Raw genomic sequence first — 57,671 nt, forward strand, 5'->3', positions numbered from 1 at the left:
GGAGATGTTGATAAGAGACAGCATTTCCACCAAAACCACCCAGGGGCGGTCTCGCTGCCTGCAAGATAAATACCTCTTGCATGTCAATATTGGTTTAGGTTGGGAAAATAAAGTTTGAGTGGCCCTTTAATAATCAGGCAATCCCCTTTTAGGTTGCTGCGTGGGCTTTTTTCTGTTTTGTTGGATATACCTGAGCTCATTGCTGTTCATGGCATCCAGGATTTGGGAAGCTTGTTCCGGTGTGATGTTCATCTCTTCCAGCCGCTGCCTCAGTTCTTCCATGGCTTTCTCCCGTTCACTCAGGTCACTTTCCATATCATTGGGCTCATCTGATTCCTCATTGTTCTCTGATTTTTCGCCTCTTTTTTCTTCCATCTCATCGGTTTCGTCAGCCCCGTCTTCCTCGGTTTGTTCTTCGCCTTCACCACTTTCCTGTTCCTGGCTATCCTGCTCCTGTTGGTCCTGCTCCTGGGATTCTTCCTGCTCCTGATCTTGCTGTTCCTGGCTTTGCTGGTCTTTTTTCTCCTGGTCTTCCTGATCCTTTTGCAATTTTTCCCACAGCGCATTCAGTTTGGGGTCTTGAGGGTATTTTTCCAGTCCTTCAGCCAATAATTGGCTGGTTCCTGGAATATCCTCATTCACATACTGCCTGGCTGCTTTGTTGAAATATTCTGTTTCAGATTGAGCTACCAAAAGGATTGGAGACCAGAGAAGACAGGCAAAAAGGAATAATTTATGGATTGGTATTGATTTCATTGATCTCATTTAAATGGTCTATGAATTTCTGGTAATGTGCCACTGTTTCGTCTATTTCCAGCGCGTTTTCCATGATTTCCAAGGCTTCATCAAATTGAAACCTGTCCACCATCTCATCGGCCTGGGCTTTCATCCTTTTGGCGTAATTGGATGGCTTGATCTGGTCTTCATCTTCCCGGTCTTCTTCGTTTTCCTGCTCTTCTTCATTTCCTTCCAGCCAGCGGCTCAAGAGTTCATAATTATAACGGGCTTTTTCATTGTTTGGATTTTTAAGCAAGGCAGTCTTAAAATAAGAAAGGGCTTCCCGGTATTTTTGCTCATTTCCCAAGAGGACTCCCTGCTGGTTGGCCGCATAGGAGGGGATACTGCTGCCTGTACTGCTTGCCAGTGGCTCATAGGTTTTTTTGGCATCTTCCTCCTGACCATTGTTTTGGTAACTCAACGCAAGGTTAAAACGAACTTCAGGATGATTTAAACCATGATCTTCCAGCAAGGAAAGGTGATTTCGTATGGAATTTTCAAAATCCGTTTCTTTGAAGGACCTTTCTGCAGCAGCTATTGCCGCATTCCTGGCTGCTATTTTTTCCCAGTCAGCAGGTAAGAATAATAAAATCCAAAGTAAATATCTGGATAACATACTGTTGGTTTAGGTAGATTAAATGGACAAGGTTCTGACAGGCAAAATGGAATCGATGATTGCCAAAATCAAGCCTGCCAGGAGAAAGTAGAAATATTTATTGGAGGAAGCCTCTACAGTACGGCTTGCCATTACCGTACCTTCCAATTTGGAAATGGCATCTATCAATTGTGGGATTTCCTGGCTTTCATCACTAAGCTCAAAATAATCCCCCTCAGTTTGGCTGGCGATTTTCCTCAAATTGGTTGAGATCAATCTGGATATTGCCGGTCGATTGTTGGACTGGTCAATGACTACTCCGCTTCCTCTGGGAATCGTGCTGCCCGTTTCGGTACCTACACCCAAGCTGAATACCTTTATGCCTGACTGGTTGAGCTGCTCCATGGTTTCTTCCAATTCATTTCCAAAATCTTCTCCGTCACTGATCAGGATCACCGCTTTTGATTTGGGCTCCTGGCTTTCGTCTGACAGGAATTTACTGTAGGCCATTTTTAGTGGAGCTGCAATGTCAGTGCCTGCATTAGGCACCAGACCACTGTTCAATCCATCCAAATGTAGCTGGATGACATTTTGATCAAAGGTAAGCGGACATTGTATAAACGCCTCTGATGAAAATATGATGATGCCCAACCTGTCGGAACTGAAATTTTTGACCAGATTTTTCAATTCAAATTTCACCCGCTGTAGCCTGCTGGGTTTGATGTCTTCCGCATTCATGGATCTGGAAAGGTCAATGGCCAGAAATATATCCTTTCCTTCCTGCTTGATCTCTTTCATCGCATTTCCGATTGAAGGACCGGCAAAAGCGATCAAAAACAAAGTGAAATAAAGGGTCCTCAGTGCCATCTTCCACACCAGCCTTCTTTTTTTGACTTTGATCTTCTGGTTGATTTTCCAAAAACGGTACAAGTATATGGCATAGAGCAGTACAAAAACTGCTGCCAGTAACAGAATCGAATAATTATCAGGATATGCCCAAATCATGGCTTGAAATTAATCATTTATACTTAAAACGAAGTCATTATCGGATAATTATTGGAAAGCACTCCGATTATTGAAATTCATTTGGTGAATAACCTGCAGGGAAGCTTAACTATTTTTACCCAATACCGTTATCTTTTTGGATTCAACCCGGATTATACATTAGGTTTCGTTATAGCTTTTCCCGCATCGGGAAGGAAAGTATGGCAAATAAAATCAGACCGTTTTCAAATTCACTTCAGCGGTGGAGCTGAAAACAACAAGATAGCCACTGATTTCGAATTACTTACCGGCCGCAATACTTTTGCCTGTAGCTTATGCGTATTATTGTCTGTTTCAGGTTGAAACCTACCCAATAACCAGGATGAAATTCTTTTCAATAAAAACATCAAGAAAATAGTAATGTTTAAATACCGTTCAAATCCTTTTTGGAATACTTTTTTTGTGGTTCTTATTTGTATGTTGGTCATTTCTGGAAATGCTATTGGTCAGGAAGCAGTTTATCTCAAAGGACAGGTACTGGATAAGGTATCGGGTGAGCCTTTACCGGGAGCGACCGTATTTTGGAAAGACCAAACGGGCAAGGGGGCAGTTGCCGATATTGATGGCAACTTTTCAATAACCATTACCAATACCGAGCTCCCGGCCACTCTGGAGATCAGGTTTTTAGGCTATCAGGGTATCAGCAGAGACATTAATAATAAAATCACAGATTTGAAATTTTTCCTTAGTCCTGAAGAAATGTCATTGCAAGAGGTAGTAGTCTCGGATAGGAGAGAAGATCACAATGTGCTCAGCACAGAAATCGGCCGGAATGAAATTTCCAGTGAAGAGCTAAAGCGAATTCCCGCACTATTTGGAGAAGTTGATTTATTAAGGGGCATACAATTGCTTCCGGGCGTTACTACTGCGGGAGAAGGTACCACCGGATTATTTGTGAGGGGAGGTTCTGCTGACCAGAACCTGATTCAGATTGACGGGGCACCTATTTACAACCCTTCTCATTTTTTCGGTTTTTTTTCTGTGTTTAATCCGGATGCATTGACTGATGTGGCCCTTTACAAAGGCAATATCCCGGCCCAATTTGGGGGGAGGGTTTCCTCCCTGGTGGACATATCGCTGAAGGAAGGTAATACCAGGAAAATTGAAGGTGAAGGGGGAATAGGAAGTATCAGTTCAAGGTTAACCGTGGATGGGCCACTCTTTTCCGAAAATTCCTCATTTGTGCTTTCAGGCAGGAGAACTTACGCAGACTTGTTTTTGGCTTTTTCACCCAATGAAGACATTCGCAATAATCAGTTGTATTTTTATGATATAAGTGGAAAGCTCATGTGGCGGAAAGGGCCAAAAAACAAATTCACCTTTTCCACCTACTATGGAAGTGACTTTCTGGGTCTGGACGGGCAGTTTGGCCTGGGATGGAATAACTGGATCAATTCATTCAATTGGGACAGGGAGATTAATGAACAATTGTACCTGGATGTATCGGCTTATTACAGCTTCTACAAATACCTGATCGGTTTTAACGATGAGGACAATGGATTTGACTGGTCCAACTATTTTTCCGAGACCGGTATCAGGGCAGCATTGACTTACCTGCCCCGGGAGGATACAGAAATAAAAGCAGGGATTCACAGCCAGTTGTATTATTTTGCCCCTGTAGATTTACAACCTGCCTCTGGCAGTGGGATAGAGCCCCTGGTAACCAATCCGCGAATTGGATTACAAAACAATTTTTTTATTGCTCTTAAAGAGGAGCTTTCCGAGCAGCTCAGCATAGAGGGAGGCATCCGTTTTGGGCTTTACCAGCAAATTGGAGATGGGGTGAATTATTTGTATGACGCCGTTGAAGGGGCAGGCTTCGGACAGGTAACAGATACCCTGGAATACCGCTTTGGGGAAAAAATGCAACATTACCAGGGATTGGAACCCCGCCTTGCGGTGAGGTACCTGCTGGGAGAGGGGACGTCCTTAAAAGGTAGCTATAATAGGAATTACCAGTATATTCAGGTGGCCTCCAATAGTTCCGCAGGTTTGCCGATTGACCGATGGGTTCCAGCAGGAAAATATATACTTCCAATCCGGGGAGATCAGGTGTCGGCCGGAATTTTTAAAAATCTCAGGAACAATCAATGGGAAGTTTCTTTGGAAGGATATTACAGGGATTTCAGAAATATTGTGGACCTTAAGCAAGGGGCCAATATATTGTTTACCGACAATGTCGAGACTGAAATACTTACAGGTAATGGCTGGTCTTATGGATTGGAATTTTTGCTGAGAAAAAATATTGGAAAGACCACAGGCTGGCTGAGTTATACAAGGTCCAGGGTGTTCAGGAAAATTCGGGGTATCAATGGCGGTTTTCCTTATCCGCCCCGGTATGACAGGCCCAATGACATCAGTTTGGTGCTTACACACCAGTTGACCGATAGGATTAGTTTTTCCGGTACATTTATTTATACCACAGGAATTGCAGTAACCTTTCCAGTCGGCTCCTATGAAGTGGACAACCAGCGGGTGCCTTTATATAATGAGCAAAGAAATAGTGATCGCTTCCCGGATTACCACCGGATGGATTTATCCCTGACCTTGAAAAATAAAAACAAAGGAAGGTGGTGGCAGGGAAGTTGGAACTTCAGTGTCTACAATGCTTATGGCAGGAAAAATCCCTTTTCTTACGAATTTACTGATATCTACAACAATGATATCAGATTTGACCGGGGTTTGGGAGAAGAAGTCAGTTCTGTAAGACCAGGGGTGGTGATGACCTACTTATTTGGCATCTTGCCATCTGTTACCTATAATTTTAAATTTTAAAACCATGAGGCTATTCCTGAAAATATCACTACTGATGCTGTTGCTTGCCTGTCAGGAGGAGGTAAACCTTGACCTGGGGAACGTTGAAAAAACACCTATTATTGAAGCTACCTGGACAGATGATGCATCCATGAATGCGGTAACTGTTGCTTACTCCAGGGATTATTATGATACCCTGCCCAATGAAGTTGCAGACCATGCGGAAGTAAGCATAGAGGATTTGCAAACTGGCGAAATAATGGCTTTTCTGTTTGAAGAAGATCTTGGCCAATACCTGCCTGCAAACCAGGAGGTAGCTATTATAGGTCATGAATATCAGCTGCATGTTTCTCTGGATGGTAAGGATTATGTATCAAAAGGAATTACCCTGGAGGCACCGGTCCTGGATAGCATTACCTATGAATTCAAGGAAGAAAGGTTTTTTGCCAGTGAGGGCTATTACCTTACCCTGTATGGTAAAATACCCTTTAATGAAAATAATTTTTACAGGTTGATTCTCAGTAAAAATGATACCGTTCTGAACCGCCGCTCCGATTATTTTCTATTTGATGATACCTTTGGCAGTTCCATATTGAACAATGGATTCGAATTGACTGCTTTTTCATTTGATAAAGAGGATGTAGTAAGATTGCAAATGCTCAGGTTGAATCAAGGTGCTTATGATTACCTGAATCAGGTGGTATCACTTCTGTTTTCAGATGGGGGACTTTTTAGTCCTCCCCCGGAAAACCCACAATCCAACATTTCCGTGATGCAAGGCGAAGGAAGGGTGCTGGGTTATTTTATGACCGCTCCTGTACTTACCCGGACCGTAGTCATTCAGGAAGAGGATTAAATCGGCAAAGGAAGTATTTTTTGCTACATATTTTCATTTTTGTGTGCTTCCGCCAACTGGACAAGCTCCTTTTTGCTATAGGCCACTTTACTGACCAGGTAGAACAATACCGGCACCAGGAATAAGGTAAAGAAGGTCGCCGAAAGCATTCCTCCCGCCACAGTCCAACCAATGGTTCTTCTGGCTACAGATCCTGCACCGGAAGAAAAAGCCAGCGGCAGTACGCCGAGTATGAAGGCAAAGGAAGTCATTAAAATGGGCCTTAACCTCAACTTGGCGGCCATCGCAGCAGCTTTGGGAATGGGAATTCCCCTGTCTACCCGCTCTTTGGCATATTCCACGATCAAAATGGCATTTTTTGCAGCCAGTCCAATAAGGGTCAACAAACCAATTTGCGCATACACATTATTGGTGAGTGATGGAAACAACAAAAGGGTGATAATGGCGCCAAAAACGCCTGTAGGTACTGCCAGCAACACGGAAAAGGGAACGGACCAACTTTCATAAAGTGCCGTCAGGCATAGAAATACAAATACGATAGACAAGACAAATATTAAAAGTGTACTTCCTCCAGATTTGATTTCTTCCCGGCTCACTCCTGCAAAATCAATACCGTAACCAAGGGGGAGTTCGGCAGCAGCCAGGGCAGAGATTCTTTCTATGGACTGGCCTGAGCTGTATCCGGGGGCAGCATCTCCATTAATGGTGCTGGATCTGAAAAGGTTAAAATGGCTGATCAAGGGAGCATTTTCAATCACTTCGGTGCTGACCAGGTTGCTCAAAGGAAGCATCCCCCCAGACCTGTTTTTGACAAAAATCTTTTCCAGGCTGGATAAATCCTCCCTAAAAGAGGTGTCTGCCTGGGCTATTACCCTGAAGTTTCTTCCATATAGTATGAAATCATTGACATAAGTACTGCCCAGGTAGGTTTGCATGGAGGCATAAGCATCCCCTATATTGACGCCAAGTCTGGCTGTTTTTTCCCGGTCAAGTTCTACCCGGTATGAGGGCGTGGTGGCACTAAAGAAAGTGAAGGCATTGGCAATTTCCGCTGTCTGATTCAATTCAGAGACAAACTCCTTCACCTCTTTTTCAAATTCATTGATGCTGGAAGTGCCGTCCAGATCCTGTACGACCATGGAAAAGCCCGATGTACTTCCCAGTCCCGGTATGGCAGATGGTGCTACAATAACGATTTTGGCTTCAGGCAATTTTTCATTCAATTCCCGTAATAGCCGGTCCCGTATTTCAAAAGCATTCTGTCCTTCGCCTTCCCGTTTGCTCCAGGGTTGAAGCTGGGAAAATACTGTCCCACTATTGGATTTGCTGGAAAAATTAATGGCATTAAGGCCTGTGACGGCCGTGAAATGAAAAATATCCTCTTCCTCTCCCAGTATATCCATTAGTTTATTGATCGTTTCCAGACTTCTGGCAGTAGAAGCGCCCTCAGGTAATTCATATGTGATGAACAGCCTTCCTTCATCTTCACTGGGAATAAATCCCGATGGTTTTATTCCGAATAGTAAAACAGTAACAAGGATCAATAGGAACAAGCCTGCCAAATAATACCTGGCCCGGGAGAAACTTTTTTGGACGCTTTGCAGGTATCGTTTTCCAAAGGCATCGAATTTTTGGTTGAACCAGGAGAAAAAGCGCTGGATGCCTTTGGGCGACCGGGATGGTTTTACGGGCTGTAGGATCAGAGAACAAAGGGCAGGTGTCAGCGACAAGGCAACAAATCCCGATATCAGCCCGGAAGCGGCGATGGCCATGGCGAATTGCTGGTAAAGGCGACCGACGATTCCCGGAATGAAGCCCACCGGTATAAAGACGGCCGCAATGATCAGAGACATGGCAATGACCGGTCCGGAAATATCCTTCATTGCTTTGCTGACCGCCTCTTTGGCATTCAGCTTTTCTTTTTCCATATAACCCATGGTGGCTTCCACTACAACAATGGCATCATCCACCACTATACCGATAGCGAGCACAAAACCAAAAAGCGTCAGGTTATTGATCGAAAATCCCAGGGGTATAAATAGGCCAAATGTGCCGATAATGGAAACCGGGATAATGAGAATAGGAATCAAGGTGGTTCTCCAGTTTTGGAGAAATATGAAAACTACCAGTGAGACCAGCAACAGGGCCAGAATCAATGCTTCTACTACCTCGCCTATGGAAACGCGCACCACGGAAGCAGATTCAAAGGGAATGACATATTCCATGTCATTGGGGAAGTTTTTCTGAATTTCTTCCATCGCTGCAATAATCCCCTCTTCCACATCCAGGATATTGCTTTCCGGTGTCTGGTAGACGATAAGGTAGGCTGCGGGTTTGCCATCGGTAAAATTATTGACCGAATAGTCAAACCTTCCCAATTCCACCCTGGCCACATCTTTCAGGTAAACCAATTGATCTCCTTCAGCCGCTGACTTCACAATAACATTTTCAAACTCTTCCTCACTGTTCAGGCGTCCATTGGTAAAAAGGGTGTATTCAAAAGATTGATAACCCTGCTGCGGAGGAGTTCCCAGTGCTCCTGCGGCCACCTGAATGTTTTGTTCCCTTAAGGCAGTAATGATTTCACCGGCAGACAGGCCGGTTTGAAAGAGCTTGTCTGGCTGTAGCCATATCCGCATGCTGAAATCCTGAGCGCGGGTAAAAATATCTCCTACTCCCGGGACTCTTAGCAATTCGTTTTTGACAAAAATGTTGGCATAGTTATTTAAAAAATCAACACCATGGGTTCCTTCCGGTGAGAACATGGATACGATCATCAAAAGGCTGGGGTTCCTTTTTCGGATGGTAATGCCCAGCCTGCGGACTTCTTCGGGGAGCAAAGCCTCTGCCACATTGATGCGATTTTGGACTTCTACCGCTGCGATATCAATATTTGTACCCACCTCGAAGGTGATGTTCATGGTCATTCTACCCTCGTTGCTACTTGTGCTTTCAATGTAGGCCATACCGGGCGTGCCGTTGATCTGGGTTTCAAGTGGGGTGGCTACCGTTTGTTCTATGGTCTCCGCATCTGCACCGGTATAGGTGGCTGTAACCTGGATAATAGGAGGGGTAATATTGGGATATTGGGAAACGGGTAGGTTGACTATGGCAAGGGTGCCTAAAAGCAGTATGACCAAAGAAAGGACAATGGCCAGATTAGGCCGCTGAATAAAAATAGATGAAATCATTCGGGATTTCTGTTTTGGGTGGTGACTTTATTCCCGTTACTTAGTTTCTGCATGCCGCTAACAATGATTTCCTGTCCTTCGGCTAATCCTTTTTCAACAATAACCCGATCCTTAAATTTCCTGCCCAATTCTACTTTCTGCTCTATTGCGGTATCATTTTCGATGACAAAAACCGAGATTTCTCCCATTTGTTCCATGGTGGCCTTATGGGGAATGGTGAGCACACTGGCCCCATTAATGGCTTTTACCCGAAGGGTGGTGCTCAAGCCTGGCTTAAGGTTCTGATCCGGGTTTGGGAAATGTAACCTGATTTGCAGGGTGCCCGTTTCTCTGCTTATTGCCCTATCCATATTTTCCAGGGTGCCCGGATAGGGGTGGCTTTCTCCATCGGGTAAATTTATCATAAAGGTACTATCGGCAATTACTCCTTCTTTATCCTCCATCAGGTTTCGGAATTTTGAAAGGTTTTTTTCTCCGGCAAAAAAATCAATTCCAATCGGATCATTGGAGGAGATGACATTGAGAAGCGTTTCACCCTGATTTACCAATGCCCCCAGTCGCACCGATGAGAAACCAATGGTTCCATCGAAGGGGGCCCGTACAGATGCATATTGGAGGTTGGTCAGGTCATTGTCTACCTGGCCTTGTGCCGCCATCATTTCCAATTCTGCGTTGCGGAGATCGGTGAGGGCATTGTCGTATACCTGGGCAGCGATGGCATTTCCCTCCCTCAGTTTTTCGTACCTTTCCATGTCCCTCTGAACTTTCTGCAGATTGGAAGCAGCGATCTTGAGTCTTGACTCTGATTGTTTTAAAGTGGCCTGATACCTGCTTTTGTCTATTTCATAAAGCAATTGACCTTTTTTTACTTTTTGACCATCCTTAAAGAGGATGTTGGTAATATAACCACTTACATCCGCCCTCAATTCCACTTCCTGCAGTGCCACAGCAACGGCCGGATATTGGTCTGATAGTTGGATCATCTCCTTTTTTACCTTTTCGGATTCCACGCGGGTGGCCTGGCTTTCTGTTTCTTGTTTTTTATTACAGGAATATTGAAGGATCAACAGCCCGATAAGTAATAGTTTTGTTTTCATCAATAGTCGGTTTTTATTTCTCCACGGGCTTTTTGAAGGTCTATTTTGGCGGTTGTGGCATTGAAAAGTGAACGCAGGTAGTTGATTCGGGCCGTTCTTAAATCGGTTTCTGCCTGGATCACTTCCAGGAAGTTTTTAATTCCCTGTTCATACTGCAGGCTTATGGTACCGTAGATTTCCTCTGCAAGTTCACGATTGCTCTTTTGGGTTTTCAGCAAATAAAAACTGTTTTTATAAGCACTAAGGGCCTCCTGCATTTCCAGATTTACTTCCAAAATCAGGCGTTTTTGATCCAGATTAATATTCTGGAGATCCAGGGCTGCCATTCTTGCTTCAAATTTCCTTTTTCCGCCCAGGAAAATAGGAAGATTAAGTTGCAGGCCAATCAGGGAAAATGAATACACCTGATCAAAAAGTTTACTGCCGACCGGACTTAAAAAGAGGAAATTGTAGTCATAAAAGGCTGATACATCCGGTAGAAATCTCCTTTTCTGATAGCTTATCTCAGCATTTTGAATGGCTTTCTGACTTTCCAAAACCTGATATTCGATGCGGTTTTTTGCCTCGTAAACCAAAAGGGTATCTGGAGTCAGTTCCTCCTCTAGCTGGGCAGCGGAAGCACGAACATTGATTTCAATATCCGTATCCATTCCCAGCCAATATTTAAGAGCGGCTACTTTAATTTCCTTTTCTTCTTTGTATTGGTACAATTGGCTTTGGGTATTTTGAAGGGTAATGGTAGCTCGTTTAAAATCTATGTTATCCGTCAATCCTGCCTCCAACTGCAATTTTGCATCCTCTAATTGTCTGCTTTGCCTTTTGATATCCTCTTGTGCCAATCTGACCTGTTCCTCAGCCAGAAACACCTCATAAAAGGCTTTGCTAAGCCCCACTACCACTTGAATCTTAATGTCTTCCAGTGACTGGGAAGCAGCTTGTTTTAAATGGGAGGCCTGGGCGTTTATCCTAAAAAGCTCGTTGTTCAGCAGGTTTTGACTCAATGAAAAATTTAAATTGGCATTATGAGGAACACCGGTCCGGACTTCCTGGAATTCACCTGATTCAGGATTGTCAAAATCAGGAAAAATGGCCACTGGTTGTTGAAAATACCTGTTGACAGCTCCTTCCAAATTCAATTGGGGGATCCAGGCCGATTTACCTGATTTGATAGCATAATCCGTTTTTTCCGTTTCATTGACAAACTGCTGCAAAAGAGGTTGGTTTTCAAAGGCCAGGGAAAGGGCGCTTTCCAAATCCAACTCCATTACTTCCTGCTGCTGTGAAAAAACCTGTCCGGTAAACCAAAAATAAAAAGTTAGAATTGCAAACAATGTTCTCATTAAAAGGATGTTATTGGCTAAAGGATCGGTAAGGACTTGTACATGTGAATTTCTCAAAATAAAATGAGTTTACCAAAATTGTAAGTTCATGTGTTTAAAATTGTTGCTTTCCGGCCACAACTTGCCCCGCACCAAAGATTGGGTTGGCCTGTCCCTTCCCGATAGCTATCAGGATCTGGAGAACCTTGCCCCGATACGTATTGGGCCATCCCTTTGCGTGTCGCCTCGTTCAGGCCCGGTTTCCTGTAAAGGCTTTTACAAGCTTTTCACTTTTATCCCAAATCTGATCCCTTAATTTTTTCGATTCGGCCTTTTTGGATGCTGAGGATACTTTGGATTTTTTGAAATAAGCCCCGTTCTTTCCCGGGACTTTATTGACGCTGGCTAAATATATCCCTGTTTCTGCTCCTTTTTTGGGGCTGATCATAAATGGTTTGAACAGGGAAAGCAGCAATTTGAAAAACCCTTTGCTTTGCTGACCAAAATTGGTGTTAACCACTCCCGGGTGAAGGGCATAGGCTTCAATATGTTGATCCCCATACTTTTCTGCCAATGATTTTGTGAACAGGATATTGAAAAGTTTCGCATTGGCATAAGCTTTAAAGGAGCTGTATCCCTTTTCAAATTGAAGGTCGTTCAAATCTACCGATGCGGCTTTATGGGCTTCTGAACTCACATTAATGATCCTTGCGCCATTGTTGTGGGTCAAAAGAGGCATCAATTGCAAGGTGAGTAAAAAATGACCCAGGTGATTGGCTGAAAAAGTCAGTTCCAGTTGATCTTTGGTTATGGTTTTTTCGGGAAAAATGCCCCCTGCATTGTTGATCAATACATCAACGCTGTCGGTATGCTTTGCAATTTCGGCTGCTGCCTTTTTTACTGATGCCAGGTCAGCCAAATCACAATAAACCAAAATGAATTTATCGGCGTTGTCTTGGCTGTTTAATTCATTCACCAATGTCCTGGCTTTTTCCATGTCCCTTACCAAAAGGAATATTTTGGTGAATTTGGGTGCAAGTGCTTTGACTTTTTCTGCTCCAATACCTGAAGTGGGGCCTGTAATGACAAGTTGCATACTGAGAGGGATTTTGGTAAATTAAAGAAACAGTGAATTGGCCTTGATTGTTCATTGATAAGCGGATTAGCTGCCTATAATTTGGCTTATAAATAAACTTTTTCGCCGTTTAAGACAGGCCATTTCCCAAAAGGTTGCAGCAACCTGGCGAAGCTGGTAAATAATTTTTCCTATTTTTGCTAATAAAAAAAATGCTTCAGCCGGATTGCTTTGTTTTGTGATTTCAATTGGTTCGTGGCATGAGTTTGTGAATGAGCGGTATACAGCAGCTTAATGGTATAGATTAACCCAATTGATAATTTCTTTACGTGGAAGACAAAAAATTCATAGACATCAAAAAAGTGATTAAGGAAAAAAATCCGGCATTGTCGAAGTGGTTGCCTGGATTTGTCCTGAGCTACATAAAAAGGATCGTACATGAATCTGAGGTTAATCAGATCATGTCCAAACACGGGGACTTGAAGGAACTGGATTTTGTGAATGCGCTGATTGAGGAGTTTGGAGTAGAAATAGCCATTTGCGGAGAAGAAAATATTCCCAGGGACGGTAGCGTCATATTTGCTTCTAACCATCCTCTGGGAGGCTTGGATGGAGTGGTACTGATGCATGTACTTGGCAAGTACAGAAAAGACCTGAGGTTTCTTGTCAACGATGTATTGATGCACATCCCTCATTTCGGAAAACTTTTTGTTCCGGTAAACAAACATGGTACCCATGGAAAAAAGGGAGCCGAAATAATTGAGGAAACCTATGCATCTCAAAATGGGGTGATTGTGTTTCCTGCCGGGTTGGTATCCAGAAAGCAGGAAAATGGGATCAGGGATTTGGAGTGGAAAAAAAGTTTTGTGAATAAGGCAAGGAAATATAAAAAAGATGTAGTACCTGTTTACATTGAGGGGAAAAACTCGTCTTTTTTTTATAATTTGGCCAACCTTAGAAAAAAAATAGGACTGAAGGCCAATATTGAAATGTTTTATTTGGCTGACGAAATGTTTGGGCAAAAAAACAAAAAAATTGTGGTCCACATAGGAAAACCGATTTCTTACGAGTATTTTGATGCTTCCAAATCAGATAAATACTGGGCAGAAGAGGTCAAAGAAATAGTTTACAAGATTGTCCAAGACAAGTAGGATTTATGCAAGATATTATCAACCCGATTGACCGGGAGGTTATACATAGTGAATTGACGCCGGAGCGGTTTTTAAGATATGTAAACAATGGGGAAAATGAAATTTATCTGGTCAATCAGCATAATGCACCCAATGTGCTTCAAGAAATAGGGAGATTGAGGGAAGTATCTTTCAGGGCCGCAGGCGGAGGAACGGGGCTTCCACTGGATATAGATGAAAATGATACCTGCGAGAATTGTTACCAGCAGTTAATCGCCTGGAATCCCGAAGACAAGGAGATCATCGCAGGTTATCGGTTGATCAAATGTGCTGATGCCGGATTTGCTTCCAATGGATCTGTAAATCTTTCCACTGCCCATCTTTTTAATTTTTCGGAACGCTTTGTAAAAGATTACCTGCCCTATACCATAGAGCTGGGCAGGTCTTTTGTACAACCCAAATACCAGCCCAGTGTGGACAATAGAAAGGGGATTTTTTCGCTGGACAACTTGTGGGATGGCCTGGGTGCTGTGGTCATGCTCCACCCGGATGTAAAATACCTTTTTGGAAAAGTTACCATGTACCCCCATTATCAGTCCAAGGCCAGGGATTTACTGATTTATTTCATGAATCATTATTTTCCTGATAAGGATGAATTGATAATACCCATCGATCCCCTGGGATACAAAACAGATGCCAGTAATTACCAAGGTTTTTTTGATGGCCTCAGCTATAAGGAGGGTTACAAGCTGCTTAACTCCACGGTCAGGGCTTTGGGAGAAAACATCCCTCCGCTGATCAATACCTATATGAACCTGTCCTCAACCATGAAAACTTTTGGAACAGCCATGAATTACGAATTTGGAGCGGTGGAGGAAACGGGGATTTTGATTACTATAGCCGACATTTACGAATCCAAAAAACACCGTCACCTGGAAACCTTTGAGCGGGACAGGCACTTCGGTATGAAAAATAAAAAAGACTAAGTAAGAAAATATCGTGGGTAAGCTTTGAGCATATTGTCAGATGAAAGTAAAGCCTTTTGGAAATACCGGTTTGAATTTCCCCTCTGTTATTTTTGGGAGCAGTTCACTGGGCAATCTTTTTCAGGCCTACACCAAAGCTGAAAAAAAAACGATTTTAGGGGAAATCGTCCGGCAAACAGCCCCATACACCGTATTTGATACCGCAGGTAAATATGGGGCGGGGCTTGCTTTGGAGGTTTTAGGGGAGTTTTTAAGGGAAGCTGCCATTCCCGAAAACCAGGTAATCATTACCAATAAACTGGGTTGGGTAAGGGTGCCCCTGGAAGCGGAGGAACCTACCTTTGAACCGGGAATATGGAAGGGTATACAACACGATGCCGTCCAAAAAATCGGTTATGATGGCATCCTGGAATGTTTCGAAAAGGACAATGTATTACTCCAGGGATATACCCCTCAATTGGTTTCCCTGCACGACCCGGATGATTTTTTGGAGGCCGCAAAAAATGAGCAGGAAAAAGCTTTTCGCTGGCAACAGGTACTGGAGGCTTTACGTGCTTTGATCCAATTGAGGAAAGAAGGAAAAGTAAAGGGGGTAGGGGTCGGTGCGAAGGATTGGACCATCATCCGTAAAATTTATGAAGAAATCCCCTTGGACTATGTCATGATAGCCAATAGTTTGTCGCTATATGCTCACCCGCCTGAACTGTTGGATTTTGTAGCCTTGCTGCGGGAAAATAATGTAGGGATTATCAATGCAGCCATTTTTCAGTCTGGATTTTTGGTAGGTGAGGATTATTTTGACTACAAGAAAATAGACCGGGATAGTCCTGGTGGGAAAGAAAAGCTTCATTGGAGGAAACAATTTTTTGGAGTATGTGAAAAACATGGCATAGCACCTTATCACGCATGTATTCAGTTTGCCCTTTCCATACCCGGTATCTGCAGTGTGGCACTGAGCATCAATCAGCCCAATTTGATACAAATGAACCTTCAGGCAGCTGAGAATAAAATAACCTGCCAATTTTGGGAGGAGTTAAAAGATAAATCCTTAATTTCCGCATTGTCCTTTATATAACCTGAAATATCAATTATAAAAAACCCATGAGTCAACAAATACCTCCAGTAAAGGCGGAACTGATATCCAAAAAAGATTTCTGGCCTTTTCTATTGCTTACCTCTTTATTCATGCTTTGGGGTGTGGCCCACAATATGACAGATACTTTATTGGCCGCCTTCAAAAGAATCATGAGCATGACTGATTTCCAGACTTCATGGATACAGCTGGCTTTTTATGGGTCCTACTTCTGTCTGGCCTTGCCTGCGGCGATTTTTATCCGAAAATATACCTATAAGTCGGGTATTCTGCTGGGCCTGGGGTTATTTGCCATAGGATCCCTGCTGTTTTATCCGGCCGGAATGATGATGTCCTATGGTTTTTTCCTACTGGCATTGTATGTGCTGGCAGGAGGTTTGTCAATTTTGGAGACTGCGGCAAATCCCTATATACTGGTGATCGGACCTCCGGAAACGGCTACCCAAAGACTGAATCTGGCTCAATCATTTAATCCAATCGGATCTGTTTTGGGCGTTTTTCTCAGTAAGGTTTTTATTTTGTCGCAGTTGAATACAGCAGAGGCTTCCGACCGGACCAGTATGAGCCCGGAAGCACTTAAAGCAATCCAGGCGGATGAATTGGCCGGAGTAGTCAGTACTTATGTAGGGGTAGCGCTATTCCTTATTTTTGTATGGTTTGTCATCAAGGCGGTGCGGATGCCGGTGGCTTCTGAAGCAGTGGAGAAGGATGGCATAATAGCTGGTTTCAAGAGGTTATCAAAAAACAAAAACTACATGCGCGGGGTAATGGCCCAGTTCTTTTATGTAGGGGCACAGATCGGTGTCTGGTCTTTCACCATTCGCTATGTGATGGCCGAGTTGGACATGATGGAAAGTGCTGCCTCCGACTATTATTTGGTTTCTCTGATTTTATTTGCAGCCAGTCGCTTTTTATTTACCGCTTTGATGAAATTCTTTAAACCCTCCATTCTATTGGCCACTTCTTCTCTTGTGGCGATTTTGTTGAGTTTTGTGGTAATTTATGCGAGTGGGATGGTAGCGGTTATTGCGCTTGTTTTAATTTCTGTGTGCATGTCATTGATGTTTCCCACCATCTACGGCTTGTCTGCAGAGGGCTTGGGTAATGATACCAAATTGGGTGGTTCCGGATTGATCATGGCCATTCTGGGAGGTGCCCTGATCACTGCGGCTCAGGGACAGGTTTCTGATATCAGTGGCAATATTCACCTTTCTTACTATGTGCCTTTGATTTGCTTTGTGGTTGTCATGTATTTTGGGATTTCCCATTACTTACACAAACCTGAGGCAAAGGCAGAAAAGGTGGTTCTGTAAGCCGTCCTCTACCGATGACGATGTGGGTTTTCAGTACGCTGATTTACAGGTATTTAACAAACACGTCATCGGTAGGCCTAACATTTTAAAAAACCCAGAAATCGGTATGACGATTGGTTTTTTGGAATATATATTTGGTCGTATTATCAGGATTACGGCTTGAAATCAGCTATTTTTTCTTTAATTCTCTGTACTTTTTCCTTGATGAAAAAGAGTACCAAAAAATCAAGACAAAAAAATCCTTCCCCCCACAAGCCTCCTGCGCACCTCCTGAGAAATATCAGGACAGGCCGGTTTTTTGTCGGGCCAGCGCGCTTTGCGTATATAAAATATAGTTCTTCTTTTTTTAGATTTTTTTCAAGTAATACCTTAAAGAAATCAGTTTTAAATCCGTCATCGGTAAATAGGCAAATCCCCCTTTTTAAGGGGGAAGGGGGATTTTTTCGGTAACATCTTAGAATATCAATTCGTTAATTGTTACTTATCTTAAAATCTTTACCGATGTCGGGCTTTACTGTCACAGCGAAAATTAACTTTTTTTATACAACACAGAAATCGGGACGACGAAGTGGGTTTATATCATGTTGATTTTCGGCGATTTAACAAACACGTTATCGGCAGGAAGAATGACAACTGAGTACGCTGAAGGTACACATATTGCACCAGGCTGCTGCGGGGGCTCGGGAAGTTCCTCAAAGTTTATGGTATTCAAAACCAGCGCCTCGAAGAAGACGATGCCCTTCATCAGAAACCATTTAATGGAAATTGGCAAAGGAAGAGGCAGGGCAAGATTGCCAGGGCTTTCTTGGCCTGCCTCTTTTAAATTTACCCGATGCCTCCGATGATTGCGCCTTCTAAAATTTTACCATGTAGGTTTTTATTTCAGGCTTCATAAAAGCCAAAATAATCCCGGGCATTATAGTAACAGATATTTTCCACCATTTGACCCAGCCACTTTTCATCGGCCGGCAATTCGCCATTGACCACGTCCTGGCCTATCAGGTTGCATAGGATTCTTCTGAAATATTCATGCCGTGGAAAAGAAAGGAAACTCCGGCTATCTGTAAGCATTCCGACAAAACAACTGAGTATGCCCATGTTTGACAAGGTGTTCATTTGCTTTTCCATGCCATCTTTTTGGTCCATGAACCACCAGCCAGAACCAAACTGCACCTTGCCTTTGATGGACCCATCGTTAAAATTCCCCACCATGGTGGCCATTACTTCATTATCTGCAGGGTTGAGGTTATAAAGTATGGTTTTGGCAAGTTGATCGCTGCTATCCAGGTTGTTCAAATAGTTAGAAAGCGCTACGCTCTGGGGGAAATCACCAATGGAATCAAATCCTGTGTCCGGCCCCAATACCTTTAACATCCTACGGTTGTTGTTCCTTAATGCTCCCAGGTGATACTGTTGCGTCCATCCTTTGGCATGGTACATTTTGCTCAATGCCGTAAGGGTTTTAAATTTAAAAAACCGTACTTCTTCAGGTTCCAGTGACTTCCCATCTTTGATCCTGGAAAATAGGGATGCAATGTCAAACTTATTTCCATCAAAGAAATACATTTGTTCCAGGCCGTGGTCTGCCAGCCTGCCTCCATTTTCGTGAAAGTAGCCAACCCGATTCTCCAGTGCTGACAGCAGGTCTTCGTATTTGCTTATTGTGATTCCGGAAACCTGAGATAATTTATCCAGATAAGAGAGGTAGTCCTTCGGGTTTTCTACCGCATAGGCTTTGTCAGGTCTGAAGGCAGGCAATAGCTTGAGCGATAGGTTTTGTTTTTTTGCACTCTGGTGGTATTCAAGCGTGTCAATGGGATCATCCGTAGTACAAACTACCTCTACGTCCATTTTTGCAAGCAGGCCTCGGGTGTTGTAATCCTTTTCCTGAAGTAATCCTGTAGTTTCTTCATATACCTGGCTGGAAGTACTTTTATCAAGTAAATAATCTATGCCGAAATACCGCAATAATTCAAGATGTGTCCAGTGATACAGGGGGTTACGCATGGTGTGGGGTACCGATTTGGCCCAGGTTTCAAATTTTTCCTGGTCGGTGGCATCACCGGTAATGAATTTTTCGTTGACACCTAAAGTCCTCATGGCTCTCCATTTGTAGTGGTCTCCTTCCAACCAAATGGCGGTAATGTTTTCAAATTGCCTATTGGTGGCGATATCATGTGGAGACAAATGACAATGGTAATCGATGATGGGCATTTTTTTTGCGTGGTCGTGGTAGAGTTTGCGCGCAAAATCACTTTTCAGAAGAAAATCATCGGTTAAAAAGGTGCTTTTTGTAGCGTTTAGTATATTATCCATTTCCTATAAGTTTTTTTAAGTCGAAGTAATAATAAAAATTAATTTTATTTTAAACCAGTAATTCTGGCAATAAGGCAATCGATTGCACAAATTAAATTAAAATTTTATGAAAATATACTTTTTATTCTTTCTATTGCCATAAAATATGTTTGGCCTATATATTAATATTGCTATTTTTTAAAATAGGTTTTTATTTGATTCTATTACTGCTATCTTCAAGGGAATCAACTGTATTCTTACAAAATATGCTATCATTACAAAGGAGAGGTTTTATCAGGAAAGGGCTGCAGCTTGCCAGCCTTCCCCTGATTTATCCACTTGCTCATGCTGAAAAGTTCTTCGTTGAGCGGAATAATCTAAAATTAAGCCTTAATGCGTATTCATTCAATGCGGCCTTGTCTGAAGGCACACTTCAATTGGAAAAACTGTTTGATTATTGTGCCAAAGAAGGTTTTGCTGCTGTAGATCTCACGGCATATTATATACCTGAATACCCGGAGGTACCTTCGGATGGGCAATTGTATGGCATAAAAAAAATGGCCCATCACCGGGGCCTGCATATCAGTGGCACAGGAGTCAGGAATGATTTTACGCTAAGTGATCCCAAACTTCTGAAGCAGGAAATAGACTTGGTGAAAAATTGGGTGGTAGCTGCTGCAAAATTGGGTGCCCCGGTCGTAAGGGTATTTGCAGGTCCACGGCTGAAAGCAGGGGAAAGCTGGGAAGAAAAGGTTGAATTTGTAATACGGGCCTGCAAGGAATGCGCCAGCTTTGCTGCAGGGTATGGGGTGATCGTTGCCCTGCAAAATCACAATGAATTTGTTCAATCCGCAGCGCAGGTAGACTACATTATGGAAAGAGTGGATGAGGACTGGTTTGGACTGGTCCTTGATATAGGCAGTTATTCCCAACATGATCCCTATGAAGAGATCAGCAAAAATATCCGACATGCCGTAAACTGGCAACTCAAGGAAAATGTAAACCATTTCGGTACGCAAAAACCCGTTGACCTGAAGCGGTTGATAGCCCTTATCCGGGAAAGCAATTATCAGGGTTACCTGCCAATAGAAACTTTGGGCCCTGGGGATCCTTTTGAAAAAGTCAGCGGTTTTTTGGCCAGGGTTCAGGAGGCCATGGGATAATTTATGTTTTGTAGCGGTTTTGGGATTTATTTCCTCTTCAATTAGTCAAGCGATTTCTACCATAAAGCCGAGAGAACACCAGCTCATCGTTTACGTCGTTTCCAAAAGCATGTATGTCTCCAATATTGTCCAATAGCCTGAATTCGTAATTTTTGATCAGGTTTTCCAATAGTTGCTCTGTTGCCGGTATGGTAGCTCGCCCGTAATCATCCGGCTGAGAAGCAGGGTCCAATAAAGGAAGGGCATTGTGCAGGTCATTTTTGATAGCGGCATAAATATCTGGAACAGATGGGTGCGTCACCTCTGTCGAAGGAAAACGAATCGATAAGTTGAGAATCCAACGGACCAAAGAGCTGAACTAATATGAAGTAATGATGTGCCTTGGTTAATTTCGCCTCGGCTACTCTTTGCTTTCTAATTTCATCCGACAATCCTTCTACTTCAGGTACTCGGTCTATGAGTGCATTACAAGTTTTGATCGCCAGATAAAGCTGCTCCAATCAGGCTAATCCTGAACTGTTTTGGAAAAACAGCTTAATGGATATATCGATTGAATTAGGTGGTTTATTAAAACCAGATTGAGTGAAATAATCAAATGATGGAATAAACAGAACTATAGTGTAAAGAACTGTTGAAAATATTGGGGGAAAGTCAAAATAAAAAGGCAAACCATTCGGTTTGTCTTTTTATTTTGAAAAAAGTGATTGGTTAATAAGTTTTAATCCAATTCTTTAATTTTTATATTTTTGTAATGCACCTCATCACCATGGTCCTGCAAAAGGATATGGCCTTCTTCTGCTTCACCAAAATTCTCCCAGACCTTGTATTTGCTATCAGCCACCAAATCTCTGTATGCATCGGAACCTCTGGTATATTCCACCACTTTCAGTCCATTGATGTAATGCTCTACGGTATTGTCCGGATGAACTACTATCCTTCCCTTGTTCCATTCGCCGATGGGGCGGACAAAGCGGGATTGCTTATCAGCTTTGATCAGGTCATACAAGGAAGCCAAAGTCCGGTTGCCATCTTTGCCCTGTTTGGCATCTGGATGTCTTTCGTCATCCAGAACTTGGTACTCCAACCCTATGGCTGAACCGGAATTGTTTTCGTTTAGGGTAACGAAGTATTTTACACCGCTATTGGCACCTTCTGTCAGTTTAAAGTCAAAAGCCAGATCAAAAGCACTGTATTTGTCAACAGTGACGATATCCCCTGCATTGGCTGATTCTCTTCCGTCTGCAGCCTCTATGGTCAAAACACCATCATTGATGGTCCATCCCCCTTCAGGAAAGGTTTCTCCTTTGGCACTTCTCCAACCTTCACTGGTACTGCCATCAAAAAGGAGTTTCCAACCTTTGTCTTTTTCGTGCGGGGTCAGTTCATTGTCAATGGTACTTACCACAAATACGTCATTTTCAAATGGGGTAGGAGACAGGTCCTCGGTTTTGATGCGGATATTTCTGAAATAGGTTTTTTTGCCGGCATTTTCAGGATTGTCACCAATGCCATGTACCTGCAGACCTATAAAGCCAGATTGATCCATATCATCTACCAAATAAGCTACTTCCTGTCCGTTGACCCAGGTTTTCAGGGTATTGTCGATGAATTCAACCCTGTAAGTATTGAACTCCCCTAATTTGAATGCGCTCCGGGCATCGGGATTGTAGGAAAGGGGGTAAAGCCATCCTCTCCTTGCCTCGTCATAAATTCCTCCAGACCAGGCCCTTTCTTTTGGGTCACATTCCACCTGATAGCCGAATACCCTACCTTTTCCGTCATTGGCGTCAGGATTGTACTGGCCACGTACCATCACTCCGGAGTTGCTTGATTCATCATCTACCCTGATTTCCAGTTCGAGGATAAAATCTTCATAGGTTTGTTCGGTAACCAGGAAGGTATTGGGTGTATTGGCTACAGCGGAACCGACGATGACACCATCTTCAATACTGAACTCGGCTTCGCCATCCAGCTGTTTCCATCCATCCAGGCTTTCACCATCAAAAAGATTGGTCCATCCTTCTTTGGTTTCTACGGTAGGTTTGCCACAGGCAGCCATAAGTAAGCATACCAAAATGAGCAGGCTATAATTTCGTTTGTTCATAATTGGGTTATTTTACGTGTTTTATAGTATTTATTTGGTGATCAATTCATTTTTTCAAATTGCAGACAGTAAAGATAAACAATATACTTAGATTTAATAAGTATGGAACAATCGATTGCATTAAACAAAAGAAAAGTAATCCATCAAGATAATGATTCACTGGCATGTACTATGTTCAGCTGCTGATGTCCTGCAAATAACAACAATGATTGGTATTTTGCCTGTAGAAAGTATTTATCTTTAGTGCCTGGCACCAAGTATCGCTGTATTGGTAAGGTTTGGACATACTTTTGAATTGGCTTAACTAAAATCACTGGACACTCATGGAGGGAAAATTTGATTATTGGGAGTTCCTTGCCGGCATCGGCCTTTTTTTGTGGGGCATGAGCCAATTGGAGCTTGCCATAAAGGAATTGGGGGGTACCTCTTTTAAAAATTTACTGCACAGGTTTACGGACAAATCCTGGAAGGGGATATTGGTGGGAATTGGTATTACGGCTATTCTTCAAAGCAGTTCGCTGGTTACCTTGATGGTGTTGGCATTTCTTGGGGGAGGAATGATAAGTTTGCGAAATTCCCTTGGTGTGGTATTGGGAGCCAATTTGGGCACAACATTTACTGCCTGGGTGGTCGCGACATTTGGTTTCAAAATCAGTGTCGCGGATTTTGCCTTTCCATTTCTGGCCATAGGGGTGATGACTTACCTTTTCATGAACAGCAGGCCTTTCCTGAAAAACACCGGGATTTTTTTACTGGGATTCGGGTTATTGTTTTTGGGATTGGATTACATGAAACTAGCTATTGAAGAGTATGCTACGGCCGTGGACCTAAGTGAGCTCCAGTCCTACGGGCTTTGGGTGTTTTTTATCACGGGAATAATCATTACTGCAATGATTCAATCCAGTTCGGCCTTGATTGTGATCGTATTGAGTGCAGTAAATGCCCAGGTGATAGGGACAGACCATGCTTTGGCGATGGTTATTGGAGCCAATATTGGTACCACCTTTACCCTGGTATTGGGTGCAATTGATGGTTCGGCGGATAAAAAGCGACTAGCCCTTGGCAATTTTGGCTTTAATTTTTTTGCAGGTGTATTTTGTTTTTTTTGGATTGACCAATTAATCGACATCTCTATTCATTTTTTTAATGTCGTGGATCCACTTATGGAATTGGTGATACTAAACTCACTCTTTAACCTGATCATGATTTTGGCGTTTTTTCCATTTTTACCTGCTATTGAAAAGTGGCTTACAAAAAGATTTCGGAGATATGTGCCTAAAGGAAGATCAAGGTATATTAAAAACGTCCCTTTGGATGTACCCTCTGTTGCGGTTCTTGCATTCGAAAAAGAATTGGAATGGGTGTTAAAAGACACTTTAAAATTGGTTTGGAAAATCATTCACAAACACAAAAGGCCAAAAAAGGATGCGTCAGTTTGGAAAAAAATCACTTTTCAGCCCAAAGATTTGCTCCAGGATTATCAAAACCTTAAAAACCTGGAGGAGGAGTTGTATTTATTTGCCATGTTCCTCCAGGAGAAAAACCTAAGTCTGGATGAGGCAACCCTGTTAAATGACTTGACTCAAACCATGAGGTCACTCGTAATCGGAGCCAAAGAGTTTAAAGATATTGTTCATAATTTAGTGGAAATGGAGAATTCGGAAGAACCTTTTGTAGTGGATATTTTGGACAGGCTTCAGGGGGAGGTGAAGGATTTTCTTACGGTTTTCGAGGATTATGTGGCGATGGGAACAGATGATGAAGCCATAATGAAAAGTGTAAAGGCAAAATTGAAAAACAATTATTCTTCCCTCTTACAATTGTTGTATACTCAGCTAAAAACAAAAAAGACCGATGTGAGCATTTCCACCATGGCCAATGTCATTCAGCAGGTTTTTTCTGGTTTGGAACTGATATGGAGTGCAATAGGATCTTTACACAAACAAGAAATCGCCCCTGAGGAAAGGCTGTAAATTTATTCACCTATTAAAGGCTACACCCTGTTATTTGGATGTCTGAATCACTATTCCACCCGGCTCAATAAAAGCATAAATTTGGGTGGAAAACATCAAAGGAAAAAAACAGGCAGGTATTTTTCCTAAAACACCAGCCTGTCACCAAATACACTTATTCAAATTTCACACTCAATACCGGAATATCGGTTTTAAAAAGCACCGTATCCGTTACGCCTATTTGATAGGATGCGTTCGTCTTTCGTACATTGGATGCGATTCCAATGATGCCTGCTTTTTCCTTTTCTGCAAAAGCTACAATGCCTTTTTCAGCATCGTCATGGTTAAAGATGTGTCGGTGAATGATCAGGTCCTCCTGACCCATGGCATATTTCCGCATTTGCTCTTCGGCTTTGTCACTGTCGGTAAATTTTGAAGGGGTATTGACAAACAGGAAATAGACGGAAGCACCTGTATTTTTGATCAGGGGCTTCATTCTGGTAAAGGCGGGCTTGCTGGCCTCATTGAACAGGGAAGCAAAAACCATCTTTTTCATTGCCCTGCCGTCCAAAACTTTCTTTACTGCCAGGACCGGACAATTGGCGTTCCGCATTACCTTCTGGGTGGTGGAACCAATAAATTTTCCTTCTTCATATCCTTTTCCATAGGCACCGATGACAATAAGATCTGCTTTTTGCTTTTCAGCCAATTCAGCCAGAACCTGATTGGGAACACCTACCTCGACTACAGCTTCAATAGGGGTGCTCTTTACTTTATGGGTCATGATAAAGGATTTTAACTTATCCTTTGCTTCTGCTTCCAGATCAAGAATTTCCTGGTATTTTGTTTTTTCTTTTTCAGAGAGGTTTTTCCAATCCAGTTCAGAAGTAATGACATTTACACAGGTAATGGTGGCATCTCCTTTAGCAGCAATCTTCGCAGCACTTAAAAAGGCATTTTCTGAATAGGGAGAAAAATCCACAGGAACTACAATGCGTTTCATGATTTTAGGTTTTGGTTAAAAGCTTTATTCTTTCAATTCTGGAAACCACAAAAGAGCCATTTCCAGAGATACATGATCATATGTATAATCCATGTATTTCAAAATAAACAAAATGCTTTTTAAAAAAATATGACCAATGTCACTTAAAGGAATGATAATCTCCTTTCTTTTATTCTAAAAGAGAGCTGTTGGGGTTATAATTTCCCAACCATTATGTTTTTAAATTCTATGCTCATTTCATTGTTGGGGTGTAGCTGCAGCCCAATGGGGCCTTTTTCCGGCATGTTTTCGGAAGTATAGGTCATCACTTCTTCACCATTGATCCAAACGGTATAGGTCTGATCCACTAACCTTACTTTCATGGTGTTCCAGTCCTTTAGTTGCAATACATCAGCTACCCCTTCAGCTTCTACAGGATAAGATTTGCCTGGAATATAAGGTGATCCGGTCATGTCCCGCTGAAGGGAGCCGGAGATACCAATTTGGATCTGGTCTTTTTCGGATCTGAGGAAAATTCCTGAGTCTACCGTACCGGTACCCATCAGGAAGTCCATTTGAAAAACAAAATCAGAATACTCTTTTTTGGTCCAGAGAATGGAGCCTGTTTTCGTAGGGTCATTTTCTACGGCAATTTTTCCGTCTTCAACGGTCCACCAAATATTATCTTCGGGTTGAACGGTCCATCCCTTCAGGTTTTTTCCGTTAAAAATGGATTTCATTTTTGCCTCCTGTGCAAAACTGTGGTTGACAAGAAGGAGAATAATCAATAGGGAAGGGACAATGTGCTTACTTTTCATGGTTTTTGGGTTTTTTATTAATGAAATAATTGTATCAATCATTTTTGGAGAGTTTTTTACCAATAGAAAATGCATTGGCGGGATTGCTGACCATTAGCTGCCGGATGTCTGCCTTGGTAAAGCCATTCTCAAGCAGCAGTGGTATAAATTCCCGGGATATGGTGGTGTATTCTCTGAAATTGCCCCCATTCTCTTCTCCCGGGCTATACCAACCTCCGTCATGAGAGATCAAAATCCGATCCAAAAGCCCTCTTTCTTTAAGAAATTTCAACTTTTTAAGGTATTCCACCTGGTTTGATGGCTGTATGCCATCCAGGCTTATCCAGACACCCTCATGGGCCAGCGTTGAATAATTTTCCATGTTGCTTTCATTCTGTGCATGCACCCAGATGAAAGCAGAGGGATGAACACCTATTTCTTTTAACAGCGCCACTTGTTGGCTTGCGGGTAGGTAGGGGCCTGTATGGGAGGCAATGGTCAAACCTGTCTGCTGGTGGGTTAACCCTGCTGCCCGAATGAGCTTTTGGTGCATATCAGAAAGGCTGTCGCTGTTCACGCCTATCTTGATAAAACCAGGTTTGATGCCGGTATTTTCGATGCCAGATTCCCACTCTGCTATCCAGATGGCAGCCAATTCTTTTGCGGATAAATCAAAAGCCTTTTTGGGAAGATATTTATTGTTCACAGCCCCATAATAGCCTGTGTTCGTAAGAATATTTAATCCAGATTTTTTGGAAAGCCTCAGAAGCAATTCGGGGTCCCTTCCCAGGTAGGCCGGGGTGCATTCTATTAGGGTATTTATGTCCAATGCCGCTATCTCGTCTGCATATGGGCTGACGGTCTCCAGAACTTGTTCTTTATCCCAACGGGAGTAGGAGGTGCTGTCTGCCCCAATAAAGTCCACCAATATATGTTCATGTATCAATGTCTTTCCCATTTGCGCTGCGGGGATAGGACCGCTGACAGTCATGATTATGGAATTTTGGCACAATCCTTTGGAAAACATGCCATAACACAAAATGAAAACTCCGATCAGTAGCCAATGCTTCATGTGTTTATCGTATTAGGGTTAACGGCCTGTCCGGTAGACAAATGGCTTTCGCCTATTGCAAAATCGCTGTGACTTCTTTGCGTCATGCTCGATTTCCTGCCACTGTTTGCTCCTTGTTGATTTTCAAATGTGCTGCTACAGCTGCTCCGATGATACCTGCTTCGTTTTTGTTTTCGGCAACGATCACAGGAACGTCTACCGTGATTTCATTTTCAAACTTGTCAAGTTTTTTGCTTGCACCTCCACCCAAAATAAATAAATCGGGAGAGATGATCCTGACGGTGTGCTTTAAGAATTTATTAAAGCGTTTCCCCCAGGTTTTGTAGCTGAGGTTTTCATTTTTCCTTGCTGAATCTGCTGCAAAATACTCAATGATCTCCCCGTTTTTATAATATATCCTGCCCAATTCAAAATTGGGAATAAGTTGCCCGTTATAAAATACACCTGTGCCTAAACCAGTCCCAATGGTGACGGTTACTACCAATCCCATCTTTCCTTTTCCTGCCCCAAAGGTCATTTCTGCCAGGCCTGCCGCATCGGCATCATTGATAACTGTAACCGGTAACCCGGTCTTTTCCGCCAACAACTGGTCTACATGAACGCCCACCCAACTTTTATGGATATTGCTTTTGGTCATGCACTGTCCATTGTTTACCACAGTGGGAAATCCGCAGCCTACAGGACCTTTCCAGTCAAAATGTTCAATAAGAGTTAGGACTGCTTCAGCTACACTTTCCGGTTTTGTTGGCCTGGGGGTGGGTACCCTGTATCTTTCCGCCAGCAGCTCCCCCGTTTCAATATTTACCGGAGCGGCCTTAATGCCGGAACCCCCAATGTCCAATCCTAATATCTCCATTCAATTTCTGTTAATAATTCAATTTTATTTTATTTTTGCCGTTCAAGTTAGCAAAAATTAGCTTGACTTTATTCTCCGCTAATATGAAAATCTGAAAACAATTGTTTTTAACCGTTAAACGTAATTTTATAATTAGCTTTAAGCTATAAAAGGATCTTTGATTTTAAATTACAATTATCAAACAGTAAACCTATGGAAAAGAATATTCGAAGAAGGTCATTTCTTAAAAAAATGGGGGCATTGACCCTGCTGTCGGCCACTGCGGGAAGTCAATTGGCCAATGGGTCCGCTTTCGCCAAAAAAGAAATCGGGTTGCAATTGTACTCGCTCAGAGAGGATATCAAAGGAAATGTGGCCGGGGTATTGGAGCAGGTAGCTGCCATTGGGTTTAAAAACCTGGAGGCGGCAAATTATGCTGATGGAAAGATTTATGGCATGTCCCCTGTAGCCATTAAAAAGTTGGTTGCTGATTTGGGAATGAGGATGCAAAGTGCCCATGTAGGCGGGCCAAGAGATTTTCAGGGCGCCAATCATACCGCCGCAATGGACTGGTGGAAGGAAGCTGCTGAAGCTCATGCCGCTGTAGGAGCAGATTTTCTAATCAAACCCTCCATGCCCAAACCTGATACCTTAAAAGAGCTGGAATTGTGGTGTAATTATTACAATCAGGTTGGGGCCATTGCAAAAGCCAATGGACTTGTATTTGGATTTCATAATCATGCCAGGGAATTTGAGAAAATTGAAGGCCAGGTGATGTATGATTTCATGCTGGAAAATACGGACCCGGATCTGTTTTGCATGGAACTCGATGTTTACTGGGCTACCAAAGGGGGATATGATCCTGTAGACTACCTGAAAAAATACAAAGGAAGATTTCCTTTGTTGCATATCAAAGATGAGGAGGAAATCGGCCAAAGCGGAGAAATGGACTTCAAACCAATTTTTAAGGCCGCTTATGCACAAGGTATGAAAGGATACTATGTGGAAGTGGAGCGATATAACCATGAGCCCATAAAGAGTGTTGCCATGAGTTATGACTACCTTGCAGCTGCTAAATATGTAAAATAATTTTAAAAGCCGGCAGGTGAATGACTGCCGGCTTTTGATTACTTAATCTCTTCTCTGCCATCAGCATGAATGGCAAAACGTCCCTTCCCTTTTTCATGGGTATGTTCATGGCTTTTCCATGGCCAGCCACCAAATTGGGTCCTTTGAAATTCGTGAACTGCTTCCTGGATTTCCTGATTGCTGTTCATTACAAATGGGCCATGCTGAACCACTTTTTCTGATATGGGTTTTCCTTGAAGGAAGGCAAAATATCCGGTTTTACTGCCATTTTTTATTTCAAATGACTTCATGTCACCCATATCGATGGAATGGTCATTGGTAATCCGCTCGCCTTCCAGATCAATATAATCACCACGGTAGAAAAACAAGCTCCTATTGGTCCCTTGGGAAACCTCCGGCAGGATAAAGGTGGCATCAGGCGCTGCTTTTATCAACCATATGGCCACTTCATTGGCAGGATCTGCAGCATAGGAGTCAGGTGCAGGGGGCAGGGCACTGCGCTCACCATATTTCCCTGCGATTAATTTAATTTCGGTGGTTTTTCCATTTGAATCCCTTACTGTCTCCACAGGTATTTCTTCCTTCCACATCATTTTGAAATGGGCCGGTACATTTTTTTTAGTTTTGGGTAGGTTTAACCATATTTGAAACAAGTGTAGTTCATTTCCTTCCTTTTCATTGAGTAGGGGGAACATTTCAGAATGCATGACTCCTTTTCCGGCGGTCATCCACTGTGTGTCACCATTGCCAAACCTGCCTGCTGCTCCCAATGAGTCGGAGTGGTCCACCAGGCCCTTTTCCACAATGGTCACCGTTTCAAAACCTTTGTGCGGGTGGGCAGGAAATCCGGGAACCTTGCTGCCATGGTACATGCTCCATCCATCTTTACCAGAAAAATCTTGTCCGATCATGCGATTTTCCAATCCGGTTTCAGGGGACATGTCAGGTAGGCCCCTGGGAAAGAAATCATGGTGATGGGCACAAAACAAAAATGGATCTTGAGTTTGCCATTGAAAACCCAAAGGACGGATATCTTTTAGTGTAGGCTTCATAAACGACTTATTTTATATGTATATACATCTAATAAGCTGATTCAAACATCAAAAGTTCATTTCCAGGATATGTTTTAAAATAAACTGGAATAATCTACTGATTTTATGGTATTTAGGTAACGTCTGAAGACAATCTGCCCGGATACCGGATAATCTTTGAAACGGTTAAATCCTACATTTCCGTCAAGCTCATCTGAAAAAGTCATTAATACGCTTCCTTCAATGGCGATATCGGTGTACAGGTTAAGTCTGTAGCTTAAGCCTCCCCTGACCGGGATATATGGCACCGCCTGACTTCTGTTTTTTCTTTCTGAGCCATTTTCACTAAGCTTTGTAACTTCACTTAAATTAAAAAGCAATCCCAGGCCTGTTCCCAGATACAAATTGACTCGTTTTCTTTGGGTATGGTTTGTGGATCCGACGATATGCAGGGTTGGCATCAAATCCAGGTATATCAGGTTGTTTTTACTGCCTACGGCCTGCCCATTATCCCGCCAGGTTTCGACGACCTGATTTGTGAAATAGTTTTGATCCTGGCTTTGGGTCCGCTGGTAGCCCAGGTTTCCCCGCAGATCGATGTTGGAATGGATTTTTCGGCCATAGGTAAAGGAAACCGATGGTCCTGTTTTCACTTCCAGGCCCCGAAACCTACCGGAATTATCTGCATACATGGCTCCAAGTCCCAATCCAGCTTGTAAATATTGGTTTCTGGAAATTTTTTCCTTGTAAAAATTCTGGCCGTAAAGGGTATTAGAACAAAGAAATCCGGTAAAAAGGGCTAGGGTGGTAATAATTATTTCCTTTTTCATAAGAAGATGTTGATGTCAGGTTTGCAATGTGGTTTGTTTATCTTAGTGATAAACGCATTAAGAAGATTCAAAATTATCAATTCTTTTTCAAATGTTGTATTTGAAACATATTGAACTGAAGTTTTTTTAAGATTATTTTAAAGGATAAGAAATTATTTATAATTTGGTAACAATCATATTTTTTATGATTGGAAGCAAATTAATGCTTAGTTAATTAGTTTTTACAGATTTGAAGTTTTTGAAATTTTGTTCCGGCAATCGCAGGAATTTTAGTATAGCAGAGTAATAAAACCAGTATTCATGAAAGGAATAATTTTGGCCGGAGGATCAGGTACCAGGCTTTATCCGTTAACCATTGCAGTAAGTAAACAATTGATGCCCATTTATGATAAACCGATGATTTATTACCCCCTATCGGTATTGATGATGGCTGGGATCAAAGAAATATTGATCATTACCACACCCGAAGATAATGAAGCCTTTAAAAAACTACTGGGAGATGGGACGGATGTAGGTTGTTCATTTACATTTGCCATTCAGCCTAAACCAGAGGGGTTGGCGCAGGCTTTTATCATAGGAGAGCAGTTTATAGGTAAGGATAAAGTAGCTTTAATCCTGGGAGATAATATTTTTTACGGGACGGGATTGTACAAAACCCTGAAGGAGCATACAGATCCCGATGGAGGAGTGGTATTCGCTTACCATGTAAATGATCCGCAAAGATACGGGGTGGTCGAGTTTGATGATCACAATAAAGTTTTGAGCATAGAAGAAAAACCCAAATTGCCCAAATCCAATTTTGCTGTTCCCGGACTTTATTTTTATGACAATGAAGTGGTGGAAATCGCCAAAAACATCAAACCCAGTTCCAGGGGAGAACTGGAAATCACCGATATTAACAATGTTTACCTGCGGAAAGGGAAACTCAATGTAGGTATCCTAAACCGGGGGACAGCCTGGCTGGACACGGGGACCCATCAATCACTGCTGCAGGCTGCACAATTTGTGGAGGTAATTGAAGAAAGACAAGGTCTTAAAATCGGGTGTATTGAAGAAATTGCCTACAGAAATGGGTTTATCAATGAAGAAAAGTTACTTCAATCTGCTGCAAAGTTGGGAAAAAGTGGCTATGGCGAATACCTCAAAAATTTGGTAAAGCTAAAATTTAATCTTTAAGTGAGAAGCCCACTCATTTCGTTTTTAATTTATTTGGTTGCCCTTTCTAGATGTTAAATACAAAAAACAACATTTGAAAAACAAAAAAAGCGTTAAATAATTCTTCTTATTTTTGGATGTATTTATTTTTTATTATATGTTTGTCATGTTCAAAATGATTTTTGTAACATAATAAATGTATTTCGATGGTAAATATTGTATTGATAGATGATGATGAGGTAAGTACTTTTGTTACTGAAAAATACATTCAAAAACATTTTCATTCACCTTTCAGGATATTTAAATTTTCTTCAGCTGTAGAGGCATTGGAGAAAATCAGTGATATCAATCCAAAGTACCTGTTTCTGGATCTTGTCATGCCTCAAATGACTGGGTGGGATTTTTTGGAGCAGATTGATTCTGAAAAGCTGGGCTCTAAAATCTATATTCTAAGTGGGTCCATGGATATAAAGGACAGGGAAAAGGCGAAAAAAAATCAACACGTAAAGAAATTTCTTTCCAAACTTTCAGTGAAGGAAAGCATGCCGGAAATTTTCCGGGATTGAAGCTTTTTTTGTAGGGTTTAAGATTAATTTTTGATCGAAAGCACATTGGCCTCAGGCTTTGCCCGAGGCCAATGTTATTTAAAAAGGTTAAGCTTTTTTGCAGAAGGGATGTTTCTTCCGGGATTAAAAAACCTTTTAGAAATTTATTTTTTGTCAACATTACTCTGAATGGCGTAAGGTGCATATTTTTCCTGGCTTTTTGAATCAAGTGTCTGATCAAAATAGGCAGTTGCGGAATAATCATCCATAAACATGTGATCCGCACCAATACATTCAATCAGTTTCCATTTGTTCAATACATCGCGGATAGGTCCTTTTGTTCCGGAAATGCATACGTCTATTTCGTTTGTTCTCCAGGTCTGTATCCATTCATAAAGTGCATGAGCTCCGGTACTGTCGATACTAGTTACACTTTCCATGTTGAATACGATCATTTTGGTTTGGTTCTTCCTTTCCGAGAGCCATTGGTTCATTTTATCCCTGATAAATTCCACATTGGCAAAATATATGGGTCCGTCAATTCTGACGATAAGGAGGTTTTTATTGATTTCCAGGTCTTTGAACCTGCGTATATTGCGGTATATTTTTGTCCCTGGAACGCGTCCCAATTGAGCCATATGCGGTCTGGAAGCCCTGTAAATCACCACCAGTAAGGATAAAATCATACCTGTAATGATTCCTGTTTCGATTCCCAAGGTTAAAGTAATCAAGAAGGTAGCAATAAGCATGGCGAAATCGGTCTTGTCTTTTTTCCATAGATCAATAGGCTCCTTTAAGTCTATCAATCCCGCGACCGCTACCAATACCACTGCCGCTAAAATTGCTGAGGGAAGGTAATAAAACAGTCCAGTGAAGAACAGCAATGTCAACAGGATTAAAATGGCACTGATGACGGAAGCCATGGTGGTTTTTGCCCCTGCCTGGTTGTTTACAGCCGTCCTGGAAAACCCTCCGGTGACGGGATAACCGTTGAAAAAAGCAGCCCCAAAATTGGCCATTCCCAAAGCCATCAATTCCTGATTGGCATCTAGCTTGTAATTTTTATGTTTTGCCTGTATGGTTTTTGCCACAGCAAAACTTTCCGCAAACCCCACCAATGATATGGTAAGTGCTATGGGCAGGAGGGTAGACCAACCATTAATGTCGAAGGAAGGGAAGGACAAGGTAGGGAGACCACTGGGCACTTCTCCGACAATTTTCACCCCCCTTTCTGTTAAGTCAAAACCCCAAACCAGCAAAATACCTGCAATTACAGCAATCAAGGGTGCCGGAAGGGCAGGATGAATTCTTTTTCCAAATTTAATGATGAGTATTCCCAATAGGCCAATGCCCAGGGTGAGCCAATGGGTATCCCCAATGTTTTGAACAATGGCCAACGCCATTTCCTGAATGTGCTCGCTATTGGGCAGGTTGATTTTGAAGAGATGTTTGATCTGGCTCAGGCCAATGATGATAGCGGCAGCGGAAGTAAAACCGTTGATCACCGGATGGGAAAGGAAATTCACCACAAAACCCAGACGGAAAGCGCCCATAATAAATTGAATCAATCCTACCAGAAATGCCAGTGTAAGCGCATACAGGAGGTATTCAGCAGGAGAACCGGGGCCCAGGCTGCTGATTCCGGCCGCAGTCAATAGAGAAACCATGGCCACCGGACCTACTGCCAGCTGCCGGGAGCTACCAAAAATAGCATACAAAATCAATGGCACTGTAACGGCGTACAAACCATGGATGGGCTCCAGTCCTGCAAGCATGGCATAGGCCATTCCCTGGGGAATAAGCATGATGCCTACTGTAATCCCAGCGGACAAGTCACCCTTCAGGTAGTTTTTATTGTAATCGGGAAGCCATTGTAAAAAGGGCAAATATTTTTTCAGGTCCATTAGTATCTTAATTTTTATCTATCAACTTACCTTTTTGAAATACAGGATTGTCCAAGTAAATGAAATACAAATGTGACCCGATTTTTTGCTAAAATAAGTGATTTTTATCACCGGAATGGTTTGGCTTAACCAACTACGATATTGATCTCTTTTTTCAGATACCTTGACAGGGTGTCTGAAAACCTCTGTGCTTCCCAGATTTCTAGGGTTACATTTTCAACTGAAAAAACCTGAATCTGAAGCTGGTTTTTTTGTGGAAGGCAATAGATGTTTTGCACCCATTGGTTTTTGGTCTTGTCCAGCCCAATAGCAATTCTTAAAATGCCCGCAAGTAACCTGACCTGATTCTTTTGCGCATCGGACAACTTTTTAAAACGTTTGTGCCTTTTTTTTGGTCCTTTTTTTCTGTGGTATCTTGCCAGGTGGCCCAGCACAAGAATTTCTTCATTGGTGAAACCTCTCAGCTGACTGTTGGTGATAATATACCTGGAATGCTTATGAAAATCCTGGAATTGAATAAACAAACCAACATCGTAAATTAAAGCTGCATGGTACAGCATGCTTCGTTCCTGGTCTCCAGCCTGATGGAGGTGTTTGAGCTGGTCAAATAACTGAAGGGCCAGACCGGAGACATGTTTTTTGGCTTCCAACTCGGTTTCATACCTATTGGCGAGCCAAAAACAACTCTTCTCCTTCAAATTCTTTCCTTGATTTTCCTCTCCTATTGGTAGTTTTTGTTTTTCGATGTGATGGATGATCATTCCTTCCCGCAGAGAGGCATCCGAGATGGTTAAGCTTTTGACATTGGCTATTTGGAGCAACTCTACCAATAGTGTGGCACCCAGATGGATTGCATCGGTTCGGTTGGTACTTATTCCAGGTATTTCCCCACGTTTTTCCGGAGGTAATTCCAATAGCTTGTCACGGAGTTTGATAAGATCTGCCAGTTGCACTTCTTCGGCATTGACACTTTCGGGAGAAGGATTGTCCTTTTTTTCCAAACAGGCTTCTGCCAATGACCTGATGGTACCAGAAGTTCCGATCACCCGATCAAAACCTGTTTCCAGGGCCTTTTCCATGATTTTTGTTGCGGCTTGACGGATTTGGGATTTCAATGCTTCCTGCTCCTCCTCATTTAGAGCGTTCTGGTGACCAATTTTGTCCAATAAACGCAACACACCCAATTTCATGGAGTGCCCAAATAAAACCTGGTTTTCATCTCCTACTACCGCTTCTGTGCTCCCACCTCCTATATCCAGTACCAGAATTTTTTCCTTTTTGATGGAAATGGCCTCTTTTACAGCCAGAAAAATAAGTTTGGCCTCTTCTTTTCCCGAGATAAGTTTTGGGGATACGCCCGCTTCATGAATCAGTCTGTCTAAAAACTCCCTTCCATTTTTTGCTTCCCGCGTGGCACTTGTTGCAGACACAATGATGTCGTCTACTCCATATTGATCTGCGAGTTGTACATATCTTTTGATGGTAGCCACACCGTCTTCCATGGCCTTTGGACTCAGTAAATTATTGGCAAAAACACCAACCCCAAGTTTGACCATGCTTTTTTCCTGCATTAAAATGTCGAAGTGGTTCCCGGACGTGATCCTCACGATGATCATGTGGATACTGTTCGTACCTATATCTATAGCTGCGAGGTTCATGTCAGGGATATTATTTCCAAAATTCTCTGTTCATCAAAGCGATATGGCTTATGGATATTCCCTGAGGACATTCCACCTCGCATGCCCCGGTATTGGAGCAGGCTCCAAAACCAAGTTGGTCCATGGTTTCCACCATGTTTTTGATCCGTTTTTTATGCTCGATTTTTCCCTGAGGCAATTGGAAAAGATGGCTTATTTTGGCTGCTGTAAACAAGGCAGCACTGCCGTTTTTACAGGAAGCTACACAGGCTCCGCAGCCGATGCAGGATGCGGCATCAAAAGCCTGCTCTACTGTATCGCTATCTATCAGGGTTTGATTGGCTTCTGGTGCCTGGCCGGTATTTACCGATATATAACCACCAGAAGCAATGATTTTATCCAAGGCTTGCCTGTCTATCTTTAAGTCCTTTTTGATGGGAAATGGCCCGGCGCGGAAAGGTTCTACGTATATGGTTTCTCCCTCCCTGAATGAGCGCATGTGTAATTGGCAGGTACTGGTATGTTCAATGGGACCATGTGCCCTGCCATTGATAAACAGACAACACTGTCCACAAATCCCTTCCCGACAATCGTAATCAAATGAAATGGGGTTTTCTCCTCTAAGGATGAGGGTTTCATTCAGCTGATCCAGCATTTCAAGAAATGAAGTATCAGGCGATATTTTTTTAACCTCATAATCTACCATTTTACCCTTTGATTGGGGATTGTCCTGGCGCCAAATTTTAAGCTTAAAATCCATTATTTGTAACTCCTTTCTGTGGGCTTTGTAAATTCAAACTGTAAAGGTTCTTTAATCAGCACGGGTGTATCTGCATTTTTTTTCCAACAGGAAATGTAACTGAAATCACTATCATTTCTTTTTGCTTCCCCATCCGGAGTTTGATGTTCTTCCCTAAAATGAGCTCCGCAGGACTCTTCCCTGCTCAGCGCATCAATACACATCAATTCCCCGATTTCCAGGTAATCCGCTACCCTCCCGGCTTTTTCCAATTCTTCATTAATACCCTGAAGGACCTGGGGTATTTTCAAATCCTGTAAGAAGGATTTCCGCAATACCCGGATAGATTCTATAGCTTCTGTCAATCCTTTGGCTGACCTGGATAGACCGCATTTGTCATAGAGTATCTTACCCAACTCCCGGTGAAAATGGTCCACTGTCTTGCTTCCGTTTATTCCGGACAATTCCTCCAGCTGTGAGCGCACCTGGTTTTCGGCCTTCATAAATGCTTCTGAACTTGATTCGGGTGGAGTAGCTTTGCCCTGCTGAGCCAGGTATTGAGGTAATGTCTGAGGCAATACATAATACCCATCTATGCAAGCTTGCAACAGAGAATTGGCACCAAGCCGGTTGGCACCGTGGTCTGAAAAATTGGCTTCTCCTATTGCGTATAATCCTGGTATATTGGTGCTAAGTTCATAATCTACCCAAAGCCCGCCCATGGAAAAATGTGCCGCGGGCGAAATCATCATGGGTTGTTGATAGGCATTGATACCCGTGATTTTTTCGTACATATTGAATAAATTGCCGTATTTTTTGCTGATAATATCTTTTCCCTGAGTAGCGATGGCATCTTTAAAATCCAGGTAAACGGCATTTTTCAGGGGACCTACCCCATGCCCTGCATCAATTCGCTCTTTGGCTGCCCTGGAGGCAATATCCCTTGGGGCCAGGTTGCCATAGGAGGGGTACTTTCTTTCCAGGTAATAATCCCTGTCTTCCTCTGGTATCTCAATGGCCTTTCTGTTTTCATTCTTGGTTTGTGGCACCCATATCCTGCCGTCGTTCCTTAAGGACTCTGACATGAGGGTAAGTTTAGATTGGTAGTTACCTGCCTGTGGAAGACAGGTGGGGTGAATTTGCGTCCAGCTGGGACAAGATGTCCATGCTCCTTTCTTGTGTGCGCGCCAGATGGCAGAACCATTGCAGCCCATGGCCAGCGTGGACAGGTAATAGATTTTACCAAATCCACCGGTGGCCAGTACTACTGCATGTGCTGCATGTCTGCTGATTTCTCCGGTGTCCATGTTTCGCACAATAATTCCCTTTGCCACTCCATTCTCCGTGACCAGGTCCAACATTTCATGGCGGGTAAAACTTTTTATCCTGCCCAAATGAACCTGTCGCATCATGGCCTGGTAAGCCCCCAGAAGTAGTTGCTGGCCTGTTTGTCCCCTGGCATAAAAAGTTCTGCTTACCTGAACACCGCCAAAGGAGCGATTTGCCAGGTATCCGCTGTATTCTCTGGCAAATGGGACACCCTGGGCGACTGCCTGATCGATCAGGTGGGAAGAACATTCTGCCAGCCGGTATACATTGGCTTCCCGGGCCCGGAAATCACCTCCTTTTAAAGTGTCATAAAACATTCTGTAAACACTGTCTCCATCATTTTTATAATTTTTCATCGCATTAACCCCTCCCTGTGCAGCCACGGAATGGGCCCTTCTAGGAGAATCCTGAAAACAAAAAGTGGAGACATTATATCCCAATTCGGCAAGGCTGGCAGCAGCTGATGCTCCTGATAGACCTGTGCCCACTACAAGAATCTTGTATTGGTGCCTGTTGTTTGGACTGATCAGGCGTGTTTTGTCCTTGAAGTTGGACCACTTATCCTTCAAGTCGCCTTCCGGTATTTTTGCGTTGGGAGTAGTGGCCGTGTCGGTAGTGTAATACATTAAAAATGTTTTAGCGATTTGTATTACCCTAATAATAATAAATTTTCTCGATTGTTCCCAATGGTTGGGATAGGGAGTTGATTAGGCATTGTAATACTTGTCACCAAAATTCAGGTAGGGTATACCTATATTTGTTCATTGAGAAAAAAAAGTCAGGTTGATTGATTTCACGAATTAATTTGTTTATTACTGGGTTTAATAGCGATAAAGAGGGGGCTTGGGTAAGTCTCCTCTTTTCAAAAAATAGAGTTTTATATCACATGATTACAGATTGGATAACAACTGGAAAGAATTTTCGTGTGAAAACCTCATGAATACCTGCACTGTCAAGCTAATGATTTAAATAATATGGAAAAATACATCCGCATTATTTCCGATGCCTATTATGGGTATTTCAATTACCTGATGAACGAAATCATGTATCCCTCCTGGACCAACTACTTCTGGTGGCTGGTAGGGCTTTCCTTGGTTGTTTGGCTCCTTGAATTGGTTTTTCCCTGGAGGAAATCACAGCCTGCACTCAGAAAAGACTTTTGGTTGGATGGCTTTTACATGTTTTTTAATTTCTTTCTGTTTTCCCTCATTGCTTACAATGCCATTTCCAACGTAGCGGTGGAGGCCTTTAATGATTTTCTTGGGCTTTTTGGTATCAGTAACCTGGTAGCAATTGAAGTGAGTTCCTGGCCGAAATGGGCACAATTTATTTTGTTATTTGTTGTGGCGGATTTTATCCAATGGAATGTTCATCGCATGCTCCACCGGGTGCCGGCACTATGGGAATTCCATAAGGTGCACCATTCCGTAGAGCAAATGGGCTTTGCGGCGCATCTGCGATTTCATTGGATGGAAACCATACTTTACAAGAGTGCGCAATACATACCCCTGGCCATGATAGGCTTTGGCCTGATAGACTTTTTTCTGGTACATATTTTCGCAACGGCCATAGGGCACCTGAATCATGCGAACCTGAGGATAACTTATGGGCCATTGAAATATGTCCTGAACAACCCCATCATGCATATCTGGCATCATTCCAAAAAGCTGCCCGAAGGATCGTATGGAGTGAATTATGGGCTGACCTTAAGTGTCTGGGATTATTTGTTCGGAACAGCCTATATTCCACATGAAGGAAGGGATATTCCCCTGGGCTTTGATGGCATGGAAACGTTTCCTAAAACTTTTTGGCAACAGATCACCTATCCTTACAGGAAGAAAAAGTAAATGGGTTAACTTGCAATGGAAAAATTAGCGGTTCCATGAAGATTTTAAATATTGTCGCGGTTATTACCCCTCTTCTTAGTATGGTGGCAGAGGCTCAGGTTGTCCCGATTGAAACACAAAGACCCTTGCCGGAAAAGCAGGGCTATCAATTGGTATGGGCAGATGAATTTTCTGGTGAAGGTGCTCCTGACCATCGGTTTTGGTCTTTTGAACACGGATTTAAAAGGAACGAGGAACTGCAATGGTACCAAACAGCAAATGCCAGCCAGAAGGATGGGTTTTTGATCATTGAAGCAAGACGGGAGCAGGTGAATAATCCTGCTTATGTTAAAGAAAGCAAAGATTGGAAAAAAAACAGGCCTTTTGCCGAATTTACCTCTTCCAGCGTCAATACCAGCGGGAAATTTTCATTCCAATATGGATTAATGGAGGTGAGGGCTAAAATAGATACTGCCCTGGGTTTGTGGCCCGCCATCTGGACACTTGGTATCTCTAAAGGCTGGCCTGCAAATGGAGAAATTGATGTGATGGAATATTATCTTTCGGAGGGGGAATCCACCATTCTGGCCAATGCAGCCTGGGCACATCCCGACAAAAGAGCCAATTGGGATGAAGCAAAAATCCCATTTTCAGATTTCCTGGAGAAAGACCCTGATTGGCCGGTTAAATTTCACGTATGGAAACTGGACTGGACAGCAAATTACATCAGAATTTTTCTGGATGATGTACTGCTCAATGAAGTTGATCTGACTACTACCATCAACCCTGATGGGTTCAACCCCTTCCATCAACCGCACTATATCCTGCTCAACCTTGCCATTGGAGGAAATGGAGGGGATCCATCAGGCACTGTATTTCCCAAACAGTATGTAGTGGATTATGTCAGGGTATATCAGGCGGATTAGGTTTACCTGTTTCAAAGGTTAATTTATTGTGCATTTAAACCGAAATTTTTAAGATGAGCAACAAATGATAAGTTCTTTAGTCTGAAATGCTCGAAGCGGCATGGTCCAGTTGGTAATGAGCCTGCAAAAGATCTCCGCCAAAATCGTTTTGCAAATCCCGAATGACAGTATGGACATGATTGGCATTGTTTTGAATATTGTCATATTCAATGATGAGGTCAGCACCTTGTAACCTGTAATAATGCGGTTCCCCAACCTGGTTTATTTCACTACCTGCCCAGGCAAATGAGAAAGAATCCCAACCAAGGCTGTTGATTCTGTCCATGAGCTTTTGCAGGTATTCAGCGGTATTTCGGGAAAGATAAACCTGTACCAGGTTTTTAAACAAGGTTTGCTGTTCTGTATTCAGGGAATTGAAAGAAAGCCCTTTTGGCTCCAGTGCCGATGCCTTGCGTTCATTGGAGGTGATAATGTCAAAGGGTGCTTCGTTGCTGAATTTAGCGATTTTTTTTTGGGATTCAGTAAGGGATGCAAGCAAGGCAAAACCCTGATTGGTCTCCTCTGCCAAAACCTGCCTGTCCATCTGGGGCCCTGAAAGTACAATGCCCGGATTAGCCCCCATAAAGGAAGGTGTGGTGGAGACCAGGGTGCCATTGGATGAAGAGAAATTGAGCGATAGGTGGTGACCCTCCAGTCGCCATCCCCAATTATTGGATTTATCCGGTGAACCAAAAATGCTAAAATGATAGTTTAAAGGATCCCGGTAACTGTCATCTGAAGGCCGGTTTTCTACTTCCCTCAATACGTTTTCAAGTTCAAATATGGCTTCTGCCCTTGTTTTTCCTGCTTCTCCCAGCGAAGCGCGCATCAGGGTAAGGGCAGCTGCTTTTTGTTGTTCATTGAAGTCGTGAAAGGTGGGGCCTTTTCTTTCTCTGGGCACAAAATGCCAGTTAAACCTTTCTTTGTGATCAAAAGGGAAACAGGCCTGATTTTTAAGTTTCTGGTCCAGGCTTTGGATAAAGTCCATTGCCAAAGGAGCTAAATGCTGCCCGTAACCAGGCGACATGGCCCATAGGGTCAAAAGCAGCACAAGAGAGCACTTGAGAAGACGAATCATGAGACTGGGATTATTTGGTGAATTTTAAGGTATAGCATATCGATCAATTGCTTTTGTTCCAATAAATTTTAAGATTTTTGGTAGCTCTTCCCGATGCAATGATTTCAGGTTTGCCATCACCATTCAAATCCGCCACTTTGAGGTCTTCGCAAGCCATTCCGTTTTTATCTACCCAATGTGCTTTCCAGGAATGGTCCGGACCTGTATAAAAAAGTTTGATGCCTAAATCTCCTGAATCGTTTGGTTCTCTCCATCCAATGATAATCTGATCTTCTCCCTGGTCAAGTAAATCGCCTGTAGCCAATCCATGTCCCTGATTCATGGCGGAAGTAAGTTCTTTCCGCATCAGGTTATCTCTGGTAAATTGGTCATCATCTGGAAGATAAACCGATAGGGTAGGGCCATGGAAAGGCTCAACCCCGGTGAGGAAGTGATGTCCGGATGCATTTTTGCCAATGCGGATTTCTCCAAAGCCATAATCATCTACCAACCAGGTACCATTTGGGTGGGCCTGCCATTCATTATTGGCATAATGAAAGGCTTTGACACCTTCCTTGCCTCCTATATAAAGTGATTCCCCCTCTTTCTCATTGGGAGAGATTTCCAGATTATGGGTAATGTGCATGGACTGATCGATGACCCAATGCTTCCAGTCAAGGCCTTTTTCGTCCTGCATTTCATAGCCGATTACCTTTACACCTGCTCCTTCTCCTCCCGAATTTCCCCTGCCATGCAAGGGAAGCATGACCAAATGAAACAGGCCTTTATCCGCTTTTATCCAGCGCATGCGATGTACCGTCGGCTCATGGTGAAGTTTCACAGGTTCCCATTTTTGGGTCGGATCCGTGGGCCTTATCAGGTAATGTACCGATCCGGAAAGACTTTCATCTGAGGTTTCCCCGGGATTCCATTGGGCACCCACAGCCACCTCCACTTTTCCATCTCCATTGATATCCCGGGCAGCAATGCATACATTATCATTAGGAGTGAGGTTTTCTACCATAACAAACCTTTTCCAGTCCCCATTTCTATACCAAACAAACTCCTTCTTGTCGGCCAGTAAAATATCCGGTTTGCCGTCTCCATCAACATCGCCAATCGCAAGGCCATAGCCAATTTCAATTTGATTATCCAGGGTTTGCTCCTCAAAGATAGGGTTGGGATCCTGGCTGAACAGTACTGATGCTACTAAAATGAAAGGCAGGTATATCATGGGTTTTGATTGGTTTTTGCTATCTCTAAATTTAATCAAAAAAATGATACATGCCTAATCAGCTGCTGCTAAAAGGATTAAACCACCGATTGACCTGATTTCAGAAATAAATGTATGGCTTCAGATACCTCCACTTTTCCCCCCAGTATTTCAAAAGCTTGTGATCCCTCTAAGGATGTGTCCAGCATGTGGATCAAAACAGCAGCTACATCGGCCCTCGATATTTCTCCTTTTGAATTCAATACAGCTGCCACTTTTATTTTTCCGGTATATGGTCCGTCTGTTAATTTACCCGGTCTGACAATAGCATATGGCAGGCCTGATGCTTTTAAATACTCGTCAGCCTTTTTTTTGGCCATTAGGTAATGCTGCATAGGTTCATCTGCCTTTTCGGCGTTTTCTGCCCCTCTGGAACTCAGTATGACGAATTTTTTTACCTGGTTTTTAAGAGCAAGATCTATGCTTTTAATCGCACCCAACTCATCCACCAATTTGGTTTTGTCTTTCCCGGTTTTGGAGCCTGATCCGGCGGCAAATATCACCTTGTCAATACCTGTAAATGCCTGGCTAAAATCCTTTTCCAAATCTCCTGTAACGGTTTTTATACCCTTTTTCTCAAAAAACGATTGCTGAGATTTTTCCCGAATCATGGCAATAGGAGTATACTCGGGATGGGAAGATAATTGCTCAACCAGTAACCGACCAGTTTTGCCATTTGCACCAATAATCAATATTTTTTCCATAATAATTTAAATCTGTTTCTCAGATTCACCCAAAAATTGTTCCAGTCAACAAAAAAAATTATTAAAAAACCTTAAAATTGATTTTTCCAAGCCCGGATACGAAAGTAGATTACAGTCTATGCAACAAACCTAGCATGATTTTTCTCATGGAAGGCTCTGCATGTGCTGCTGCCTTCAGGACATCCTGAAGACTGATTTTTTTTATATTACCCGGTGTTCCCAGATCAGTAATAGCCGTGATGGCAAACACTTTCATGTCAGAATGAACAGCTACGATCACTTCTGGTACGGTACTCATGCCTACCGCATCCGCCCCAATGCTGCTCAGGTATTTGTATTCAGCCGGGGTTTCCAGGTTAGGGCCCTGTACCCCGGCGTATACTCCCTGATGCAAGGCTATTCCCTTTTCTTTTGCAATTTCTAGTGACCACAGGATAAATTCAGGGCAATATGCCTGGCTCATATCCGGAAACCTGTCTCCGAAACCAGCTACATTGGCTCCCCGGAGCGGATTTTCAGGAAACAAGTCAATGTGGTCATTGATGACCATTACATCCCCTATTTTATGTTTTGCATTTAGGCCACCTGAAGCATTGGAAATGAGTAGTTGCCTGATGCCCAATTTTTTCATGACCCGAATGGGGAAAGTAACTTCTTTCATGGAGTAGCCTTCATAATAATGAAAGCGGCCTTTCATGGCCAGGATATTTTTACCTCCAAGATTTCCAAGAATTAGTTTTCCATGGTGGGATTCAACTGTGGAAATAGGGAAGTAGGGAATTTCCCCGTAAGGGATTTCCAGTTTTACGTCTATGTCATTGATCAGACTTCCAAGTCCGGTCCCAAGAATTATACCGGTTTCAGGTTTTGTTTTCAACAGCTTTTGCAGGTGAAGGACTGCATGGTCTATTTTTTCTGTATATGCTATTTCAGGTTCTTTTCGCATGATCGGTTTGCCTGGAAACTTAAGTCCCGTAAAGGTGAAACGCCAGGTTTCAAATATAGCAAATAAGAAACTTTATGGGGGGCATGATTGTATTTATGTAATTAAAATCAAAAGTCTATGATAAAAATTATAGTAAGCACAAATAGAAAGCAGGCTGTTTCAGCCAGTGTGGCAGAACTTTACCGGGAAATATTGGCGCACAATGGGGTGGAGAGTGAAGTAATTAATTTGACCGAACTCCCGGATGACTTTGTTTTTACTGCGCTTTATGAAAATAATGGTAAAAACAAAGCCTATAATGCCATTCACAATCGGGTAAAGGAAGGTGCAAAGTTTGTGTTTATCGTACCGGAATACAATGGATCATTTCCGGGTATATTGAAATCATTTATTGATGGGATGACTTATCCCAACAGCTTCAGGTCCAAAAAATGTGCCCTGGTGGGGATTTCCTCAGGCATCGGTGGAGGTGGCATTGCGCTGAGCCACCTGACCGATATTTTTAACTACCTGGGAATGCATGTACTGGCCAATAAAATCAAACTGGCCAAAATTGAGGAAAACATGTCAGATGGCCTGCTCACCAATAAGTTATACCTTAGCTTATTGCATGAACAGGCCAAATCATTGATTGATTTTTAAGGTCAATCCACATTGTCATGGAGAAACCTGTTGTTGCTGATGATCTCGTTATCGTCGTTTAGGTTGAATTTTGACAAGCTTCTTTCGGAACTGTGTTGGACCTGGTGAAGTTTGATGTTTTTTCTTTGATAGGCAGGAATTTCCAGTTTTTCTTTAAATTCTTCAGGGGTTTGGTTGACCGATCTCATTTGCCGAAGTTTTTCAAATCGATCATGTGCCCTTTTCATGGCTTTTTCTTTGATCTGCTCGAAATAATCGTTTTGGTAAACGTTTGTCTCTTCCTGTTTTTTCTCCTGATTTTCGTAGGCTTCATGATCCGGTTTGTCAAAAAGGGTCAATACCTTCTTGGGTTCAGGAGTTGGTTTTGGAGCCACGTATTCAAAATCATCATCCGCTTCCGTCCGCTCCTCTCTTTTTTCTTTCTCGGCAGGTTTTTCTGAGTCCGGGCTTTCTTTCGCTGTAGGTTTTTCTTCCTCCTTATTTGTGGTTTCGGATTCATCCGGAGCCTGGGGAGGTTGTTGTACAGAAAAGGTTACGGTTTGTCCCGAACGGGTAACGTCTTCTTCAACTTTTGATGTTTTGCCGGATTCAAGGTGGATGACTTTCCGGGTTTGTTCTTCGTCTTTTTTCTTATCCTGGGAAAAGGTTTTATCTGCCAGAGAATCTGTCTGAAAACCAGTTGCGATGACAGTCACCCGGATGGATTTTTTCAGGTCCGGGTCAATGCCCTGACCGAAAATCACATCGGCCATATCTCCGGCTTTGTTCTGGATAAATTCTGTTATTTCTACCAGTTCGTCCATAGAAAGCTCTTCATCTTCTCCCGACATGATGGACAGCAGGATTTTTTCTGCTCCCTTGATGTCTACGTTGTTGAGCAGGGGAGAGGAAATGGCTCTTTCGGCAGCTTTGAGGGCCCTGCCTTCCCCTTCTTCCGTTGCCGATCCCATTACTGCGGCACCGGCATCTTTCATTACTGTTTTGACATCTTCAAAATCCACATTGACTTCCTGTGTTTCTGTGATGATTTCAGCGATGGATTTGGCGGCAGTACTCAGAATATTGTCTGCTTTCCCGAATGCCTGGCGGATTGGAAGGTTGCCATACATTACCCTTAACTTGTCATTTAAAATCACTAGGACCGTATCACAGTTTTCCCGGAGTGATTCTATACCAATCTGGGCAGATAAGGTTTTTTTCCGGCCTTCAAATATAAATGGTGCTGTCACAATGCCTACAGTAAGGATGTCCATATCCTTGGCTATTTTGGCAATAACAGGAGCTGCACCTGTTCCCGTGCCTCCTCCCATACCAGCTGTAATGAATACCATTTTGGTATTGTCCTCCAATAATTTTCTGATTTCTTCTTTGCTTTCCAAGGCTGCGTTTTTGCCTTTCTCCGGATTGGCACCGGCTCCCAGGCCCTCGGTCAGGTGGGCGCCAATTTGTAATTTTAACGGGACAGGGCTGCTTTTCAGGGCTTGCGAATCGGTATTGACTACCACAAATTCCACATCCTTGATTCCCTGGTTAAACATGTGGTTTACGGCATTGGAGCCACCTCCTCCGACACCAATGACCTTGATGATCGATCGGTGATTTTTTTGAATATCAAATTTATAATCTCTCATGACGCTTGACATTTTTCCTCAATCAGTTGTTAAATATTTTTAGCTTTTGGGTTTCAGTATTGTTGTTGGTCATCACCTATATCATCGGTAATGAAGTTTTTGAGTTTTTTGGTAATGGAACCGAAAATATCCCGACCCATTTGTTCCGATTTATACCCTTTTTTCAATCCCGGATTGCTCAGGGTTTCTTTTAACCTGTAGGTATCTTCCCTGTCATCAAGTGCCTTGAAACCTGCCAAAACCAGTCCAACAGTAGTGGCAAACATAGGGCTTTTCACTTCTTCGATCTTGGATTTTCCCAGGTGTTCATTGGGATATCCGATTCTCGTGTCCAAACCGGTCATGTATTCGAATAGTGGTCCTATACCATGTAGCAGAGATCCTCCTCCGGTCAAAACGATACCGCCAGCCAGTTTTTTGTACACGCCACTGGCAGCAATTTCAGATTGAACCATCTCGATGATCTCTTCCATTCTTGCCTCAATGATGGAGGCGAGGTTTTTGACGGAAATTTCCTTGGGAGGCCTGTTGCGCAATCCCGGAATGGAAACAATCTCATTGGGATTGGCTTCTTCGGAAATGGCCTTACCAAACTTGGTTTTCAACAATTCGGCCTGGTGTTGCATAACCATACATCCTTCCTTGATATCAGCAGTAATGATGTTGCCACCAAATGGAATGACTGCCGTATGGCGAATGATGTTTTCATAAAATATGGCCACATCGGTGGTGCCCCCGCCGATATCTACCAGGCAGACACCGGCTTCCTTATCCAGGTCACTTAGTACGGAAAGGGAGCTGGCAAGTGGTTCCAGGATCAAGGCCTTGGACTGAAGATTGGCTCGCTTGACGCAGCGGTCAATGTTATTGATAGCAGCAGATTGGGCGGTTATGATATGGAAATCAGCTTCAAGCCTTGCTCCGGACATTCCTACAGGATCCCGGACACCCTCTTCATAGTCTACGGTGTAATCCTGGGGCATTACATGAATGATGCTATTGCCCGGAGGGACCACGATGTTTTCCATGTCATTGGCCAGTCGCCTTACATCCTCTACGGTGATCTCATCATCCTTAGGGTTTCGGATGATGACTCCATGGTGAATGGCGCTCCTGATGTGTTGACCGGCAATCCCTACGATTACCTCTCCAATGTCAACATTGGACATTTCAGATGCCTCGTTTACCGCTTTGGTAATGGCATTGACTGTCTTGTCTATATTGGTGACAATGCCTCTGATCACCCCGTCAGAAACCGCTTTGCCCATTCCCAATACTTCCAATTTACCGTATTCATTTTTACGGCCGATAATCGCACAGATTTTCGTTGTACCTATATCCAGTCCTACAATGAGTTTTTCGTTTTCCATAGCGCTAACAATTATTCACAAATGATTTGATCCTTATATTTTACATTTACCCTTTCATAAGTATTCCATCCCTTTTCAGGTAAAATTTTCTTATAAAAGGTCTTGATTTTTCTAAATTTCAAGGGGATGTTTTCAGGTTTACCGAATTCGATCACCTGCCTGCCCACCTGTTGGTACAGGTTCACTTCCCCATTCCTCAATAATTCAACCGAACTGATTTGTGCTGTCCAAAAGGGATCTTGATAAATGAAATGAATCAATTCCAACAGCTGGGCTTCATTATTTGTCAAATCTGTTTCCTGCAACAAGGCCGGGGCGCGGCTGCCTTCCAGTATAAGCACCCTGGAGGTGTAATTGGGGGAGGTAGGAAGGATTTTACCTGTGGTACTGATGTATCCATCAGCCGCCCCGGGCCGGACTATCCTTGCCATAGGAATATGCTGCCTCACTTTTACCCTAATGGTACCTTTCAGGTCCTGATATACTTCGGCTTTTTTGACCAGGGGATGGGCCTCCACTTTTTTCTCCATTTTGTTAATGGATACTTCACTGATATTGGACAGTTTATCCAATTCAGGAAAGGCATTTCTTAGCAGGCTTGCCAGTTCCTTTTCTTCCACAAAATAAACATCACTAACCCCTTCTACATATACTTCCAGTCCGGCAATTTGCCGGGATTCCGATTTATGCTCGGTAAAGGCGATAAAAGCAAACAAGACCAGTCCTACAAGTAGGATGAGCACAGGCTTTTTATATTTCCAAGGCTTACTATTCTCCATCTTTTATCCATTTATTGATAGGTATAACCAGGCGATCAATATCACCGGCTCCAATGGTGACCAAAACTTCAGGCGGATGTTGTGTGAGGTAGCTTAGCAGGGTTTCTTTGTCCAGGACCTGTTTTGAGGGGCTGCTTATCCCCTGAAGCAGCATGGATGAAGTAACTCCCGGTATGGGTTGTTCCCTCGCCGGATAGATATCAAGCAATATAACCTCATCTGCCAGTGAGAGGCTTTCAGAAAAGCCTACAGCAAAATCTCTCGTCCTGGTAAAGAGGTGGGGTTGAAAGATGGCGGTCAGCCGTTTGCCGGGATACATGGCCTTTACAGATTCCAGAAAGGCCCTGATTTCCTCCGGGTGATGGGCGTAGTCATCGATGTAAGTGATTTTATCACTGGTATGAATGCACTCAAACCTTCTTTTTACCCCCTTATAGGTCTCAATTCCTGCTCTTATCGCTTTTTCTGATAAACCATAATAAAGGCCTACCGCAATGGCTGCCAGGGCATTTTCTATGTTGTGAAATCCAGGTACTCTTAGTTCTAATCCCTCAATCCGCTCATTCTCCGAAACAAAATCGAAAGTGAAAGAAACAGTCCCGGTTTTGATGTTTGCCGCATGGACAGCACCTGAAGTCAGCCCGTATTGATGGATCGACGCTGTGCCCAGATCCTGGTCTTTAATTTTTTCGAAGGCTTTTTGATGAATAAAGAGTTGTCCTTTTGGGTTGCACAGCCGGATGAAGGAAATGAACCCTTCAAGCATCTTTTCGGCATCTCCATAAATATCCAAATGATCCGGGTCTATGCTGGTCACAATACTTACATTGGGGTGCAGCTGCAGAAAAGAACGGTCAAATTCATCTGCTTCTACCACTACAACCGGTGCTTCTGTACTTCCTTCATCGTGGAGGATGAGGTTGTTTTGGTAATTTTGGGTAAGACCACCCAAAAAAGCTGCTGTGTTGTGACCGGAATGCTTCAGCAGGTGAGCTATCATGGATGATGTGGTGGTTTTGCCATGGGTCCCGGCTACAGCCACTGATTCCATGTCTTTGGTTATCATTCCCAATACCGCCGATCTTTTCCTGATTAAAAAACCATTATCCTTGAAATAAGTATAAAGCTGACTGCTTTCAGGGACTGCAGGAGTCCACACCACCAATTTATTTTTTCCCTGATCTTTAAAGGATGCAGGAATTTGACTGCTATCATCCGTATAACTGATTTGCATCCCCTCTTTTTCCAGGGCTGCTGTCAGTGGGGAAGGGGTTTTGTCGTAGCCGTAAACGGGAGTGCCCAGGTGATTGAACCAACGGGCAATTGCACTCATACCGATGCCGCCAATTCCGAGAAAATAGACGCTATGTAGGTTTTTCAAGTTCATTGCAACATGTTTTCCATTACGTTTACGATTTCTTTTGCAGCATCAGGCTTTGCCAGTAATTTTATAGCATTGGATAATTTTTGCTGTTTATCAGGATCCTGGAGCAAGCCAATAACTGTAGGTGCAAGATCGGCTACGGCCTCACTGTCCTTAAGCAATAAAGCAGCATGTTGGGATACGAATGCCATGGCATTTTTTGTTTGGTGATCTTCTGCCACATTTGGGGAAGGAATGAAAATGACCGGTTTACCTACCAGGCTCAATTCGGATACGGAAAGGGCTCCGGATCTGGAAATAACCAGGTCTGCCGCCGCATAGGCCAGATCCATATCCCGGATAAATTCCATAGGATGAATATTTTTTAAACCGGATTCAGCTATTTTTTTGCTCACTTCTTCATGATAAAATTTGCCGGTCTGCCAGAGCACCTGGTAACCATTTTTTTCAAATTTCGCCATACTGCCCAGTAAGGCATGGTTGAGGGTTCTGGCGCCCAGGCTTCCGCCTATGGAAAGAATAACCGGTTTAGCCGGCTGCAATCCAAAATGATTTATCGCCTTTTCTTTTTTATCCCTGAGATCCAGGATGTCTTTTCTTACAGGATTACCCGTATACCGGATCTTTTGGGCAGGGAAATAGCGGTCCATGTCCGGATAGGCCACACAGATGGCATCTGCTCTTTTGGCCAGGACTTTATTGGTCAGTCCTGCATAGCTGTTTTGTTCCTGAATAAGGGTGGGGATTTTTTTTCTTTGGGCCGCAAAGAGTACAGGTCCACTGGCATATCCGCCTACTCCTACTACAAGGTGTGGTTTAAAGTTTTTAATCAGTTTACTCGCCTTTTGAAGGCTATCAAGGACTTTAAAAGGAAACCATAAATTATCCAGGGTCAGTCTTCTTTGAAGCCCGGCTATCCTGAGTCCCTCGATCCTATATCCCGCTTCTGGCACTTTTTGCATCTCCATTTTTCCTTCCGCACCCACAAACAGCACCTCACTCTCCGGATATTTTTCATTCCAGGCTTTGGCAATGGCGATGGCGGGGTAGATATGTCCTCCGGTTCCGCCTCCACTAATGATGATTCGATATGTTTCTTTGTTCCCTTTCAATTGATCAAACTACTTTTACCATATTTTTTGTCATTTTTTCTTCAGCCAGAAATGCATCTTCATGATCTCCTCTGCTAATACTTAATATGATACCCAATGATATCCCGGTAAATATCAGGGAAGTCCCTCCCATACTGACCATGGGTAGAGGCAATCCGGTAATCGGTACCAAACCTACCGCCACACCCATATTGATCATGGCTTGAATGACCAGGGAAAAACTGAGGCCCGCAGACAACAGCCCTCCAAATGGTCGGGTGGAAATGGCTACTACCCGCATGCCCCTGTAAAGCAAGGCCAGGTACAGAAACAGTACTAACCCTCCACCAACCATGCCATATTCTTCAATAATAATGGCATAAATAAAATCCGAATAGGGATGGGGTAGGATATTTCTTTGTTCACTTTTTCCTGGTCCCTTTCCTGTGATCCCACCTGTGGCAATGGCGATGTAGGAATGCTTTGCCTGAAAAGGAATCTCGCTGGGTTCCTTATCCATGAATTTTTCTATCCTTGAAAAGAATACTCCGCCTCTTTGCCCCATGAAGATGGCCGTGCTTAATACCATGGCTCCTACCATGCATACCACCAGGAGGTATTTAACCGGTACCCTGCCTATAAACATCAGCAGCAGGCAGGTAGCCAATAGCATGACCGCAGTGGACATGTTGGCGATGGCAATCAAAAGGCAAATGATACCAATCCAGATAATCAGGGGAATAAATGTGATTTTGATATTTGTAATCTGCCGCTGCCTTTTAGCCAGCATTCCTGCCACCGCGGCTATAAGTGCCAGTTTTGCCAAATCTGATGGTTGAAATGCCTGATCAATAATAGGTATGGTTATCCATCGGCTTGCCTCATTGATCTTGGACCCGAACATATAAGTGACCAAAAGCAGGGGCACACTTACCCATAAGGCAAACAGACTCAATTTGGAGAAATATTTATAGGGGATGTTGTGAATCGCCCACATGACCACCAGGCTGGTGATAATCAGCGCACTGTGCTTGAACAGGTAAATTTCGGTGTTGCCTCCCATTTTTCTATAGGCCAGTGATCCAGTGGCTGAGTATACCGCCAAAATACTGATCAGGGACAATAGCAGTACAATGGCCCAAATGATCGGGTCGCCTTTCAGGTTCTCTTCCAGCCAAACTTTTATTTTCACCATTATTGCTCTTGTTTCAATTTTAAAACCCCGGCCTTGAATTGATTGCCCCGATCTTCATAATTTTTGAAAAGATCAAAACTGGCACATGCCGGTGATAGTAATACTACGTCTCCTGCCCTTCCTTTCTCCAGAGCCCATTGAATGGCCTGGGCCATGTTCTGGGTTTCAAGGATTTCCGGGATTTTTCCCGAAAAGGCCTTTTTAAGCTTTTCGTTGTTTTTGCCCAGGCAGATCAATACCTGTACATGATTGGTTATTTTGTCTTCCAATAGTCCATAATCATTGCCCTTATCCACCCCTCCGGCAATCCATATAAGCGGGGCTTCAAATGCTTCCAGCGCAAAGGCCGTGGCATCTACATTGGTACCTTTGCTGTCATTTACAAAAAGGACTCCCCCGATAGTGGCCACAGATTCCATTCTATGCGCTGCATTTACAAAACTTTTCAGGCCTTCCCCCAGGCTCCCGGGATCGGCTCCAGCCAGCCTGGCTGCCAGCAGTGCAGCCATGGTGTTGAGTTGGTTATGCCGTCCTTTAAGGGCCATTTTTTCAAGGGGCCAGGAGCAGCTGCCTTCATGGGTTTGCACCACCAACTCATTTTCCCGTAGGTAGGATTTGGTATCAGGACCACATTCCATATCAAAGGGGAAAAGCTCCGGGCTTCCCTGCATTTTCCGGATGGCTGCGGATATATTTTTATCTGCTTCATGGAAGATGAATTGATCGCCCCCTGCCATTTTTGCCGTCAGCTTTACTTTGGTCGCCGCATACAGAGACAAGTCATAATTGTACCGGTCCAAATGGTCCGGGGTGATGTTAAGCAAAACGGCGATTTTTGGCCTGAAATTCTCAAATCCTTCGATCTGAAAACTACTCACTTCCAATACCCACCAATCGTGATCTTCATGGGAGAGCTGTAATGCCCAGCTCTGTCCTACGTTCCCTCCGATGCCTGCATCCATTCCGGCTGCCCGCATCAGGTGGTGCGTGAGTAATGTCGTGGTGGTTTTGCCATTGGTACCGGTGATGGCGATGACTTTTCCTCGGGAAAAACCGTAGGCAAATTCCAATTCATCTATTACCCGTTTCCCTGATGAAAGTAATTTTTCTATCAAGGGGTTTGAAAAAGGGATTCCCGGGCTTTTTATCAGGGTATCCGCATCCATTAATTTTTCAAGAGAATGTTGCTCTTCTTCAAATGCAATCCCCTTTTCCAGATATGTTTTTTTCTTTTCGGCGCTTATTTTTCCGCCATCGGACACAAAAACCTCGTGCCCGTTTTTATGGGCCAGTAAAGCTGCGCCAAAACCGCTTTCTCCAGATCCTATGATAGCTGTTTTTTGCATTTACCTTAGTTTTAGTGTTGCCAATGCCATGATGGCAAACAAAATTCCCAAAATCCAGAACCTTACCGTTATTTTGGCTTCAGGAATATTTTTTTTCTGGTAATGGTGGTGCAGGGGAGACATCAGGAAAATCCTACGGCCTTCCCCAAATTTCTTTTTGGTATATTTAAAATAGCTCACCTGAATGATCACAGAGAGCAATTCAATCAGAAAAATGCCACATAAGATAGGTAGCAAAAGCTCCTTTCTCAATACCAGGGAGAGTACTGCGATCACTCCTCCTATCATGAGACTTCCCGTGTCTCCCATAAAAACCTGGGCCGGATAGGAATTGTACCAAAGAAAACCCACACAGGCTCCCACGAATGCTGAGCAGAATATCACCAGCTCTCCGGAATTTGGGATAAACATGACATTCAGGTATTGGGAAAATATGGCATTGCCACTGATATAGGCATAAATGGCTATGGTAAGTCCAATTATGGCCGAAGTGCCTGCTGCCAGTCCATCTATTCCATCGGTGATATTGGCACCATTGGAGACTGCCGTAACCACAAATATGACCAGGATGATGTAAAAAAACGGGGTGAAATTTTCTCCCAGAAACCCAAAAACGACATCATAGTTGAGCTCATTGTTTTTAAGAAAAGGAATGGTGGTTTTCATGGATTTGACATCCTGAAAGGCAGGGGTGTCTACTACGCCTTCTGCTATGGAAACCGTGTCCTGAAATTCCCGCACCACCACGTCTTGGTGAAAATACAAGGTGACCCCAACGATGATCCCTATGCTGACCTGTCCGGCAATTTTGAACCATCCGGCCAAGCCTTCCTTGTTTTTTTTGAATACCTTGATATAATCATCCAGGAAACCGATACCGCCTAGCCAGAGGGTGGTGACCAATAGCAAAATGATGTAAATGTTGTAGATATTGGCAAATAGCAGGGTAGGAATGACAATGGCGGCCATGATCATCAAGCCACCCATGGTTGGTGTTCCTTTTTTCTCCATTTGACCTTGCAGGCCAAGTTCTCTGACGGATTCCCCAATCGATTTTTTCCTGATCCAGTCGATGATGGTTTTACCCAAAGTGATGGTGATCAAAAGGGAAAAAAAAGCGGCCATTCCTGCACGGAATGAAATGTACCGGAATACCCCCGCACCCGGAAAATCAAATTTTTGGTCGATATAATCAAAAAGATGGTAGAGCATTTTATTCCTGATGTAATAAATTCAAAAACTCCTTAACAATTTCTTTATCATCAAATGGGTGTTTTACCCCTTTGATTTCCTGGTAAGTCTCATGACCTTTTCCTGCAATCAGGATGATGTCTCCTTTTTCTGCCATGCTGCATGCTGTTTTAATGGCAGCCCTTCTGTCTGCTATGGTGAGTGTTTTTTTTTGGTCTATAGGGCTGATACCTGATTCCATTTCCTGAATTATGGTCATGGGATCCTCATCCCGTGGGTTATCGGAAGTGAATAGGACCTTGTCGCTGAGCTGGCAGGCAATTTTTGCCATTACCGGCCTTTTTGTTTTGTCCCTGTTTCCACCACAACCTATCAGGGTGATCAGGGTTTCTCCTCCTGTCCGCAATTTTTGAATGGTTTTCAGGACATTTTCCAGAGCATCGGGTGTATGGGCATAATCGATAATGGCAGTGATGCCGGCATGTACGACCTGATCAAACCTTCCTACAGCTCCTTTAAGCTTGGATAATTGCCGCAAAACTTCTTCCTCCTCTTCTCCCAAAAGCATGGCAATTCCCAGTACTCCTAAAAGATTATAGGCGTTGAATTCCCCGATTAACCGGAACCATACCTGTTTTCCTTCCAGATCAAGCTCTAACCCATGGAGGGAATTACCTAGAATTTTTGCCTTGAAGTCTGCAGGGTATTTCAAACCGAAGGTGAATTTTCGGGCTTTACTGTTTTGTACCATGATCAAACCCCGCTTATCGTCGGCATTTACAAGCGCAAAGGCTTCCCTGGGTAATTCGTCAAACAATTTTTTCTTTGCCTCAATATAGGCATCAAAGCTACCGTGGTAATCCAGGTGGTCATGACTGATATTGCTGAATAATGCACCCGTAAATTGCAATCCGGCTGTTCTTTCCTGTACGATGGCGTGCGAACTGGCTTCCATGAAACAGTGTGTGCAACCCTCTTTCAGCATTTGGATGAGCAGCTCATTGATGGCTATGGCATCAGGGGTAGTATGGCTGGCAGGTATGGTCTTGTTGTCAATTTTATTTTCCACCGTAGAAATCAAGCCGCAGGTATACCCCAATTCGGAAAAAAGCTGGTGTAGCAGCGTTACCGTGGTGGTCTTACCATTGGTACCGGTCACTGCCACCAGGTTGAGTTTCCGGGAGGGGTTGCCATAAAAGTTAGCCGCCATAAGTCCCAGAGATTTTGGGCTGTTAAGTACTTGAACATAGGTAATGCCTTCCCGCAGGTTCTCGGGCATACTTTCGCAAACTACGGCTACCGCTCCCATATCCAGGGCCTTTTCGATAAAGTCATGCCCATTTACCTGAGTCCCTGGAAGGGCCACGAAAACTGATCCTTCCGTTACCTTCCTGCTGTCAAAGACCAATTGGTTGATATCCATTTCCATATCACCTTTGGTGGAGACCAGAGAAACTTTATACAATATGTCTTTTAACTTTTGGCTCAACTTAATGTTAATTTAATGATTTGATCTTTTCTGAATGAACTTCCCTTGTGAAGTGACTGGGAGGCAACCCTGCCTTTACCTGAAAACTCCACC

General features: G+C 43.2%; 50 protein-coding genes (1 of these 50 running past the window's edge). 15 read left to right on the forward strand and 35 right to left on the reverse strand.

The genetic code is table 11. From position 1 onward, the window contains the following. Positions 1 to 126 precede the first annotated feature (126 nt). From HUJ21_RS02170 to HUJ21_RS02180, 3 genes are read right to left on the reverse strand one after another with little or no spacing between them, the layout of a single operon-like run. Positions 127 to 756 carry a hypothetical protein gene (locus HUJ21_RS02170; RefSeq protein ID WP_291366917.1) on the reverse strand — a complete coding sequence of 210 codons (630 nt, stop codon included), beginning with the start codon at positions 754 to 756 and terminating at the stop codon, positions 127 to 129. Next, entirely contained in the window at positions 734 to 1,393 is a 660-nt protein-coding gene (locus HUJ21_RS02175) for a tetratricopeptide repeat protein (RefSeq protein ID WP_291366918.1), read from the reverse strand. The genes HUJ21_RS02170 and HUJ21_RS02175 overlap by 23 nt, the downstream gene beginning before the upstream one ends. 18 nt (positions 1,394 to 1,411) lie before the next feature. Beyond that, the gene (locus tag HUJ21_RS02180; protein ID WP_291366919.1) at positions 1,412 to 2,377 is read right to left on the reverse strand and encodes a VWA domain-containing protein; all 966 of its coding nucleotides are present in this window, start codon (positions 2,375 to 2,377) and stop codon (positions 1,412 to 1,414) included. Positions 2,378 to 2,428: 51 nt separating this feature from the next. Between HUJ21_RS02180 and HUJ21_RS02185 the strand changes: the two genes are divergently transcribed. The 3 genes from HUJ21_RS02185 (at position 2,429) to HUJ21_RS02195 (ending at position 6,026) form a co-directional block, all read left to right on the forward strand. Then, on the forward strand, positions 2,429 to 2,719 hold the full coding sequence (locus tag HUJ21_RS02185; RefSeq protein ID WP_291366920.1) for a hypothetical protein: 291 nt from the start codon (positions 2,429 to 2,431) through the stop codon (positions 2,717 to 2,719). Between the two features lie 114 nt (positions 2,720 to 2,833). Next, positions 2,834 to 5,191: a TonB-dependent receptor gene (locus tag HUJ21_RS02190; RefSeq protein ID WP_291366921.1), complete on the forward strand. Its 2,358-nt coding sequence runs from the start codon at positions 2,834 to 2,836 to the stop codon at positions 5,189 to 5,191. Between the two features lie 4 nt (positions 5,192 to 5,195). After that, positions 5,196 to 6,026 (forward strand): DUF4249 family protein, encoded by an 831-nt coding sequence (locus tag HUJ21_RS02195; RefSeq protein ID WP_291366922.1) that lies wholly within the window; start codon positions 5,196 to 5,198, stop codon positions 6,024 to 6,026. Positions 6,027 to 6,049: 23 nt separating this feature from the next. On the opposite strand, the gene HUJ21_RS02200 is transcribed toward HUJ21_RS02195, so the two are convergent. The 4 genes from HUJ21_RS02200 to HUJ21_RS02215 all read right to left on the reverse strand — a co-directional run bounded on the left by HUJ21_RS02200 (position 6,050) and on the right by HUJ21_RS02215 (position 12,729). Beyond that, positions 6,050 to 9,217, reverse strand: coding sequence for an efflux RND transporter permease subunit (locus HUJ21_RS02200; RefSeq protein WP_291366923.1), 3,168 nt, complete (start codon positions 9,215 to 9,217; stop codon positions 6,050 to 6,052). Beyond that, positions 9,214 to 10,314: an efflux RND transporter periplasmic adaptor subunit gene (locus tag HUJ21_RS02205; RefSeq protein WP_291366924.1), complete on the reverse strand. Its 1,101-nt coding sequence runs from the start codon at positions 10,312 to 10,314 to the stop codon at positions 9,214 to 9,216. Before HUJ21_RS02205 ends, HUJ21_RS02200 begins: the two co-directional genes overlap by 4 nt. Continuing rightward, positions 10,314 to 11,654, reverse strand: coding sequence for a TolC family protein (locus HUJ21_RS02210; protein ID WP_291366925.1), 1,341 nt, complete (start codon positions 11,652 to 11,654; stop codon positions 10,314 to 10,316). The genes HUJ21_RS02205 and HUJ21_RS02210 overlap by 1 nt, the downstream gene beginning before the upstream one ends. 229 nt (positions 11,655 to 11,883) lie before the next feature. Beyond that, positions 11,884 to 12,729 carry an SDR family NAD(P)-dependent oxidoreductase gene (locus tag HUJ21_RS02215; RefSeq protein ID WP_291366926.1) on the reverse strand — a complete coding sequence of 282 codons (846 nt, stop codon included), beginning with the start codon at positions 12,727 to 12,729 and terminating at the stop codon, positions 11,884 to 11,886. 308 nt (positions 12,730 to 13,037) lie between these two features. On the opposite strand from HUJ21_RS02215, the gene HUJ21_RS02220 reads away from it, so the two are divergent. The 4 genes from HUJ21_RS02220 to fucP are packed head-to-tail and all read left to right on the forward strand — an operon-like array spanning position 13,038 to position 17,230. Beyond that, positions 13,038 to 13,859 (forward strand): 1-acyl-sn-glycerol-3-phosphate acyltransferase, encoded by an 822-nt coding sequence (locus HUJ21_RS02220; protein WP_291366927.1) that lies wholly within the window; start codon positions 13,038 to 13,040, stop codon positions 13,857 to 13,859. A 5-nt stretch (positions 13,860 to 13,864) separates the two neighbouring features. After that, the gene (locus HUJ21_RS02225) at positions 13,865 to 14,824 is read left to right on the forward strand and encodes a GNAT family N-acetyltransferase (RefSeq protein ID WP_291366928.1); all 960 of its coding nucleotides are present in this window, start codon (positions 13,865 to 13,867) and stop codon (positions 14,822 to 14,824) included. A 40-nt stretch (positions 14,825 to 14,864) separates the two neighbouring features. Then, a complete protein-coding gene (locus HUJ21_RS02230) occupies positions 14,865 to 15,899 on the forward strand; it encodes an aldo/keto reductase (RefSeq protein WP_291366929.1) in 1,035 nt (344 codons plus the stop codon). Positions 15,900 to 15,925: 26 nt separating this feature from the next. Beyond that, positions 15,926 to 17,230 carry an L-fucose:H+ symporter permease gene (gene fucP, locus HUJ21_RS02235; protein WP_291366930.1) on the forward strand — a complete coding sequence of 435 codons (1,305 nt, stop codon included), beginning with the start codon at positions 15,926 to 15,928 and terminating at the stop codon, positions 17,228 to 17,230. An 882-nt stretch (positions 17,231 to 18,112) separates the two neighbouring features. Here fucP and uxaC read toward each other — a convergent pair. Next, complete coding sequence (gene uxaC / locus HUJ21_RS02240; RefSeq protein WP_291366931.1) at positions 18,113 to 19,546, reverse strand: glucuronate isomerase; 1,434 nt, start codon at positions 19,544 to 19,546, stop codon at positions 18,113 to 18,115. 245 nt (positions 19,547 to 19,791) lie between these two features. On the opposite strand from uxaC, the gene HUJ21_RS02245 reads away from it, so the two are divergent. Next, positions 19,792 to 20,688, forward strand: a complete 897-nt coding sequence (locus tag HUJ21_RS02245; RefSeq protein ID WP_291366932.1) for a sugar phosphate isomerase/epimerase family protein — start codon at positions 19,792 to 19,794, stop codon at positions 20,686 to 20,688. Between the two features lie 37 nt (positions 20,689 to 20,725). On the opposite strand, the gene HUJ21_RS02250 is transcribed toward HUJ21_RS02245, so the two are convergent. From HUJ21_RS02250 to HUJ21_RS02260, 3 genes are all read right to left on the reverse strand, one after another. Then, positions 20,726 to 20,989: a hypothetical protein gene (locus HUJ21_RS02250; RefSeq protein ID WP_291366933.1), complete on the reverse strand. Its 264-nt coding sequence runs from the start codon at positions 20,987 to 20,989 to the stop codon at positions 20,726 to 20,728. Continuing rightward, positions 20,943 to 21,188 (reverse strand): RagB/SusD family nutrient uptake outer membrane protein, encoded by a 246-nt coding sequence (locus HUJ21_RS02255; RefSeq protein WP_291366934.1) that lies wholly within the window; start codon positions 21,186 to 21,188, stop codon positions 20,943 to 20,945. The genes HUJ21_RS02250 and HUJ21_RS02255 overlap by 47 nt, the downstream gene beginning before the upstream one ends. 218 nt (positions 21,189 to 21,406) lie before the next feature. After that, on the reverse strand, positions 21,407 to 22,792 hold the full coding sequence (locus tag HUJ21_RS02260) for a DUF1080 domain-containing protein (protein WP_291366935.1): 1,386 nt from the start codon (positions 22,790 to 22,792) through the stop codon (positions 21,407 to 21,409). 323 nt (positions 22,793 to 23,115) lie between these two features. Between HUJ21_RS02260 and HUJ21_RS02265 the strand changes: the two genes are divergently transcribed. Continuing rightward, a complete protein-coding gene (locus HUJ21_RS02265) occupies positions 23,116 to 24,765 on the forward strand; it encodes a Na/Pi symporter (protein ID WP_291366936.1) in 1,650 nt (549 codons plus the stop codon). A gap of 154 nt (positions 24,766 to 24,919) precedes the next feature. Here the strand turns inward: HUJ21_RS02265 and HUJ21_RS02270 are convergent, their stop codons facing one another. From HUJ21_RS02270 to ppgK, 4 genes are all read right to left on the reverse strand, one after another. Next, the gene (locus tag HUJ21_RS02270) at positions 24,920 to 25,747 is read right to left on the reverse strand and encodes a universal stress protein (RefSeq protein ID WP_291366937.1); all 828 of its coding nucleotides are present in this window, start codon (positions 25,745 to 25,747) and stop codon (positions 24,920 to 24,922) included. 194 nt (positions 25,748 to 25,941) lie between these two features. Continuing rightward, entirely contained in the window at positions 25,942 to 26,544 is a 603-nt protein-coding gene (locus HUJ21_RS02275; RefSeq protein ID WP_291366938.1) for a DUF1080 domain-containing protein, read from the reverse strand. 34 nt (positions 26,545 to 26,578) lie between these two features. Beyond that, positions 26,579 to 27,595, reverse strand: a complete 1,017-nt coding sequence (locus tag HUJ21_RS02280) for a phosphotriesterase (protein WP_291366939.1) — start codon at positions 27,593 to 27,595, stop codon at positions 26,579 to 26,581. Between the two features lie 82 nt (positions 27,596 to 27,677). Beyond that, on the reverse strand, positions 27,678 to 28,451 hold the full coding sequence (gene ppgK / locus HUJ21_RS02285) for a polyphosphate--glucose phosphotransferase (RefSeq protein ID WP_291366940.1): 774 nt from the start codon (positions 28,449 to 28,451) through the stop codon (positions 27,678 to 27,680). 192 nt (positions 28,452 to 28,643) lie between these two features. On the opposite strand from ppgK, the gene HUJ21_RS02290 reads away from it, so the two are divergent. Then, positions 28,644 to 29,519, forward strand: coding sequence for a sugar phosphate isomerase/epimerase (locus tag HUJ21_RS02290; RefSeq protein ID WP_291366941.1), 876 nt, complete (start codon positions 28,644 to 28,646; stop codon positions 29,517 to 29,519). Between the two features lie 38 nt (positions 29,520 to 29,557). Here HUJ21_RS02290 and HUJ21_RS02295 read toward each other — a convergent pair whose 3' ends face one another. Together HUJ21_RS02295 and HUJ21_RS02300 are read right to left on the reverse strand one after the other, a co-directional pair. Continuing rightward, positions 29,558 to 30,571: a pirin family protein gene (locus HUJ21_RS02295; protein ID WP_291366942.1), complete on the reverse strand. Its 1,014-nt coding sequence runs from the start codon at positions 30,569 to 30,571 to the stop codon at positions 29,558 to 29,560. Positions 30,572 to 30,645: 74 nt separating this feature from the next. Next, positions 30,646 to 31,380 (reverse strand): hypothetical protein, encoded by a 735-nt coding sequence (locus HUJ21_RS02300; protein ID WP_291366943.1) that lies wholly within the window; start codon positions 31,378 to 31,380, stop codon positions 30,646 to 30,648. Between the two features lie 300 nt (positions 31,381 to 31,680). Between HUJ21_RS02300 and rfbA the strand changes: the two genes are divergently transcribed. Together rfbA and HUJ21_RS02310 are read left to right on the forward strand one after the other, a co-directional pair. Continuing rightward, complete coding sequence (gene rfbA / locus HUJ21_RS02305) at positions 31,681 to 32,556, forward strand: glucose-1-phosphate thymidylyltransferase RfbA (RefSeq protein ID WP_291366944.1); 876 nt, start codon at positions 31,681 to 31,683, stop codon at positions 32,554 to 32,556. A 185-nt stretch (positions 32,557 to 32,741) separates the two neighbouring features. Next, on the forward strand, positions 32,742 to 33,101 hold the full coding sequence (locus HUJ21_RS02310) for a response regulator (protein WP_291366945.1): 360 nt from the start codon (positions 32,742 to 32,744) through the stop codon (positions 33,099 to 33,101). A 143-nt stretch (positions 33,102 to 33,244) separates the two neighbouring features. Here HUJ21_RS02310 and HUJ21_RS02315 read toward each other — a convergent pair whose 3' ends face one another. From HUJ21_RS02315 to HUJ21_RS02330, 4 genes are all read right to left on the reverse strand, one after another. Beyond that, entirely contained in the window at positions 33,245 to 34,984 is a 1,740-nt protein-coding gene (locus HUJ21_RS02315) for a solute carrier family 26 protein (RefSeq protein ID WP_291366946.1), read from the reverse strand. A gap of 125 nt (positions 34,985 to 35,109) precedes the next feature. Further along, entirely contained in the window at positions 35,110 to 36,642 is a 1,533-nt protein-coding gene (locus HUJ21_RS02320; protein WP_291366947.1) for a Ppx/GppA phosphatase family protein, read from the reverse strand. Between the two features lie 10 nt (positions 36,643 to 36,652). Beyond that, positions 36,653 to 37,381: a succinate dehydrogenase/fumarate reductase iron-sulfur subunit gene (locus tag HUJ21_RS02325; protein WP_291366948.1), complete on the reverse strand. Its 729-nt coding sequence runs from the start codon at positions 37,379 to 37,381 to the stop codon at positions 36,653 to 36,655. Continuing rightward, positions 37,381 to 39,315: a fumarate reductase/succinate dehydrogenase flavoprotein subunit gene (locus HUJ21_RS02330; RefSeq protein WP_291366949.1), complete on the reverse strand. Its 1,935-nt coding sequence runs from the start codon at positions 39,313 to 39,315 to the stop codon at positions 37,381 to 37,383. Before HUJ21_RS02330 ends, HUJ21_RS02325 begins: the two co-directional genes overlap by 1 nt. Positions 39,316 to 39,663: 348 nt before the next feature. On the opposite strand from HUJ21_RS02330, the gene HUJ21_RS02335 reads away from it, so the two are divergent. Together HUJ21_RS02335 and HUJ21_RS02340 are read left to right on the forward strand one after the other, a co-directional pair. Beyond that, on the forward strand, positions 39,664 to 40,536 hold the full coding sequence (locus HUJ21_RS02335) for a sterol desaturase family protein (protein ID WP_291366950.1): 873 nt from the start codon (positions 39,664 to 39,666) through the stop codon (positions 40,534 to 40,536). 35 nt (positions 40,537 to 40,571) lie between these two features. Beyond that, positions 40,572 to 41,441, forward strand: coding sequence for a glycoside hydrolase family 16 protein (locus HUJ21_RS02340; protein ID WP_291366951.1), 870 nt, complete (start codon positions 40,572 to 40,574; stop codon positions 41,439 to 41,441). A gap of 76 nt (positions 41,442 to 41,517) precedes the next feature. Here the strand turns inward: HUJ21_RS02340 and HUJ21_RS02345 are convergent, their stop codons facing one another. From HUJ21_RS02345 to HUJ21_RS02360, 4 genes are all read right to left on the reverse strand, one after another. Then, entirely contained in the window at positions 41,518 to 42,558 is a 1,041-nt protein-coding gene (locus HUJ21_RS02345) for a DUF3500 domain-containing protein (protein WP_291366952.1), read from the reverse strand. A gap of 43 nt (positions 42,559 to 42,601) precedes the next feature. Next, complete coding sequence (locus HUJ21_RS02350; protein WP_291366953.1) at positions 42,602 to 43,771, reverse strand: VCBS repeat-containing protein; 1,170 nt, start codon at positions 43,769 to 43,771, stop codon at positions 42,602 to 42,604. A gap of 77 nt (positions 43,772 to 43,848) precedes the next feature. After that, complete coding sequence (locus HUJ21_RS02355) at positions 43,849 to 44,514, reverse strand: SDR family oxidoreductase (protein WP_291366954.1); 666 nt, start codon at positions 44,512 to 44,514, stop codon at positions 43,849 to 43,851. A 109-nt stretch (positions 44,515 to 44,623) separates the two neighbouring features. Further along, positions 44,624 to 45,460: a purine-nucleoside phosphorylase gene (locus tag HUJ21_RS02360; RefSeq protein ID WP_291366955.1), complete on the reverse strand. Its 837-nt coding sequence runs from the start codon at positions 45,458 to 45,460 to the stop codon at positions 44,624 to 44,626. A 117-nt stretch (positions 45,461 to 45,577) separates the two neighbouring features. Between HUJ21_RS02360 and HUJ21_RS02365 the strand changes: the two genes are divergently transcribed. Continuing rightward, complete coding sequence (locus tag HUJ21_RS02365) at positions 45,578 to 46,102, forward strand: NAD(P)H-dependent oxidoreductase (RefSeq protein ID WP_291366956.1); 525 nt, start codon at positions 45,578 to 45,580, stop codon at positions 46,100 to 46,102. A gap of 2 nt (positions 46,103 to 46,104) precedes the next feature. On the opposite strand, the gene ftsZ is transcribed toward HUJ21_RS02365, so the two are convergent. The 10 genes in view from ftsZ to HUJ21_RS02415 are tightly spaced (at most 53 nt apart) and all read right to left on the reverse strand, a layout consistent with a single transcriptional unit that may run on beyond the window. Next, a complete protein-coding gene (gene ftsZ, locus HUJ21_RS02370) occupies positions 46,105 to 47,733 on the reverse strand; it encodes a cell division protein FtsZ (protein ID WP_291366957.1) in 1,629 nt (542 codons plus the stop codon). A gap of 53 nt (positions 47,734 to 47,786) precedes the next feature. Then, on the reverse strand, positions 47,787 to 49,103 hold the full coding sequence (gene ftsA / locus HUJ21_RS02375; protein ID WP_291366958.1) for a cell division protein FtsA: 1,317 nt from the start codon (positions 49,101 to 49,103) through the stop codon (positions 47,787 to 47,789). An 11-nt stretch (positions 49,104 to 49,114) separates the two neighbouring features. Continuing rightward, a complete protein-coding gene (locus HUJ21_RS02380) occupies positions 49,115 to 49,882 on the reverse strand; it encodes a cell division protein (RefSeq protein ID WP_291366959.1) in 768 nt (255 codons plus the stop codon). After that, a complete protein-coding gene (gene murC / locus HUJ21_RS02385; RefSeq protein ID WP_291366960.1) occupies positions 49,872 to 51,269 on the reverse strand; it encodes a UDP-N-acetylmuramate--L-alanine ligase in 1,398 nt (465 codons plus the stop codon). The genes HUJ21_RS02380 and murC overlap by 11 nt, the downstream gene beginning before the upstream one ends. After that, positions 51,266 to 52,378, reverse strand: coding sequence for an undecaprenyldiphospho-muramoylpentapeptide beta-N-acetylglucosaminyltransferase (gene murG / locus HUJ21_RS02390; protein ID WP_291366961.1), 1,113 nt, complete (start codon positions 52,376 to 52,378; stop codon positions 51,266 to 51,268). The genes murC and murG overlap by 4 nt, the downstream gene beginning before the upstream one ends. Positions 52,379 to 52,382: 4 nt before the next feature. Beyond that, on the reverse strand, positions 52,383 to 53,552 hold the full coding sequence (locus tag HUJ21_RS02395; RefSeq protein WP_291366962.1) for an FtsW/RodA/SpoVE family cell cycle protein: 1,170 nt from the start codon (positions 53,550 to 53,552) through the stop codon (positions 52,383 to 52,385). Then, a complete protein-coding gene (murD, locus tag HUJ21_RS02400) occupies positions 53,552 to 54,898 on the reverse strand; it encodes a UDP-N-acetylmuramoyl-L-alanine--D-glutamate ligase (protein ID WP_291366963.1) in 1,347 nt (448 codons plus the stop codon). Before murD ends, HUJ21_RS02395 begins: the two co-directional genes overlap by 1 nt. After that, positions 54,899 to 56,110 carry a phospho-N-acetylmuramoyl-pentapeptide-transferase gene (gene mraY / locus HUJ21_RS02405; RefSeq protein WP_291366964.1) on the reverse strand — a complete coding sequence of 404 codons (1,212 nt, stop codon included), beginning with the start codon at positions 56,108 to 56,110 and terminating at the stop codon, positions 54,899 to 54,901. Position 56,111: 1 nt separating this feature from the next. Beyond that, the gene (locus HUJ21_RS02410) at positions 56,112 to 57,578 is read right to left on the reverse strand and encodes a UDP-N-acetylmuramoyl-L-alanyl-D-glutamate--2,6-diaminopimelate ligase (protein WP_291366965.1); all 1,467 of its coding nucleotides are present in this window, start codon (positions 57,576 to 57,578) and stop codon (positions 56,112 to 56,114) included. Beyond that, positions 57,575 to 57,671 carry the 3' portion of a penicillin-binding protein gene (locus HUJ21_RS02415; protein ID WP_291366966.1) on the reverse strand. Its footprint extends 2,012 nt past the window's final position, so the window shows 97 of its 2,109 coding nt (coding positions 2,013–2,109); the start codon falls outside the window, past its right edge; the stop codon is at positions 57,575 to 57,577. Before HUJ21_RS02415 ends, HUJ21_RS02410 begins: the two co-directional genes overlap by 4 nt.

Origin of the sequence: Cyclobacterium sp. (assembly GCF_014762705.1) — a bacterium.
GTDB lineage: Bacteria > Bacteroidota > Bacteroidia > Cytophagales > Cyclobacteriaceae > Cyclobacterium.

Coding starts and splice junctions, on each gene's coding strand:
- HUJ21_RS02205 (WP_291366924.1), bottom strand. CDS start 10,314: ATGAAAACAAAACTATTACTTATCGGGCTGTTGATCCTTCAATATTCC.
- HUJ21_RS02335 (WP_291366950.1), top strand. CDS start 39,664: ATGGAAAAATACATCCGCATTATTTCCGATGCCTATTATGGGTATTTC.
- HUJ21_RS02300 (WP_291366943.1), bottom strand. CDS start 31,380: ATGAAAAAGGAAATAATTATTACCACCCTAGCCCTTTTTACCGGATTT.
- HUJ21_RS02170 (WP_291366917.1), bottom strand. CDS start 756: ATGAAATCAATACCAATCCATAAATTATTCCTTTTTGCCTGTCTTCTC.
- HUJ21_RS02175 (WP_291366918.1), bottom strand. CDS start 1,393: ATGTTATCCAGATATTTACTTTGGATTTTATTATTCTTACCTGCTGAC.
- HUJ21_RS02225 (WP_291366928.1), top strand. CDS start 13,865: ATGCAAGATATTATCAACCCGATTGACCGGGAGGTTATACATAGTGAA.
- ppgK (WP_291366940.1), bottom strand. CDS start 28,451: ATGGAGATATTAGGATTGGACATTGGGGGTTCCGGCATTAAGGCCGCT.
- murC (WP_291366960.1), bottom strand. CDS start 51,269: ATGAACTTGAAAAACCTACATAGCGTCTATTTTCTCGGAATTGGCGGC.
- HUJ21_RS02180 (WP_291366919.1), bottom strand. CDS start 2,377: ATGATTTGGGCATATCCTGATAATTATTCGATTCTGTTACTGGCAGCA.
- HUJ21_RS02265 (WP_291366936.1), top strand. CDS start 23,116: ATGGAGGGAAAATTTGATTATTGGGAGTTCCTTGCCGGCATCGGCCTT.
- HUJ21_RS02345 (WP_291366952.1), bottom strand. CDS start 42,558: ATGATTCGTCTTCTCAAGTGCTCTCTTGTGCTGCTTTTGACCCTATGG.
- HUJ21_RS02280 (WP_291366939.1), bottom strand. CDS start 27,595: ATGAAGCATTGGCTACTGATCGGAGTTTTCATTTTGTGTTATGGCATG.
- HUJ21_RS02245 (WP_291366932.1), top strand. CDS start 19,792: ATGCTATCATTACAAAGGAGAGGTTTTATCAGGAAAGGGCTGCAGCTT.
- HUJ21_RS02270 (WP_291366937.1), bottom strand. CDS start 25,747: ATGAAACGCATTGTAGTTCCTGTGGATTTTTCTCCCTATTCAGAAAAT.
- HUJ21_RS02200 (WP_291366923.1), bottom strand. CDS start 9,217: ATGATTTCATCTATTTTTATTCAGCGGCCTAATCTGGCCATTGTCCTT.
- HUJ21_RS02295 (WP_291366942.1), bottom strand. CDS start 30,571: ATGAAGCCTACACTAAAAGATATCCGTCCTTTGGGTTTTCAATGGCAA.
- HUJ21_RS02340 (WP_291366951.1), top strand. CDS start 40,572: ATGAAGATTTTAAATATTGTCGCGGTTATTACCCCTCTTCTTAGTATG.
- HUJ21_RS02320 (WP_291366947.1), bottom strand. CDS start 36,642: ATGAACCTCGCAGCTATAGATATAGGTACGAACAGTATCCACATGATC.
- HUJ21_RS02330 (WP_291366949.1), bottom strand. CDS start 39,315: ATGTATTACACTACCGACACGGCCACTACTCCCAACGCAAAAATACCG.
- ftsZ (WP_291366957.1), bottom strand. CDS start 47,733: ATGAGAGATTATAAATTTGATATTCAAAAAAATCACCGATCGATCATC.
- murD (WP_291366963.1), bottom strand. CDS start 54,898: ATGCAAAAAACAGCTATCATAGGATCTGGAGAAAGCGGTTTTGGCGCA.
- HUJ21_RS02260 (WP_291366935.1), bottom strand. CDS start 22,792: ATGAACAAACGAAATTATAGCCTGCTCATTTTGGTATGCTTACTTATG.
- HUJ21_RS02230 (WP_291366929.1), top strand. CDS start 14,865: ATGAAAGTAAAGCCTTTTGGAAATACCGGTTTGAATTTCCCCTCTGTT.
- HUJ21_RS02215 (WP_291366926.1), bottom strand. CDS start 12,729: ATGCAACTTGTCATTACAGGCCCCACTTCAGGTATTGGAGCAGAAAAA.
- HUJ21_RS02365 (WP_291366956.1), top strand. CDS start 45,578: ATGATAAAAATTATAGTAAGCACAAATAGAAAGCAGGCTGTTTCAGCC.
- HUJ21_RS02310 (WP_291366945.1), top strand. CDS start 32,742: ATGGTAAATATTGTATTGATAGATGATGATGAGGTAAGTACTTTTGTT.
- HUJ21_RS02395 (WP_291366962.1), bottom strand. CDS start 53,552: ATGGTGAAAATAAAAGTTTGGCTGGAAGAGAACCTGAAAGGCGACCCG.
- HUJ21_RS02190 (WP_291366921.1), top strand. CDS start 2,834: ATGTTGGTCATTTCTGGAAATGCTATTGGTCAGGAAGCAGTTTATCTC.
- HUJ21_RS02325 (WP_291366948.1), bottom strand. CDS start 37,381: ATGGATTTTAAGCTTAAAATTTGGCGCCAGGACAATCCCCAATCAAAG.
- HUJ21_RS02315 (WP_291366946.1), bottom strand. CDS start 34,984: ATGGACCTGAAAAAATATTTGCCCTTTTTACAATGGCTTCCCGATTAC.
- HUJ21_RS02195 (WP_291366922.1), top strand. CDS start 5,196: ATGAGGCTATTCCTGAAAATATCACTACTGATGCTGTTGCTTGCCTGT.
- HUJ21_RS02355 (WP_291366954.1), bottom strand. CDS start 44,514: ATGGAAAAAATATTGATTATTGGTGCAAATGGCAAAACTGGTCGGTTA.
- HUJ21_RS02380 (WP_291366959.1), bottom strand. CDS start 49,882: ATGGAGAATAGTAAGCCTTGGAAATATAAAAAGCCTGTGCTCATCCTA.
- HUJ21_RS02360 (WP_291366955.1), bottom strand. CDS start 45,460: ATGCGAAAAGAACCTGAAATAGCATATACAGAAAAAATAGACCATGCA.
- HUJ21_RS02290 (WP_291366941.1), top strand. CDS start 28,644: ATGGAAAAGAATATTCGAAGAAGGTCATTTCTTAAAAAAATGGGGGCA.
- HUJ21_RS02210 (WP_291366925.1), bottom strand. CDS start 11,654: ATGAGAACATTGTTTGCAATTCTAACTTTTTATTTTTGGTTTACCGGA.
- HUJ21_RS02275 (WP_291366938.1), bottom strand. CDS start 26,544: ATGAAAAGTAAGCACATTGTCCCTTCCCTATTGATTATTCTCCTTCTT.
- uxaC (WP_291366931.1), bottom strand. CDS start 19,546: ATGGATAATATACTAAACGCTACAAAAAGCACCTTTTTAACCGATGAT.
- HUJ21_RS02350 (WP_291366953.1), bottom strand. CDS start 43,771: ATGATATACCTGCCTTTCATTTTAGTAGCATCAGTACTGTTCAGCCAG.
- rfbA (WP_291366944.1), top strand. CDS start 31,681: ATGAAAGGAATAATTTTGGCCGGAGGATCAGGTACCAGGCTTTATCCG.
- fucP (WP_291366930.1), top strand. CDS start 15,926: ATGAGTCAACAAATACCTCCAGTAAAGGCGGAACTGATATCCAAAAAA.
- mraY (WP_291366964.1), bottom strand. CDS start 56,110: ATGCTCTACCATCTTTTTGATTATATCGACCAAAAATTTGATTTTCCG.
- ftsA (WP_291366958.1), bottom strand. CDS start 49,103: ATGGAAAACGAAAAACTCATTGTAGGACTGGATATAGGTACAACGAAA.